General features: G+C 36.2%; 55 protein-coding genes (1 of these 55 only partly in view). 15 read left to right on the top strand and 40 right to left on the bottom strand.

The window, feature by feature from the left end:
- The 5 genes from E7Z77_RS04095 to hemB form a co-directional block, all read right to left on the bottom strand.
- Positions 1-2,385, bottom strand: the 5' portion of a protein-coding gene (locus E7Z77_RS04095) for an Ig-like domain-containing protein (protein WP_292750559.1). It extends 675 nt beyond the left edge of the window; 2,385 of the gene's 3,060 nt are visible here — the first part of the coding sequence; its start codon is at positions 2,383-2,385; the stop codon falls past the left edge of the window.
- Positions 2,386-2,591: 206 nt separating this feature from the next.
- Positions 2,592-2,915, bottom strand: coding sequence for a hypothetical protein (locus E7Z77_RS04100; RefSeq protein WP_292750561.1), 324 nt, complete (start codon positions 2,913-2,915; stop codon positions 2,592-2,594).
- A 526-nt stretch (positions 2,916-3,441) separates the two neighbouring features.
- Positions 3,442-3,702 carry a hypothetical protein gene (locus E7Z77_RS04105; RefSeq protein WP_292750563.1) on the bottom strand — a complete coding sequence of 87 codons (261 nt, stop codon included), beginning with the start codon at positions 3,700-3,702 and terminating at the stop codon, positions 3,442-3,444.
- Positions 3,703-3,960: 258 nt separating this feature from the next.
- On the bottom strand, positions 3,961-4,839 hold the full coding sequence (locus E7Z77_RS04110) for a triphosphoribosyl-dephospho-CoA synthase (RefSeq protein WP_292750565.1): 879 nt from the start codon (positions 4,837-4,839) through the stop codon (positions 3,961-3,963).
- Positions 4,836-5,840, bottom strand: a complete 1,005-nt coding sequence (gene hemB, locus E7Z77_RS04115; protein ID WP_292750567.1) for a porphobilinogen synthase — start codon at positions 5,838-5,840, stop codon at positions 4,836-4,838. The genes E7Z77_RS04110 and hemB overlap by 4 nt, the downstream gene beginning before the upstream one ends.
- A 240-nt stretch (positions 5,841-6,080) precedes the next feature.
- Here hemB and E7Z77_RS04120 point away from each other — a divergent pair, with 240 nt between their 5' ends.
- From E7Z77_RS04120 to aroC, 3 genes are all read left to right on the top strand, one after another.
- Positions 6,081-6,566: a hypothetical protein gene (locus E7Z77_RS04120; protein ID WP_292750568.1), complete on the top strand. Its 486-nt coding sequence runs from the start codon at positions 6,081-6,083 to the stop codon at positions 6,564-6,566.
- 5 nt (positions 6,567-6,571) lie between these two features.
- A complete protein-coding gene (locus E7Z77_RS04125; RefSeq protein ID WP_292750570.1) occupies positions 6,572-7,219 on the top strand; it encodes a hypothetical protein in 648 nt (215 codons plus the stop codon).
- 134 nt (positions 7,220-7,353) lie between these two features.
- Positions 7,354-8,454 (top strand): chorismate synthase, encoded by a 1,101-nt coding sequence (gene aroC / locus E7Z77_RS04130; protein WP_292750572.1) that lies wholly within the window; start codon positions 7,354-7,356, stop codon positions 8,452-8,454.
- On the opposite strand, the gene E7Z77_RS04135 is transcribed toward aroC, so the two are convergent.
- Positions 8,451-9,374, bottom strand: coding sequence for an MBL fold metallo-hydrolase (locus E7Z77_RS04135; protein WP_292750574.1), 924 nt, complete (start codon positions 9,372-9,374; stop codon positions 8,451-8,453). The two genes, aroC and E7Z77_RS04135, sit on opposite strands and share 4 nt — an antisense overlap.
- A gap of 12 nt (positions 9,375-9,386) precedes the next feature.
- On the bottom strand, positions 9,387-10,307 hold the full coding sequence (locus E7Z77_RS04140) for a DUF2121 domain-containing protein (protein WP_292750576.1): 921 nt from the start codon (positions 10,305-10,307) through the stop codon (positions 9,387-9,389).
- Between the two features lie 327 nt (positions 10,308-10,634).
- Between E7Z77_RS04140 and acs the strand changes: the two genes are divergently transcribed.
- Both acs and E7Z77_RS04150 read left to right on the top strand, forming a co-directional pair.
- Positions 10,635-12,731, top strand: a complete 2,097-nt coding sequence (gene acs / locus E7Z77_RS04145) for an acetate--CoA ligase alpha subunit (RefSeq protein WP_292750578.1) — start codon at positions 10,635-10,637, stop codon at positions 12,729-12,731.
- 76 nt (positions 12,732-12,807) lie between these two features.
- Positions 12,808-13,434: a DUF447 domain-containing protein gene (locus E7Z77_RS04150; RefSeq protein ID WP_292750580.1), complete on the top strand. Its 627-nt coding sequence runs from the start codon at positions 12,808-12,810 to the stop codon at positions 13,432-13,434.
- A 37-nt stretch (positions 13,435-13,471) separates the two neighbouring features.
- Here E7Z77_RS04150 and E7Z77_RS04155 read toward each other — a convergent pair whose 3' ends face one another.
- Positions 13,472-14,443, bottom strand: coding sequence for an ABC transporter substrate-binding protein (locus E7Z77_RS04155; protein ID WP_292750582.1), 972 nt, complete (start codon positions 14,441-14,443; stop codon positions 13,472-13,474).
- A 282-nt stretch (positions 14,444-14,725) separates the two neighbouring features.
- Here E7Z77_RS04155 and E7Z77_RS04160 point away from each other — a divergent pair, with 282 nt between their 5' ends.
- The gene (locus tag E7Z77_RS04160) at positions 14,726-15,481 is read left to right on the top strand and encodes a HesA/MoeB/ThiF family protein (protein WP_292750584.1); all 756 of its coding nucleotides are present in this window, start codon (positions 14,726-14,728) and stop codon (positions 15,479-15,481) included.
- A 40-nt stretch (positions 15,482-15,521) separates the two neighbouring features.
- Here the strand turns inward: E7Z77_RS04160 and fdhD are convergent, their stop codons facing one another.
- The 7 genes from fdhD to E7Z77_RS04195 all read right to left on the bottom strand — a co-directional run bounded on the left by fdhD (position 15,522) and on the right by E7Z77_RS04195 (position 22,107).
- Positions 15,522-16,352 (bottom strand): formate dehydrogenase accessory sulfurtransferase FdhD, encoded by an 831-nt coding sequence (gene fdhD, locus E7Z77_RS04165; RefSeq protein WP_366510241.1) that lies wholly within the window; start codon positions 16,350-16,352, stop codon positions 15,522-15,524.
- A gap of 1 nt (position 16,353) precedes the next feature.
- The gene (locus tag E7Z77_RS04170; protein WP_292750588.1) at positions 16,354-17,742 is read right to left on the bottom strand and encodes a glutamate--cysteine ligase; all 1,389 of its coding nucleotides are present in this window, start codon (positions 17,740-17,742) and stop codon (positions 16,354-16,356) included.
- A gap of 15 nt (positions 17,743-17,757) precedes the next feature.
- Entirely contained in the window at positions 17,758-19,158 is a 1,401-nt protein-coding gene (locus tag E7Z77_RS04175) for a hypothetical protein (RefSeq protein ID WP_292750590.1), read from the bottom strand.
- Positions 19,151-19,948: a class II glutamine amidotransferase gene (locus E7Z77_RS04180; protein WP_292750592.1), complete on the bottom strand. Its 798-nt coding sequence runs from the start codon at positions 19,946-19,948 to the stop codon at positions 19,151-19,153. Before E7Z77_RS04180 ends, E7Z77_RS04175 begins: the two co-directional genes overlap by 8 nt.
- A gap of 120 nt (positions 19,949-20,068) precedes the next feature.
- Positions 20,069-21,007 carry an ABC transporter substrate-binding protein gene (locus tag E7Z77_RS04185; protein ID WP_292750594.1) on the bottom strand — a complete coding sequence of 313 codons (939 nt, stop codon included), beginning with the start codon at positions 21,005-21,007 and terminating at the stop codon, positions 20,069-20,071.
- Between the two features lie 65 nt (positions 21,008-21,072).
- Positions 21,073-21,930 (bottom strand): HIRAN domain-containing protein, encoded by an 858-nt coding sequence (locus tag E7Z77_RS04190; RefSeq protein ID WP_292750597.1) that lies wholly within the window; start codon positions 21,928-21,930, stop codon positions 21,073-21,075.
- 45 nt (positions 21,931-21,975) lie between these two features.
- Positions 21,976-22,107 carry a hypothetical protein gene (locus E7Z77_RS04195; RefSeq protein WP_292750599.1) on the bottom strand — a complete coding sequence of 44 codons (132 nt, stop codon included), beginning with the start codon at positions 22,105-22,107 and terminating at the stop codon, positions 21,976-21,978.
- A 195-nt stretch (positions 22,108-22,302) separates the two neighbouring features.
- Here E7Z77_RS04195 and E7Z77_RS04200 point away from each other — a divergent pair, with 195 nt between their 5' ends.
- Entirely contained in the window at positions 22,303-23,487 is a 1,185-nt protein-coding gene (locus E7Z77_RS04200) for a coenzyme F420-0:L-glutamate ligase (protein ID WP_292750601.1), read from the top strand.
- Between the two features lie 391 nt (positions 23,488-23,878).
- Entirely contained in the window at positions 23,879-24,448 is a 570-nt protein-coding gene (locus E7Z77_RS04205) for a hypothetical protein (RefSeq protein WP_292750603.1), read from the top strand.
- A gap of 9 nt (positions 24,449-24,457) precedes the next feature.
- Here E7Z77_RS04205 and E7Z77_RS04210 read toward each other — a convergent pair whose 3' ends face one another.
- From E7Z77_RS04210 to E7Z77_RS04230, 5 genes are all read right to left on the bottom strand, one after another.
- Positions 24,458-25,477, bottom strand: coding sequence for an adenylosuccinate synthetase (locus E7Z77_RS04210; RefSeq protein ID WP_292750605.1), 1,020 nt, complete (start codon positions 25,475-25,477; stop codon positions 24,458-24,460).
- A 188-nt stretch (positions 25,478-25,665) separates the two neighbouring features.
- Positions 25,666-26,259, bottom strand: a complete 594-nt coding sequence (locus E7Z77_RS04215; RefSeq protein WP_292750607.1) for a hypothetical protein — start codon at positions 26,257-26,259, stop codon at positions 25,666-25,668.
- A 1-nt stretch (position 26,260) separates the two neighbouring features.
- Complete coding sequence (locus E7Z77_RS04220; protein ID WP_292750609.1) at positions 26,261-26,872, bottom strand: hypothetical protein; 612 nt, start codon at positions 26,870-26,872, stop codon at positions 26,261-26,263.
- The gene (locus tag E7Z77_RS04225) at positions 26,859-27,557 is read right to left on the bottom strand and encodes a DUF6882 domain-containing protein (RefSeq protein ID WP_292750612.1); all 699 of its coding nucleotides are present in this window, start codon (positions 27,555-27,557) and stop codon (positions 26,859-26,861) included. Before E7Z77_RS04225 ends, E7Z77_RS04220 begins: the two co-directional genes overlap by 14 nt.
- Positions 27,558-28,790 carry an LL-diaminopimelate aminotransferase gene (locus tag E7Z77_RS04230; protein ID WP_292750614.1) on the bottom strand — a complete coding sequence of 411 codons (1,233 nt, stop codon included), beginning with the start codon at positions 28,788-28,790 and terminating at the stop codon, positions 27,558-27,560. It abuts the gene before it with no gap.
- Positions 28,791-28,974: 184 nt separating this feature from the next.
- Between E7Z77_RS04230 and E7Z77_RS04235 the strand changes: the two genes are divergently transcribed.
- From E7Z77_RS04235 to E7Z77_RS04245, 3 genes are all read left to right on the top strand, one after another.
- A complete protein-coding gene (locus tag E7Z77_RS04235; protein ID WP_292750616.1) occupies positions 28,975-30,468 on the top strand; it encodes an ATPase in 1,494 nt (497 codons plus the stop codon).
- A gap of 83 nt (positions 30,469-30,551) precedes the next feature.
- Complete coding sequence (locus E7Z77_RS04240; protein WP_292750618.1) at positions 30,552-30,881, top strand: HEAT repeat domain-containing protein; 330 nt, start codon at positions 30,552-30,554, stop codon at positions 30,879-30,881.
- A 203-nt stretch (positions 30,882-31,084) separates the two neighbouring features.
- Positions 31,085-31,924 carry a transporter substrate-binding domain-containing protein gene (locus E7Z77_RS04245; protein ID WP_292750621.1) on the top strand — a complete coding sequence of 280 codons (840 nt, stop codon included), beginning with the start codon at positions 31,085-31,087 and terminating at the stop codon, positions 31,922-31,924.
- Positions 31,925-32,014: 90 nt separating this feature from the next.
- Here E7Z77_RS04245 and E7Z77_RS04250 read toward each other — a convergent pair whose 3' ends face one another.
- Positions 32,015-32,479 carry a hypothetical protein gene (locus tag E7Z77_RS04250; RefSeq protein WP_292750624.1) on the bottom strand — a complete coding sequence of 155 codons (465 nt, stop codon included), beginning with the start codon at positions 32,477-32,479 and terminating at the stop codon, positions 32,015-32,017.
- A gap of 8 nt (positions 32,480-32,487) precedes the next feature.
- Positions 32,488-34,158: a glutamate--tRNA ligase gene (locus E7Z77_RS04255; RefSeq protein WP_292750626.1), complete on the bottom strand. Its 1,671-nt coding sequence runs from the start codon at positions 34,156-34,158 to the stop codon at positions 32,488-32,490.
- A 129-nt stretch (positions 34,159-34,287) separates the two neighbouring features.
- On the opposite strand from E7Z77_RS04255, the gene E7Z77_RS04260 reads away from it, so the two are divergent.
- From E7Z77_RS04260 to E7Z77_RS04270, 3 genes are read left to right on the top strand one after another with little or no spacing between them, the layout of a single operon-like run.
- Positions 34,288-35,292 (top strand): tetratricopeptide repeat protein, encoded by a 1,005-nt coding sequence (locus E7Z77_RS04260; RefSeq protein WP_292750628.1) that lies wholly within the window; start codon positions 34,288-34,290, stop codon positions 35,290-35,292.
- Position 35,293: 1 nt separating this feature from the next.
- A complete protein-coding gene (locus E7Z77_RS04265) occupies positions 35,294-36,301 on the top strand; it encodes an aldo/keto reductase (protein ID WP_292750630.1) in 1,008 nt (335 codons plus the stop codon).
- A 2-nt stretch (positions 36,302-36,303) separates the two neighbouring features.
- Entirely contained in the window at positions 36,304-37,116 is an 813-nt protein-coding gene (locus tag E7Z77_RS04270; protein ID WP_292750632.1) for a class I SAM-dependent methyltransferase, read from the top strand.
- 80 nt (positions 37,117-37,196) lie between these two features.
- Here E7Z77_RS04270 and E7Z77_RS04275 read toward each other — a convergent pair whose 3' ends face one another.
- Both E7Z77_RS04275 and hcp read right to left on the bottom strand, forming a co-directional pair.
- A complete protein-coding gene (locus tag E7Z77_RS04275) occupies positions 37,197-37,526 on the bottom strand; it encodes a cupin domain-containing protein (protein WP_292750634.1) in 330 nt (109 codons plus the stop codon).
- A 3-nt stretch (positions 37,527-37,529) separates the two neighbouring features.
- Positions 37,530-38,837 (bottom strand): hydroxylamine reductase, encoded by a 1,308-nt coding sequence (hcp, locus tag E7Z77_RS04280; protein WP_292750636.1) that lies wholly within the window; start codon positions 38,835-38,837, stop codon positions 37,530-37,532.
- Positions 38,838-38,933: 96 nt separating this feature from the next.
- Here hcp and E7Z77_RS04285 point away from each other — a divergent pair, with 96 nt between their 5' ends.
- Positions 38,934-39,731, top strand: coding sequence for a helix-turn-helix domain-containing protein (locus tag E7Z77_RS04285; protein WP_292750638.1), 798 nt, complete (start codon positions 38,934-38,936; stop codon positions 39,729-39,731).
- On the opposite strand, the gene E7Z77_RS04290 is transcribed toward E7Z77_RS04285, so the two are convergent.
- From E7Z77_RS04290 to E7Z77_RS04365, 16 genes are all read right to left on the bottom strand, one after another.
- Positions 39,724-40,509 carry an ADP-ribosylglycohydrolase family protein gene (locus tag E7Z77_RS04290; protein WP_292750640.1) on the bottom strand — a complete coding sequence of 262 codons (786 nt, stop codon included), beginning with the start codon at positions 40,507-40,509 and terminating at the stop codon, positions 39,724-39,726. The two genes, E7Z77_RS04285 and E7Z77_RS04290, sit on opposite strands and share 8 nt — an antisense overlap.
- A gap of 298 nt (positions 40,510-40,807) precedes the next feature.
- Positions 40,808-41,788, bottom strand: a complete 981-nt coding sequence (idsA, locus tag E7Z77_RS04295; RefSeq protein WP_292750642.1) for a short chain isoprenyl diphosphate synthase IdsA — start codon at positions 41,786-41,788, stop codon at positions 40,808-40,810.
- Between the two features lie 14 nt (positions 41,789-41,802).
- Positions 41,803-43,146 carry an RNase J family beta-CASP ribonuclease gene (locus E7Z77_RS04300; RefSeq protein WP_292750644.1) on the bottom strand — a complete coding sequence of 448 codons (1,344 nt, stop codon included), beginning with the start codon at positions 43,144-43,146 and terminating at the stop codon, positions 41,803-41,805.
- A gap of 3 nt (positions 43,147-43,149) precedes the next feature.
- Complete coding sequence (gene fni / locus E7Z77_RS04305) at positions 43,150-44,196, bottom strand: type 2 isopentenyl-diphosphate Delta-isomerase (RefSeq protein WP_292750646.1); 1,047 nt, start codon at positions 44,194-44,196, stop codon at positions 43,150-43,152.
- 3 nt (positions 44,197-44,199) lie between these two features.
- On the bottom strand, positions 44,200-45,000 hold the full coding sequence (locus E7Z77_RS04310; RefSeq protein ID WP_292750648.1) for an isopentenyl phosphate kinase: 801 nt from the start codon (positions 44,998-45,000) through the stop codon (positions 44,200-44,202).
- A gap of 4 nt (positions 45,001-45,004) precedes the next feature.
- Entirely contained in the window at positions 45,005-45,967 is a 963-nt protein-coding gene (gene mvk / locus E7Z77_RS04315) for a mevalonate kinase (protein WP_292750650.1), read from the bottom strand.
- A 9-nt stretch (positions 45,968-45,976) separates the two neighbouring features.
- On the bottom strand, positions 45,977-46,825 hold the full coding sequence (locus E7Z77_RS04320; RefSeq protein ID WP_292750652.1) for an MEMO1 family protein: 849 nt from the start codon (positions 46,823-46,825) through the stop codon (positions 45,977-45,979).
- A 9-nt stretch (positions 46,826-46,834) separates the two neighbouring features.
- On the bottom strand, positions 46,835-47,437 hold the full coding sequence (gene rpsB / locus E7Z77_RS04325; RefSeq protein WP_292750654.1) for a 30S ribosomal protein S2: 603 nt from the start codon (positions 47,435-47,437) through the stop codon (positions 46,835-46,837).
- A gap of 12 nt (positions 47,438-47,449) precedes the next feature.
- The gene (locus E7Z77_RS04330) at positions 47,450-47,644 is read right to left on the bottom strand and encodes a 4Fe-4S binding protein (RefSeq protein WP_067043591.1); all 195 of its coding nucleotides are present in this window, start codon (positions 47,642-47,644) and stop codon (positions 47,450-47,452) included.
- 20 nt (positions 47,645-47,664) lie between these two features.
- Positions 47,665-48,909, bottom strand: a complete 1,245-nt coding sequence (gene eno, locus E7Z77_RS04335) for a phosphopyruvate hydratase (RefSeq protein WP_292750658.1) — start codon at positions 48,907-48,909, stop codon at positions 47,665-47,667.
- Between the two features lie 138 nt (positions 48,910-49,047).
- Positions 49,048-49,245 (bottom strand): DNA-directed RNA polymerase subunit K, encoded by a 198-nt coding sequence (locus E7Z77_RS04340; protein ID WP_292750659.1) that lies wholly within the window; start codon positions 49,243-49,245, stop codon positions 49,048-49,050.
- Between the two features lie 63 nt (positions 49,246-49,308).
- Positions 49,309-49,479: a DNA-directed RNA polymerase subunit N gene (locus E7Z77_RS04345; protein ID WP_292750661.1), complete on the bottom strand. Its 171-nt coding sequence runs from the start codon at positions 49,477-49,479 to the stop codon at positions 49,309-49,311.
- Between the two features lie 38 nt (positions 49,480-49,517).
- Complete coding sequence (locus tag E7Z77_RS04350; protein WP_292750663.1) at positions 49,518-49,919, bottom strand: 30S ribosomal protein S9; 402 nt, start codon at positions 49,917-49,919, stop codon at positions 49,518-49,520.
- Between the two features lie 18 nt (positions 49,920-49,937).
- Entirely contained in the window at positions 49,938-50,360 is a 423-nt protein-coding gene (locus E7Z77_RS04355) for a 50S ribosomal protein L13 (RefSeq protein ID WP_292750665.1), read from the bottom strand.
- A 13-nt stretch (positions 50,361-50,373) separates the two neighbouring features.
- Positions 50,374-50,739 carry a 50S ribosomal protein L18e gene (locus tag E7Z77_RS04360; protein WP_292750667.1) on the bottom strand — a complete coding sequence of 122 codons (366 nt, stop codon included), beginning with the start codon at positions 50,737-50,739 and terminating at the stop codon, positions 50,374-50,376.
- Positions 50,739-51,542, bottom strand: a complete 804-nt coding sequence (locus tag E7Z77_RS04365) for a DNA-directed RNA polymerase subunit D (RefSeq protein ID WP_292750669.1) — start codon at positions 51,540-51,542, stop codon at positions 50,739-50,741. Before E7Z77_RS04365 ends, E7Z77_RS04360 begins: the two co-directional genes overlap by 1 nt.
- Positions 51,543-51,599 lie beyond the last annotated feature (57 nt).

The raw sequence follows: 51,599 nt of genomic DNA on the forward strand, positions 1-51,599 counted from the left end.
TTTGGTCTGGGCCTTGTAATTTCTATCACCGCTATAGCTCACCTCTATGTCATAATCTCCAGGCTGCATGATACCCCATCTAAAAGCAAATTTGGAAATGCCTGAAGTGTTTACCGCATAGGACACGCCATTAATTTTAACATTGACGCTTGGAATATCCCTGTTTTTCAAGTAAATATAAATCTTTGATTGGGAGTGGGAAAATGGAACCTGCCCATTATTGGAAGGATTGCCCGGAGCGACAATAATCGAATCAATTGGGTTAGCCTTAACAACTTTAAAAGCAAGTGACATGGTTTGAGCATTGAAAATTGCAGTTCCCGCATGAGACACCGTAATATTATATGATCCTGTCTTTAAGACACCTAAAGGAATCTGCAAAATAGTGCCGCCGCTTGATGCCTTAACCTTCTGTGAAACGCCATTAATAGCTACATTAAAATTGCCCGCCACATCAGCAGCATTCTTGCGGATATAAAGTGTAGCGTTCCCCCCGCCATATTCAACATTTCCATAATCCCTATACCAAGAGTAAGTGTATGGATAAGAGTAAGCGTTTGGATTATTAGTATATATTTCATAAATAGGATTTTTCCTGACAACATTAAAAGCTAGTGAAATGGTTTGAGCGCTAAAATTCTCGTTTCCGGCATAAGCCACTGTAATATTATATGGTCCCAATTTTAAGATGCCTAAAGGAACTTGCAAAGCAGTAACACTACTTGATGCCTTAACCATCTGTGAAACACCATTAATATTTACATTAAAATTGCCCGGCACATCAGCGGCGTTCTTGTAAATATAAAGTGCAGTGGATTGACCAGAATATTCAACATCTCCCCAATCCCTATGTCCGGAAGAGTAAGCGTATGGCTTATCTCTAGTACATATGTAATCAATAGGATTTTTATTGATTACTCTAAAAGCGAGTGACATGACTATAGCATAGCAGTTTGCGCTTCCGGCATAAGAAACTGTAATATTATATGATCCAAAATCCAAGACGCCTAAAGGAATTTCTAAAGTCTTGCTGCTGCTTGATGCCTTAACCTTCTGTGAAACACCATTAATAGTTACATGAAAATTGCCCGCTACATTAGCGGCGCTCTTGTCAATATAAAGTGTGACGTTTTCACCTGTATATACAATATCTCCCCAATCCTTATGTCCAATAGAGTAAGCGTATGGATATTTAATTGTTATTGAATAAAATGGCTTTCCTTTATCCACCTTAAATGATTTTATAACCGTTTGGGCTTCGCAGTAGGAGCTTCCGGAATAGCTCACTATAACATCATGTGTGCCGACATTCACATTATTAAAATAAATAAATGCACCAGAAGGCTTAGGTTGGAGTTTTTTGGTTACTCCAGCTATTGTAATGTTGACATAACCAACATTACTATCACCATAAACGTTAATAACGGCGTTTGAACCATAAGCGGTATTGGCTACTTTAACTGAATGAATTGCTGCAAAAGCACTGCATTTTTCAAAAGTGCATCCTGAAGCATTTCCCCGAATAATGGCGGCATTGCTATCCATGGAAGAACAATTTACAAAAGATGAATCATAGGCATCACCGGCATAAATAGCAGCACCACTGCTTAGAGCAGAACAATCAGCAAAAGATGAACCATAAGCATCACCATTATATATAGCGCCGCCATATTCTTTTGCAGAACAATCTGTAAAAGAGCAATTATAAGCATCGCCTCCATGAATGGCACCACCATAATAATTAGCATGACAACCTACAAAAGAACAATTATAAGCACTACCAGAATAAATAGCCCCACCAAAATTAGCAGAACAGTCTAGAAAAGAACAATTATAAGCATTACCATCACAAATAGCGCCTCCAGTAGTACTAGAACACTCTACAAAAGAACAATTATAAGCATTACCTCCATGAATAGCACCACCCGTGTGGACAGCAGGACACTTCTCAAAGCGACAGTCATAAACAAAGCATGTTGCATCGTCAGAGTATACATAAATATCACCACCGTTGATGAAAGTTAAATTCTTAATGACAGCACCGCTATTTGTAACATAGAATACATAATTTGATTTATAGTTTGAATCCATTGTGTGGCCTTGTCCGTCTATGGTGATTGCCTTGGAAATTCTAATTTTATGATTGTCCGTTCTGGAATAATCCTTATCCAGATACAATGTTTCCCCGTGGACAGCATCGTCCACCAAACTTTGAAGATCAGCGAAGGTGCCGGAGGATGCTGAAATTTCATCTTCATCTGCAGAATCGGCACTTAAGACATCATCGACTGCTTCCGTAATGTTTTCATCGGCCGCACTTACAGCACCCATCGTGAAAAGAATTAAAATAAAAAAAGTGATTACCACTATCTTATTCAGCTTCATAAAGATTCTCCCGAATATATAACTAAATAATATATATGAAATCAACATATAAAAAATTATCTTATTTTAAAAAAAATCTATATGATGTTCACCTAATCATCAAATAATCAAAAAAATTACTAAAACATTTTCAAAAACGGGCATTCAATTAATAAAAACAGAAAAATCAAAGCATGCAACGCTTTTAAAAAAAGAATAAAAGATAATTAGAATATGATTCTATTACCTGTCCAGTCAACATCGTTGAAAGCATCAGCCTTCTTTTCATCCTCAAGATATTGGGCCATGTCCCTGTAAACCTTGACTCTGAAAATATCAGGATAGGCTATATATAACCTGTCGCCGTTAGGCTTAGATTCCTTAACATAAGTTTGCTGGAACTCGATTATTGTGTCATCTTCCTTGTGGAAATGATGAACCTCATTTGCACATAATATCTTGAAGTGTACAAAATCATCCTTTAATAATTCGTTAACCAAATCCTCAATCAAAGGAGGATTGTTTGCATTTTTATTGTACTTGATTTGCATTTTCCTCACCCATTTGAATTCCCAATATGAAAACTCTATACTGTATATATCTTTTTACATTCTTATAAATTTATTTGAATAACCAACGGATTACTTTTTATGATTTTACAAAATTGGTAAAAACTGTGAATTTAGGAATATATGCAAAAATACACATTAATTGAGACATTTCATGAATCTCGATTAACTGATATAAACTTAAAGATTTTCTAATAATTTCAATATATCTTAAGGAAAAATTAGATATGAATACTCAAAACATCTTATAATTATTTTTACGGGGAATTATATCGATTATTTCAATTTGACGATTCTTTTCAGCCACATAAAAAATTATTCTATAATTTCCAACTCTCGCTCTCTGACATTTAGGGCGTTTTACACTTGTCAATTCAATGAATTCGGTATTGTAAGGATTATCTAAAATTTCATAATATTTTTTAGTTATCCTCAACAACAATGTTCTGTCATTTTTATGTTTTTTAAAAAATTTCTTAACTCTGTCATGTTCAAATCAATATATAATTCATTTTTTAAGCTCATTTTCTAATTTTGATATTCTTTTTTCTAAATCTTTTAGAGTAACTTCAGACACATTTTCCAAGTTACCATTTTCAAATTTTTCAATTTCATTATTGTAAAATTCCGCCTCTTCATCAGAAAACTCTTCATTTTCATAATAGTAATTAATTAAGAAGTCAATTACATCATTAAAAGTTTCATTTTTTGATGCCATTTCAGATAATAATTTATGTGTTTTCTCAGAAATTTTAATAGTTTTAGTCATCATCTAATTTCACCAAATATAGTATACCCAGTATACTATAAATAACTTTCCATGACTAAATGACTTACAAAACAATTTATTATTAATAAGAGCCAAATGTCTGAAATTATATTAAATCAGAAACCCTATATAGATTTTGTTTAAAATAAAAGCCATATTAAAGAGCAAAAACAAATTTACAATGAAAAAATAATTAACCATAATTTATTTACAAAAAAAGACAAACAAGGAAATCTCAAGGATTCCTTGCAAAAACACCTATTCGAAATTTGACTTAAGATAGCTTACGAATATTGAAGCCGCAGTCAAATCGGCAGTTGTTCCTGGATTATATTTATTTTTGTACAGATAATCGTCAAAATCCTTAAGTCTGTCTGCAAAATCAGATTCATCTTTCAAGTTAAGCAGATCCCTTGTCATCATTGATATCTTCAAAGCCTCATCCGAACCATACTTTCTTGAAATAAGGGTATCGGGAACTTGAGACAATATTGTTAAAAATGTCAGCACACAAGCCTCGTTTTTGGATTTCTCCTCAATCAGGCTGGAATATGTAGGAAAGCCTATTTCAAAAACTGCCGGCATGTCTGAAGTCATCTCACGGGCCAGCATGTCCCATGGTGCAGATATCTTTAAAACATCATACATGGTCTGATTGTTCTCTCTGAGCTCATTTTTGGCATTGTCACTTGCAACATCATATTCATCCTGGTCACCCATTCCGCCGGCATCCGCAATGTTGATTGCATCATACAAATCGCATGCATCGTCAACGGAAGTATTCCCCATCAGCAGTTTAACGTTTTCACGGATTTCATCAAAGGAATCACTGATGGCGGCTGCAACTGCAATAGGTGTTGTCATCATCACAATGCCCAGATTGGTGTTGTTTTTGATCCATCTGTCGGTTTCGGCAACTGCCTGCAGGATGTATTTTCCCAGTCTAGGGTTTTCGATGTCCACGTCTGTGCATGCCTCACGGATTGCATCCCCGATTACGATTCCGCTTATCACAAAATCCTCAAAGACCATGTCATCATAATCCCTGGTTCTGTGAACATTTCCAGGTTTTGGATATCCGCTCACTTCCAAAGCGGAAGCAATTTGTGCTATTTTTGCAATTTCTGAAGGATTCATTCTATCACATCGTTTAAAAGTAAGTATGGTGCGAAATTAGTGATTATCAGGTCTGCACCAGCCCTTTTGATTGAGAGCAAAGCTTCTGTTATTGCACGTTCTGTCAGATAGCCCTTCTCAATTGCGGCCATTATCATGGAGTATTCTCCGCTTACGTTATATGCGACAAGAGGAAGCATGAACTCGTCCCTGACCATACGGACAACATCCAGGTATGGGAGTGCCGGTTTCACCATTAGGAAATCACATCCTTCAATGACATCAAGTTCGCATTCGCGGATTGCCTCTATGGCATTTCCGGGATCCATCTGATAGGATTTCCTGTCACCAAGATGAGGTGATGAGCATGCCGCTACCCTGAACGGTTCATAGAATGCAGAAGCATATTTGGCTGAATATGACATTATCATAACATTATGATATCCGTTTTCATCCAATGTCTCACGAATTGCTTTAACCCTTCCGTCCATCATGTCTGAAGGGGCAACAATGTCTGCTCCGGCTTCAGCATGTGAAAGGGCGACCTTTGCAATGTAAGGAAGTGATTCATCATTCAATATTTCAATGCCGTCATCAGTATCATCGTTTTCCATTATCATTCCGCAGTGGCCGTGGGATGTGTACTGGCACAGGCAGACATCACTAATGATTACAAGATTGGTTTCCTTTTTAAGTTTTCTGATTGCCTTTTGAACAATTCCTGTTGCAGAATAGTCAGGAGATGCAATTTCATCTTTTGTATCTTCTTTTGGAATTCCAAATACAATTATTGATTTCAATCCTTTTGCCTCAAGCTGTTTTGCAAATTCAACTCCGCTTTCGAGGGAGTATCTGAATTCGCCTGGAAGGGAAGATATCTCTTCCTTTTCGTCTCCTTCTAATTCTTCCTTGAAGTAAATCGGATAGATTAAATCTTCCTTTTCAAGTTTAGTTTCACGGACAATATCTCTTATTTTAGCATTTTTTCTAAGTCTTCTCATTCTTGTAGTTGGAAATTCCATAATAATCACTGGTTAATATTTTGATTTTAAAAATATTTAAAATGATAGTTATTAAGTTCATTTGGAAAAATTGTTTTAAATTAAAAAAATTGTAATTAATAAGTAAAATTGATTTTTAAGTATCATAAAAGTTTGAAATAGTATTTAAAATAATTTGGAAACAGTTTGGAAGAAAATATTTATATTTAATGATTTGAATATAAAAACACAGGCGCCTGTTAAATTTTTTTAAGTGATAAAATGAAAATGAGAAAATTTGACGGCTTTGACAAAAAGGGTAATCTCCCCTATGGATTGTATAACATGACACTTGATGAAATCGAAGAGATCTTTTCTAAAAACAAATCCTCAAAAAGACAAGAAATCATGAAGGAATATAAAAAGCATCTGGAAGAACTCCAAAAAACCGGATATTATCTTGACCATTGGATTGACGGCAGTTTTACTACAACAAAAGAAAATCCCAATGATATAGATACTTTAACAGAATTCGATGGCTTAAAAGTAGATGAAAATAACGACAGAGCAAAAATGGACAATTTGATTTTCAATTCAAAAGATGACACCAACGGATTGTGTCATTCATTAAGGGTCTACAGATATCCCTACACTGATGAAAAAAACTATAAAATCTACTTATCATCAAAATTAAGAATACTTTTTGAACTGTTCGGTAGTGATTTGGATGAAATTCCAAAAGGGATAGTGCATTTAGTGGAGAGGTGAAATATATGAAATTTAAAACACTCGAAGATTATGACAATTATCTGGAGAATCTTGAAAAAGAGTTAAAGGACATAGATGAATATCTTAAAGAACATCCTGAAAAACAGGGTAGTCGAGGAAACTACGAAACAATAAAATATATCCATGATATTTATAAAAACAATAAGTTAAAATTTATTCAAAGCGTAAATGAAATAAACCTGAAATTAGGCGGAAATCAGATAAATAATCCATTATCTATTGAAGATGTTTATTTATTAGGTAATGAATTCAATAATACAAAAAAATCAACGATGACACTTTTGGAGGTTAATCCCATTTCAAATGAGGACTTGTTCGTTGAAGAAATTTCCAAAGGATTCTACAACATCAAGTTTTCTTTTCCAAACCCAAATGAGAATGATGTGAAAAGAATATCACTGAGAAAAAAAGGGCTAATGAAAATATTTGATTTCATTAACTGCGGAGATGATATCGAAAAATTAAAAAGGGAAGCAGGACCTGAGGGTCGTGAAGCACTAATTGCTTACAGAAAATTCCTAACTGAAATTGTGAAAAACAAAGCAGATTTTACACTTGATACTGAAATGGGAAACATTAAAGCAGGACTTACACTTAGACAATGTGAAAACATTTGTGAAAACCTAAAATAAATGCTAAAAAAGGAATAATTATCCAATCTATGTGTTTACAATTTAAACTAAAAATTGAAATGAACAAATTGCAAAATTTTAAAACATCCAATAAATAAAAAATTAATTAACACATATTTATAAAGAGGCCAAAAATGTCAAATTCGATTGGAGAAAAATTTAAAATAACAAGTTTTGGAACAAGCCATGGCGTAGCGGTTGGCGCTGTTGTTGACGGATGCCCTGCAAACCTTGAACTGACAGTTGAGGACATACAAAAGGAACTTGATAAAAGAAAACCTGGAACCAGCAGCGTGACAACACCCAGAAAGGAAGCTGATGAAGTTCAGATTTTATCAGGAATATTTGAAGGGAAAACAGACGGAACCCCCATCACAGGAGTCATATTCAACAAAAATCAGCACTCCAAGGACTATTCCATGTTCAAAAATACCCCTCGCCCATCCCACGGAGATTTCGGATGGATGTCAAAGTACGGAAACTATGACTACAACGGCGGAGGAAGAGGAAGCGGAAGAATTACCATCGGACATGTAATCGGCGGCGCAATAGCCAAAAAGCTTCTTGAAACCCAAAACATTGAAATCGTATCCCACGTAGTCCAAATTGGTGACATCAAGGCAGAGCCTCAGGAATTTGACGCAATCAAGAAAAACATTGAAAAAAATCCTGTCCGATGCGCAGACCTTAAAGCGGCAAAGGAAATGGAAGAATTGATTTTGGCTAAAAAACAGGAGGGGGATTCCGTTGGAGGAATTGTTGAAACAATCGCTGTCAACACCCCTGCAGGTCTTGGCGAACCCATATTCGAAAGGCTGGACGGAGACCTTGCAAGAATCCTAATGAATATCGGTGCAGTCAAAGGAGTTGAAATCGGTCTCGGATTTGGCGTTGCAGATAAGGTTGGCTCCCAAATCAATGACGAATACCAAATTACAAACAATAATATCACTACAAAAACAAACAATTCAGGTGGAATCATTGGTGGAATGAGCAATGGAATGCCAATAATCACAAGAATAGCCATCAAGCCTACCCCATCCATCTCCAAATGTCAGGATTCAATAAATATGGAAAAAATGGAAAACGAAAAAATAGAAATTAAAGGCAGACACGACCCCTGCATCTGTCCTAGAGTGACAGTCGTGGCAGAATCAAGCACTGCAATTGTTCTTGCAGACCACATGATCCGCTCAGGGTTCATCCACCCAAGCAATTTGGAAAATAATATTTAATCTCTTTTTAAAATGGAAAGCTCGTCAAACTCCTTATTCTTAAAGGAAGTTTGATAGGAGTTTCTCCTGCCGCTGCTGAAGAGTTCATGACTTGTGCTGTGCATTGAGGATTCGACATCCTTAAGTGAAATCAGCCTGAATTTTTTAGGATTGTTATAGTTCACATTGAATGACAGTCCGTCAAATGCGGCAATTGTCTTGACGCCGGTCTGTTTGGAAATCTTTTTGGCTTCAACGACCGGATTGTTTGAAATCATCTTGAGACCAAGATGGGTCATGACTGCAACTTTCGGATTTACCTTATTAATTAAATCTATGAAATTGCGGGAACACATATGTCCGTTGATGGACTTGTTGCCCGGCCTCAGCACGCTTGCAATCAGAATGTCAGCCCCTTCATGGTAATCCGCCAATTCATCGAAATAACCCGTGTCGGAAGTATAGGATACCTTAAATCCATTGTAGTCTATCTGAAATCCTGTGCCTGCAGGGTCTCCGTGATTTGTTTTAGTACCCTTGACCTTGATGTTGTCCACTTCGTTGACAACGCCCGGCTTTAGGACAATCCTTTTTGATTTGGACTGATGGTATGATGATATGCATGGTCCCCATTTATCATAGCCTTCCAGAACGCTTGTGCTTCCGAATATGGTTCCATTAAACCTTGTCATGCCTCTGGTCATTGCTTCAATAAGTATTTCAGCATCATTATAATGGTCAGTATGCGCATGGGAAACAAAGATTCCGCTTAAATTGCGGGGATCGAATCCGAATTGATATGTTCTGACAAGCGCTCCAGGACCTGGGTCTATGTGATAGTTCTTGCCTCCGACATTATCTATCCTGAATCCTCCGGTCATTCTTCGCTGCGAAATGGCGGAAAAGCGTCCGCCTCCACTGCCTAAAAATGTAATTTTCATTTCAGATCCCCCTTATAAAGAACATAAAATTATATCACATGTAAGAGGGGACTTATCTTTTTTGAGGCATAAATTTTCATTTTCTATGACAACTTTATCTCCGATTTTTACATTATCGCTCTCGGTGAACATCAAAACGTTTTGTCCCGGAGCAGCCAGCTGTTTCCAGTTGCCGTCCATAGCCTGTGTCTTGTCATTCAATTGCACATATACCATGTTTCCATCTACATTGACAACTTTTCCAACATTTCCTTTGGAAATAATCTTGTTTGCCATGTCAATGGCCAGGCTTTGCTGAACAAGCTGTTCTGTCAGTTCCTGCCTGAATTTTGTTAGCACCTTAATGTCATTGTCTATGGTAATGTTCAAATGTTTCTGTGCTTCTGACTTTGAAAAGTTCGGCTGTTGCATCAATACGTCACATCTGTCACCGACTGTAGGTGTTTTTGAAGCCACTTCAGCCAAGATTTCTTCAAATGCCTCTCCCATATACCTTAAACTTTTGGAGGATTTCAATTTTCTTTTAACTAAAGGTTGGGCAAGTTCCTTTGCATAGACATTACCGAAAAGAACAATTCCATGCTCACCGGCCTTACGGGATTTGGTATCTGAACCCACAAGCTCTACAATCTGATAGCCGTTGGTTGTTCCGTAAATCCTTCTTCTTTTTGTTTCAAAGGTTCCTTTTGTACTTACTTCACCACGTATGGTATTTCCGACAACCTTCAATTTGTTTGCATCATCAGTTATCTTAATTGAGATTCCAAGTTCGGATGCCCTATTTAAAAAATCATCATCGTTGTCAATTTCGCCATGATAAAGTTCTTCCTCTAATGTCTCCAAATTCTTCTTATCGCCAAAATAACCTATCTTTCTCTTATCTGCCGCCATTACACATCCTTTCTTTCCTATGTAAGCAATAATTAAGCTCATAATATCTCCTGAATTTGATATTTTTTAAAATAATTAAATATTTCAAAATATCAACTATTTATTTAATTGATATATTATTTGTTTATCATACATTATAAAGGTTAATTAGTAAAAATTGAAAATTAAAATCATGAAATATTTTTTATTTTTTTATTAAGCAATCAAAAAATACCTTTTAGTAATAATAACAAAAAATTCAATGTTAAATGAGCAATTAAACAATAAACTTAAATATTAACATAACTATACTTATAATTATAATAATTGTTAATTATTTATCATTATAAATGATGATAATAAAAACAAAAATTATAAGGAGAAAAACTTATGATCGATCTCAATAAAATGTTTAAACCTGAATCTGTGGCTGTTATTGGAGCATCCAACACACCTGGAAAAGTAGGATACATCATTGTCGACAACCTTATAAATGATGGCTTTGAAGGCGCAATATATCCTGTCAATCCTAAAGGTGGAGAGATTCTTGGTAAAAAAGCATATGCAAATATAAAAGACATACCTGAAAAAGTAGACTTGGCTATTATTACCATTCCAGTAGCATTTGTAAACCCTACCGTTAAAGAATGCGGTGAAGCAGGCGTTGAAAACATGGTAGTTATTACCGCTGGTTTTAAAGAAGTGGGTGAAGAAGGTGCCAAATTAGAAGCTGAATTAACAGCGCTTGGTGAAGAATATGGTATAAACATTATTGGACCAAACAGTTTAGGAATAACCGATTCACACACTCCGTTAAACGGATCATTTTCACAAATGATGCCACCAACCGGAAACATGGCATTCATCTCACAAAGTGGAGCTATGATGGTAGCTATCATCGATTGGAGTGTAACTTCTGGAATAGGATTCAGTAAAGTAATCAGTTTAGGTAACAAAGCTGGGGTAAGCGAAATCGAATTACTGCAATACCTTGCGGAAGACGATGAAACCAAAGTAATCATCTGTTACTTGGAATCCATATCAGACGATGACGACTTCGTAAGAACAATGAGAGAAACCGCACATAAAAAACCTATTATCGTGCTCAAATCCGGTTCAAGTTCAGCAGGAGCTGCTGCAGCATCCTCTCACACAGGAGCATTGGCCGGAAGTGATTTGGCATTTGACACAGCATTCAGACAATCAGGAATCATGCGTGTAGAAACAATGGCTGAATTATTTGACTTAGGTTTAGCATTCTCCAAAGCACCTCTCCCAAGAGGCGACAATGTAGCCATCATCACCAATGCAGGGGGTGGAGGAGTACTTACAGTAGACGCGATGGAAAAAGCAGGATTACAACTTGTTCAATTCGATGAAGAAACCACAGCAAGATTAAAAGAATGTGTAACTGAAGAGGGAAGTGCTAAAAACCCTATTGACGTATTGGGAGATGCACCTGTAAGCAGATACAAAGAATCCCTTGAAATCGTATTAAGTCAGGATGAAGTTGACAGTTTAATAGTAATGGTTTGTCCGACAGCATCCGCCGACCCTGACGGAATTGCACAAGCTATTTTAGAAGAAAGAAAAGAATTCAACAAACCTATCATCGTAGTTAACATGGGAGGTCCTTCATTTGAAGCTGCAAATGAAGCATTAAGAGACAACGGTGTTCCAACATACGTATTCCCTGAAACTGCAGTAACCGCACTTGAAGCAATGACAAGATATGCAAAACTAGAGGAAAGAGTATATGATGATGTCGTTGACAATGTGGATGATGTTGACAAGGATGCAGTAAAAGCAATCTTTGAGAAAGTTAAAGCCGACGGAAGAGACACCCTTCTTGGTAGTGAAGCCTATGCAGTGGCTGAAGCTTATGGAATTTCCGCAGCACCAATCAAATTATCAACAAGTGCTGATGAAGCTGCTGAACTTGCAGAAGAAATGGAATTCCCTGTAGTGCTTAAAATCGCATCCGATAAGATTTTACACAAATCCGACATCGGCGGTGTAAAGGTTGGAATTGAAAGCGCTGAAGAGGCAAAAGCAACCTTCGAAGAGATTATCGCAAATGCAAAAGCTGCACACCCTGACATTGTTCCTGATGGTGTGGAAGTGCAAAAGATGATGGATTCCGGTGAAGAAGTGATTGTAGGAATGATTCGTGACAAACAATTCGGACCTATGATTGCATTCGGTATGGGTGGAATCTATGTAAACCTTATCGAAGACGTGGAATTCAACCTCGCAAAAGGAATGAGCTCACAGGAAATAGACGAGCAAATCGAAAAAACCAAAGTATCCAAATTACTTGCAGGATACAGAGGAGAAGCGCCTTGCGATGTTGAAGAAGTCAAAGAAGCTATCAAAAGAGTAGCCAGACTAACCCTTGACTTCCCAGAAATATCCGAGTTAGACATCAACCCAATCTTCGTCTACGAAGAAGGTTCATCTGCACTCGATATCAAAATCAAATTATAATTTCTCTTTGAGAAATTATCTATTTTTTTCTTTTTTTACATATAGCTTTAAACAACTTATTTTAATGAGTGATTAAATGAATTATGATTTATCCTGCCTTGGAATTGAAAAGGACTTGCAATATGAATGCATCACAACCACAATCAGCAAGGATGGAATTAAGAATGCCGGCGCATTTGCATTCCAATATCTGGGAGGCGACAAAGTGCACTGCCATATCTTCGAAGGGTCAAAAACATTGAAAAACATCCTGGATACTAATGAATATGTAGTTAACATTACACAAGATCCTTTAGTTTTCACATATGCTACATTAGATTGCTTGGGCGATGAATATTATACTGATGATGATGCAATAGCTATCATTAAAAACACCCCAGCTTACATTATTGTTGATGTTGAAGACGTTGAAATAAAGACTCCTGAAAACTTCCCAATCAAGGGGGACAAAAGCATCTATTTCATAACCGGGAAAATCCGAAAAGTTGTCAAAAACGATGAATATGCCCAAGCCTTCAACAGAGGAATGTCCGGACTGATAGAATCCCTTGTCAACTTTTCAAGATACAAGATTGTTGGTGAAGAGCAAAGGAAAGTCTACATGGACAAACTGATTGAAAATCAAAGGGTCATCAATAAGGTTTCAGATGATAAGACTAAAGAGGCAATGGCATATCTGAAATCAGAATATGAAAAAAACTAATTTTAAAAAAAGAAAGATTAAAGCATAGTTAACTTAACTATGCTTCCCAATATAATTTGTCGTGAGGAATGGTACTGTTTAAAATACCAATTTGCACTTCAAGTTCTTGGAATTTGTCAACATCTGCTTTGAAGCTGTTATCAAGACCTGAGATGAATGGGAAACTCATTAAGGATTTAGCTTCTAAACTAGGGTCTGAAACAATATCTTCCGGCAAGAGTTTTACCACTGCATCTGCACTTCCGTTTTTAATGTTGTCGTTGATGAAATTGGTTGCGTTTTCATGGATTTCCACAATGAGTTTTGCTTGATCTTTGTGGTCTTTGATAAAGCTATCTGATGCAACAACAACACAACATGGGTGTGCAGGTAATATTTGAGCAGAATCAGCTAACACAGAAGTGTTACTTTGATTTGCTGCAATGCTTACATAAGGTTGGAATGTTACGATTCCGTCAATTTGACCGGTTTTTAAAGCGTCATTCATGGAAGGAACTTTCATAGCAGAAACGTTCACATCATTTATGGACATGTTATTTTTGGTTAAGTAGTATGAAAGTAAAGCATGTTGAATGGAAGCTTCACCTGGAGTAGCGATTGATTTACCTTTCAAGTCAGAAGCAGAATGAATACCGGATGCATCAGTTACGACAATACCTGATCCTTCAACTTGAGCTGAAGAAATAACTTTCACAGGAACATCTTTTGAAACTGAAGATAAAACAGGAGTAATACCTACATAACCGACATCCACTTCACCACTAGCCATAGCAGTCATTAAGTCTCCACCGTTGTTAAACTGAACAAGTTCGGTGGTGATGTTATTGTCTTTATACATACCTTGAGCGTCAGCAACAAACAATGCTGCATCATGGTCAGAAGGTAAGTAACCTATCTTTACAGTGTCGTCTCCTCCCCCTAAAAAGTCGAAAAGACCTGCGCTAGCTGAACCCATTACCAAACAGGCAGCAAGTGCTAACACTAAAACAAACATGATTTTTTTATTCATTATTTTCACCGTTAATTAATTTAAATTATTAACAATTATTAATATTATGAATTTTAGTATAAAAACATTACATAAAAAGTTAACAATTGTTATATTTGAATCCCCATTTAACTTTTTTCACAAGGACACATATAAATATTGCGAAAACATTGCTGAAAAGTAATGAATAGATAACCCTCTCAAAATTTTCAACCGGCCAAAACAACATGTTTAAATATCTAATCCGACTAATTGTATTATATAAAAATAACTATTGTTATATTTTAATGATTAGGTGAAAAAATGCCGACAAGATATATAGGTGATGGATATTGGGAAATAGCTTCCCGTCAAATGAGCATAGTAACAAGAAGCGAACAACAAAGATTTAAAGATGCAAAAATCACAGTTATAGGCTGTGGTGGAATAGGTGGAGAGACAATTGAAATGCTTGCAAGAATGGGAATTGGAGAACTCGTTCTGGTGGATAAGGATGCATTTGACCTATCCAATTTAAACCGGCAAACCTTAGCTTCAATAGCTGATTTGGGTCTTGACAAAAGTGCGGTTGCCGCTGAAAAGGTACGACTTATTAATCCATACGTCAAGGTTACAACATTCAATGAGCATGTTGACCAAACAAACATTGACAAGGTCATTGGCGACTCAGATATTGTAATCGATGCACTTGACAATGTCCTGACAAGAGTTATAGTGTCAAGAACAGCAAAAGAAAAAGGAATCGCATATGTCCATGGTGCAATCCACGGAACAATGGGCCAAATTACAGTATTCCTTCCGAACAGTGAAAAAACATACGAAGAAATGTTCAACCTGCCTTCAATTGGAAAAGAATTGGACGACGAGACTATTGGAGAATTGAAGAACGTTACCTCAGGAGTTCCTCCTGTCATTGGACCGACACCAAATCTGATAGGATGTCTGGAAGCCTTTGAAGCTTATAAAATAATAACCGGCGTTGGAAAAGTAACAGTAGCTCCAAAAATATTAACCTTTGACCTGCTGGATCTGTCATCATTCAGTCTGGAAGAAATATAATAGATGTGAAAACATCTATTTTAATATTATTTTTTAAAATCTATTTTTCAAAATCTATGCGCTCAGGCGCAGTAAAAACAGTAAATCTATTATCTCTTACAAAACCCACCATTGTAATGTTGCCTGCACGAGCCACATCAATTCCTGATGATGCCGGAGATGCATTTGAAATTATTATTGGAATTCCTACCCTTATCACTTTTATAAGCATGTCTGCGGGCATCCTTCCACTATATGAGATATAGCATTTGCTGAAGTCATACCCTTCCTTGGCTGCAGCCCCTATTACCTTATCCACTGCAACATGGCGGCTCACATCTTCCCTGATGATTATATTGTCCTCATATTTAAGCTGAGCCACATGGACTCCTGCTGTTTTCTGCCAGATTTTTGCCTCATCGGTCAGGTGCTCAATATCCTTGATTATCTGGGTTGCATCGATTTTTAAATCAGACATGTTGGGTTCAATTGTCTTCAGCTCTGACCTTATACCACCGGCATTATCAGAGTTTACGCCCTGATATTCAAGCAACCTGCAAACGCATGCATGTTCACAGTTTCCTTTTCTCTCCTGAACAATACCTTCCTGTTCCAAATCCTCTTCAGGATCATGGTTCAGGTTTGTGGAAACCAATACGTTTGTTCCGTCCAAAGTTATTGATTCTATGTCAGAATAATCCTTGATTAAACCTTCACCAAGACAGTATCCGACGGCAAAATCCTCCAAATCGACAGGATATGTTGAAAACTTACGGGGAGGCAAATAATCAATGAAAAGATATGTGTATTCATCATCCACACTGTTCTCCTTGATTGTTCTGCATTCGCCGCCGACCCATTGAATCACATCAGTCTGCCTTAGGAATTCCATGCTATCGTCCTCCCAAAGCGATGTCAACATACTTTCTGAGCTCTTCACACTTATCAAAGTCCATGTTTTCCAGATTATGAATGCTGGTCATCTTATTATTTTTAGACAGCTCCACATGGGTGTTAAGGTAGCCATTCTTCTCAATCAGCTTGAGAAGCCTTTTGCCGTATGTCAAATCAGGATTTGCAATGCGGTTAAGCATCAGATTTAATGTATTGAACTCATCAAATCCAAGGACTTCACACATTCCATACATTTCATTTATGATTTCTGCCGCCCAGCTTTTGAGGGTTACTTCACGACCATCCCTCAGCAATCTCATTGAATCGACATATGCGTTTTCTGCAGTATTTTCCTCATTTATCTTCGCTTCCCTTTGCCAATCTGCATAATCGGATTCATCTTTAATCAGCATGTAAATCAAAAAGAGATGCAGAAATTTCATGTCATGCCTTACAAGTCCGCATTGATAAAACGGATTGATGTCCAAAGTTCTTATTTCAATGTATTCAATGCCGTCATTTTTCAAGGAGTTCAGGAGATCTCCCGGATTTTTCGGCTTAAGCCTTATCTGAGTATACAATTCCTTCGCTTCGGACAAATCACCATTTTCAATAAAACCCTCAATATCTTCTGTGAATTCCTCAACAGAATCATAAGACGGATACAATTCCATTAGATTCTTATATCCGCAGGATGCATTTCTGAATGAAGGGCCCTTAGTTGAATAATAGCTGCCGTAATCGTCCTTGGCATCCATCAGATGAATGCAGTCATTGGAAAATGTCTTATGAGACCCGATTGAACATCCTGTCAAATAGATAATCAGCCAGCAATATCTCAAATAATTTCGTGCGATTTTCAAATAAACATTATTTTTAAATTCCTGAAAGCTTAAATCCGGGCTTACCATAGAGTTCAGCTTTTCTAAGAACTCGTCGGTGAATGAAAAGTTGAAATGAACCCCTGAAATCATTTGCTTTTTAACACCATACTTTTTGGCAAGGTCTTCACGGTACTTCTGTGATTCAATGCCCTCATCGGAGTACTGTGCAATCGGAATCTTGTCCCAATAAGGCAGTATGCATGGAATTGATTGAAACCAAAGATACTCGTCTTCGGGAAGGGACGAATTTACCAAATCGGACAGCATTGAAAATGTGTCGAATGCATTATCTATAGTGTTGAAAGTTGGGGTGATTATTTCAATCTGGCTTTCAGAAAAATCAGTGGTAATCAGCGGATTTGTCATTTTATCCCCAAAGATTTCTGGGTGAGGTGTCAATGATAGCTCACCATCCCCTTTTGCTCTTAGGGATTCCCATTCTATTCCAAATGAACCAGCCAGTATTTCATCTGAAGAAAATTTAGATAAATTCAATAACTCCATTTCCATCCCTCTGAATTAAAAATTGCCCAGTTTGCCATAATCTTCAATGAATTCCTCTATTCTTACATTATTATTGTTCATCAAATTAATTATATCTTTGCTTGGATTTGTACGATATTTTATACGTTTGTACAGCGCATCCAAGAATACCTCTTCACCAATTCCTCTTTCCTCAAGACCTGAAGCGGCCAAATCAACTATATCCTTAGACAATTTGCATAATCCGTCCATATCAATGAATGGAGGAATATCATCCTGAATTAGAAGTTTTCTAAGTTCGCTGGCAGTATATCCCTTATGGTAAATTACCTTGTCCTCGGATATCAGCTCATCAAGCTCATCCAACCTGTCCTTCAAACCTAAATGAAATGCCGCAACAGACATGGAATCCCTGATTGGCTGTGTGCATACGCTTCTAAACTCAACGGTTCCCCTGAAGGTCAGATTAATAAATTTAAACGGCCTTAAATATTCTATATCATCAATGGAAGGAATTATATCAATCCTTTCATATTTTCCATCAGAATATACCTCACCTGTTACATGGTCCTTGGCGAAATAATCAAGGAGATTCATTGAGGTAAAATTGATATAAGCCCCATCACGCATGACGCAATATATGTTTAAGGATTCAAGATAATTCTGCAAATCCTCAAGGTCATTAAAGTCGACATCATACATTCCGATGTTGTGAGGATTGACTCCATGTGTAGAGTATTCCCATAGAGGGTCTCTGAAGCATGTTACATGCTTATTTTCATCAATCAGCAGGGAATTTGAAAACAGGAGAGCTTTTATCGGCTCTATTTTAGAGAATACATTGATTGTCTTTACCAAATCTTCCTTATAAACATCCAACTGCACCTGTGAGGCCGAAGAGAACATTCCATATTCAGGGTATTCATGGAAATGCATCGGAACATCGTCGTAATCCTTAAAAGATTTCAGATGATGATAAAGCATCAGATATCTCTCGGAAGGAATGGGGAGATTTTGATTGTACTTCCTATAAGGATTTATTCCCATTCCGGTTAATGTATGGTTATACTCCTCGAATGATTCCTTTACAAATGAGTAATATTCGCAGAACCTGTCATTGATGCTGAACAGGTCCTTTTCACGACCCATTGCAAATTCGATATTGTTATAGGAACAATCATAACAGACAATATCCTCATTTTTAGGATTTTTAAGTGCGAATACATTACCGGAATAATCTATTCCATCAACTTCAAAGTCAGAATAATGTTCCTGAAATTTATCGGTGATCCTGTGAACAACATCAAAATCGACTGCCTTCTTATCAAGATTTATGATTGGAATTTCAATTTCAACACCGATATAATTCTTTTTCTGATTCGTCGGTTTTATAAACTCCTCATACAATCTGTCCCTTATCATATCTCTGTTAATCATTAGTTTCATCCCTATTTATTGACTTTGAAAATTCTTCAATAGCCTTTTCATGTTCCTCCTTTAATATGAATTCATTTTCATGTTCTTCGCTTTCAAAAATGATATTCCCATCTATCAATCCGAATAATTTATTTAACTCGGCAGGTTTCCAGTTTTCATCATCACTTAATGGAGTTGTAGCAACCATAAATCCATCATCGTTTTTCAAATAATAAAGGGAATTCTTCATATTGGAGTGAATATAAGTTAAATCTCCATCATGAATCATAAGATTGAGTTTGTTATTTCTGGATAAATCAAAAACTATTTCTTTTAATAAATTAAATCTCTCCTTTATTGTCGAAAGAGATCCTTTATCTTTTTCAAACTCGTTGACTTTATCAATAATATATAGTAGTATTCGCTCGGAATCAGTGTCGCCACTTTCTTTGGTTATATATTCATCAAGTTCGGGATAATCAAATATAGTCCCGTTGTGTATTAACATCCAGGACCGGTTATTATCGTCAGCTTCAATGAAGGGGTGACAATTGGGAGATATAATTTCACCTACAGTAGCCAGCCTGATGTGAGCGAATACATTTTTACCAACAACAGGATGGGACAATATGTCTTTTAAATGTTGACTGCAATTTGCTTTTATCGGCTCTTTATTTATAACAAATTCATTGGATTGCATATTAGCCAATCCCCATCCGTCCGGATGATCTTCTGAGTGATTATAAAAACATTGTAGACATTCATTTACTTCTTTTGGCGTATTCGAATTAAAACAGAAAATTTCACACATATTCTCCCTCCCATTATTCAATTATCATAATCTCACATTATGATAACAATTGTTATATATTTTTTAATATATAAACATTATCTAAAAAAAAGCAATAAAAAAAATAAGAGAAAGATAAAATTAATTACCTTCCCAGAATATTTTATCTTGAGAGATAGGGCCTTTCAAAACGCCCAGTTCGACTTCCAAATTCATAAAGTCAATGACATCCTTTTTATAATTATCATCCAAACCGGAGATTAATGAAAAACCGGACAATGCCTTTTTCTCAACTTCAACATCACTGACAATATCGCTAGGCAAAAGACCTGCAGCCTCATCAGTATTGTTGTTGATAAAGTCAGTCGCATTCTTATGAATCTCTATAATGGTTTTAGTTTCATTTGTATGTTCATTTATGAATTTGTCAGAAGCAACCACTACACAGCATGGATGGTCCGGCAAGATTTCAGATGAATTTGCCAAAACTGTTGCCCCATTTTTCTCAGCAATGGATACGTAAGGCTCAAAAGTAATCATACCATCTATTTTATCTGTTTTGAGTGCATCATTCATTGAAGGCACTTTCATAGCAGAGACTTTAACATCCTTGATATCCATTCCGTTTTGGTTCAAGTAATATGTAAGCAGCATGTGCTGAATGGAAGCTTCGCCCGGAGTGGCAATCTTTTTGCCTGCAAGGTCATTCACAGAATTAATTCCGGAATCCTTGGAAACGACAATACCTGACCCTTCAGTCTGAGCCGCTGAAATAACCTTTACAGGAACTCCCTTTTCGATTGAAGACAATACCGGTGTTATTCCAACATAACCCACATCAACATCTCCGCTAGCCATGGCAGTCATCAAGTCTCCGCCGTTGTTGAATTGAACCAGCTTGGTGTTGATTCCGTTCTCAGCAAATTTGCCTTGCGCATCAGCAACAAACAAAGCAGCATCGTGGTCTGAAGGCAAATAACCTATTGTTACGGTATCATTGCTTCCTCCCATGAGGAAATATCCTCCGATAGCAACAACCGCTATTGCAGCAATAACTATAGCAATAATTTTATTGTCCATATAATCACCAATTAATAGTATATTGCAAAATTAATTAAAGCTTTTGATTGTATAATCCGAAAAAGCTAAAAATCATCTATAAGCTTCATGATAACAAGGCTTCCTGAAAAAAGGAACAATACCTCTGCCTTCTGATTATCGCCAATGAATTTAATTTCACTGGCACTTTTAACACCATCTATTAACGTATAGGGACTATTTGCAACATAGCCCACCTGCTCATTGTCCAAAAAGACAGCTATCGCATCGCCATCATGCTCATTATCCGGCTCCTTAACCAAATCAAGAATGACTCCTGTTTTAAACGGATCCAAACCCTTGAAAAATCCCGTTCCCGAAACAGTTATCAGAATATCTTCACTATCTTTTAAGAATTTCATTTGTGAGGACAGCTCATCAGCCTTTTCAAACTCTCCCTGCGCTTTGAGATAATGTAATCTGGCTTCAACAGGCTGCTCCATACTTTCAAATATTTCAGCTTTTAAAAAATAATACTCTGAGGCATCTTCATCTTCAGGCAAACACTCCAAAGCTTCATCAATTAAATTCATTGCCTTTAAATAATTCATGTCCGGGAAAAATGTGACCTTGGCGAACTTATACAACGTATTTGCCTTATCTTTCATTAAAAAATCTGATTCATTGAGCATTAAAGCTTCATTAAAGCATTCAATGGAGTTTTCATAATCCCCCAAACTATCCATGACAAGCGCCTTTGCATGCCAGTTGCGGAAATTATTCGAATCCCCCTCCAATGCATCTTCAATAAGGGCCAATGCCCCTTCCAGCTTCCCCTCAGCCATTAATTTTAAAGCCTTGTCAGATTTTGGGATTTCTGTGAATTTGAATGTGGTTTGAACAGTATTGTCCTCAATTGCATCCTTTGAATAATCCAAATAGTTCAGGTCTTTGTCATTTGCCATCATATCACTACTAAATTAAATAAAAACATGGAGATTGAATAATCTTCAATCTTCACAAATCACAAGCATCAATGATTTCGAAATATCTGACATCATCAGAAATGAATCATCAGCATTAAAGGCTTCTAAAATTAAAAAGAAGGCCTTTAAAACAATAGCCAAATATTTCCTTACCACAATCACCTCAATTAATTAATAATATAATGTAACTTGTTAATAAAAATAGCCAAATTCACAACCCCACATTTGAATCAAAGTGGCTGATAAGCAAAAAAATCTTAACATATAAATAATTAAAAAAATATAAAATATATGGGTTGTTGGAAATTTAATTCCGACATAACTATGTATAGTCATTAGGAGTAATAAAAAATGAGATGTGTTGGTACTGTAGTTCGTGGAATAAGAACACCAATTATTAAAGAAAATGATGATTTGGCAACAATTGTTGTAGATTCCCTTATGGCCGCTAAAGAAAGCGAAGGATTCGAGTTTAGAGACAAGGATATCGTTGCAATCACAGAAGCAGTTGTAGGTATTTCAGAAGGAAATTATGTTACAGTGGATGACGTTGCACAAGACGTTCAAAATAAATTCCCATCCAAAAACATTGGAGTGACAAATCCTATTTTAAGTAGAAACAGATTTTCAATTATCTTAAAAGGTATTGCAAGAGGAATGGACAAAATTACCCTTTTAACATCTTTCCCATCAGATGAAGTTGGAAACGGCATTATGGATGAAGAGATTTTAGAGGAAAGCGAATATAACTTAGGAAGCGTCATCACTGAAGATGAGTACAGGGAAACTTTCGGCTCATGGAAACATCCGTTTACCGGAATCAACATGATTGACTTTTACAAAGAGTTAATCGAAAGTGAAGACTGTGAAGTTGAATTTGTATTCTCCAACGATGTAAAAACAATCCTCGATTATAACAGAGAGGTCTTGACTTGTGATATCCACACTAGAGAAAAAACTGTTAACTTGCTTAGGTCTCATGGAGCTACCGTATACGGATTACACCAAATTTTAACTGCACCTATTGGAAATTCCGGATCTAACCCTGATTATGGACTTTTAGGTTCCAACAAAGCAACCGAAGAAAAATTAAAACTATTCCCAAAAACCGGGGACGCATTAGTCAACGAAGTGCAAAGAAGATTGATTGAAATTACAGGCAAACAGATTGAAGTGATGGTTTACGGTGACGGAGCATTCAAAGATCCTGTTGGAAAGATTTGGGAATTGGCCGATCCAGTTGTTTCACCAGCACATACAAGCGGATTGGTTGGATATCCAAATGAAATCAAATTAAAATATGTTTCAGATAATAAATTCGCTCATTTAAAAGGCGATGAATTAAAAGAAGCTATTAAAGAAGAAATTAAACAAAAAGATGAAGATTTGACTGGACAAATGATTACCGAAGGAACTACTCCAAGAGTATTGACCGATCTAATCGGTTCATTATGTGACTTGACAAGCGGTTCCGGAGATAAAGGAACTCCAGTTGTCTTTATTCAAGGATACTTCGACAATTTAGCAAATGACTAAATTTCGAAACTCCTCTCTTTTTTTATTTTTTTAATTTTATATGAAATTGGCATTTTAAAAACACTATTTCTTTAAATTTAATATTTTTTTAAAATAAAGTTAGTTATCTGTTATTTTATATTTTAAGATGTAAATGAGCGTTTGCATTCGAAAAACTTTATAATTTCTGCCCCCATTTTTCAAAGTTTTTTCACCACCCCCCAAATATGATTATTCTCATACACAAAACAAATTGGTCCCATCACATAACAGATCATCATTTGGAGTTTTGCATATGTTGAAAACAGCAAAAGCAAAAGATTAGTTATTTAACAAAGACCGGATTACAACAATTTTAATTACAGGAAATGAAAAAAATTATAATAACTATTAAATCATTGAATTGATTGCCATGTTCACTTATCCTAAAACATTAAAACGAAAAGAATTAAAAAAAATTTCCAAATATCCCTGCGATGAGGAAATAAAAGATGCTTACATCAAATACCTAACAAATTACTCATTTAAAGAGTTTGTTAAATATTGTGAAGACAATAATGATGAAGATTTAGAAAAGCTAATTTTTAACTTCACAGATTTACAATTAGAAAGATTTGAACCGAATTCATTAATTTGGGTTTCATATGTGATGATTAACTTCATGATTTATTTTGATGTTAATCTGGACTATAATGAGTTTTATGACGCTTATGCATCAGCAATTCAATTAACGGTACTGTCCTGCGCTATGGAAATGACATTGAATAAAATTCCTTTGGAGGAAGTTCCTTTTCCGGAACATTCAAAAATTTGTTTTGAAAAGTTTTTTGATAAATGCCCAGATTTTAAATTCAATTTAGAAAAAGACTGTAATCTGGCTTATAAGTCATATAACACAAATTTTGACTTTACAAGTGATGAGTTCTACTTAAAAGTTAAAACACATTTTGATGAATGCGATTATTTTCAAAAAAAAGAGTAAAAAAAGAAGTTATAATAACTCTTTTCTTAAATCAATAGTGTCCTTCAAATCAGGTCCGGTAGAGATAATGGTTACTGGAACACCTGTCTCTGTTTGTATTTCTTCAATGAAAGCTTTTGTCTCAGCAGACAATTCGCCATAATCCTGTACACGTGCGCAGTCAAACAACTTGTCGACACATGTTAATGCGATTTGAGTAGCACCATTTATTCTGCAGGATTCTTTTGCAAGTTCCATGTCAAAGTAACCGATTCTTCTGCGGCGTCCAGTTACAACACCATATTCCTCAAGTCCTTGTCTTTCAGCTTCTTCTTGAGTCATTTCGGTTGGGAATGGACCTCCACCGACACGGGAAATATATGATTTGAATACATTAATGACTTCATCAATCTTAGTTGGTCCAACACCAACATCGGCAGCGAATGTGGATGCAGTAGTGTCTTTACTGGTTACATAAGGATATGATCCGTAATAGAGTGATAGTGCAAAACCTTGGGAACCTTCAATGAATACATCCTCACCCTCGTCAATAGCTTCATTGACTGAAAGGGATACATCGCCAATATAGTCTTCGAGTTCCGGAAGGTCACGAGCCAATCCAATTGACCTCATCACACGGTCGGAATTTGCCGGTCCACAACCTGAACCTGTACTTCCAATCTTTTTAGACAGGTATTCGGATGACTTATCCTTATCCATATGGTCTTCTGTGATTATTGCACATCTTGGGTCAATAACCATTCTTTCTTTAACATTGTATTTTTTTAAGTCTTCAAATTCTTTATATAAAACGTCAGGATTTACTAAAACTCCTGCACCAATCATAAGTTTTGCATCAGTATGGACAAAACCTGATGGGGTTAACCTTAAACCATATTTTTCTCCGTTGAATTCAACAGAATGCCCTGCATTTGGTCCAACTCCTGCACGGGCAATTATGCTAGGTTTATCATTGTCACAAAGGTAGGTTATACATTTTCCTTTACCTTCATCACCCCAGGCTCCTCCAACTAAAATACTACAAGTCATTTATTAACTCCCTAAAATTAATATTATGAAAATTTATAAAATTTCACCACTATTAATATTATTCATACTAATTAAAAAACTTTTTCAATATCTGAATGGCATTATTAAAAGTGAAACGGATATTGGTTGATTCATTAAAATTTAAAATAATAAAGTGAAGACCTCCCCCAAAATAGTCTTTTGGAAAATTATTTTTTAGGATACTTCAGCGGATGATTTTCGCACATCGGATCCTTAACAATGTTTCTCCTTTGATGGTATTTCAGGAAATAAAGCATCCATTCATTTGAAAGTTCGCGAAGTGATGAATCATCCAATCTTTCAAACGGTGAGAAGAAATCCATTTGGTTTCCGCCTACGGCAATGGCCATCTCTTCAGTTTCGATTAACATGAAAAAGTCATTGCGAATGTTGTGAATATCAAAATCATCACTGTCTGCAATTGTTTTTTCGCTTTTAAAACTGTAGAAAAATGTATTCAGATATTCGAAATCAATGAATTTTATTTCTTTAACATTATAGAGAACATCTTCGCTCAGCAGCCTGTTTGCATAATCATATTTTGACAGGAACTCAATATCCCATATATTATTAAAGAATGTTGTAAAAAAAGAGTCATCGGCAAAACGGACAACTAATGAAAACCCTTCATCAGACTTAGGAGTTCCCAGTTCAACATCCTTAAAGCCCAAATAAATGGAATCTTGGGAAATTTCAATTGAGGTTAATTTGCCTGAATTAACTATAACTTCACGAATTAAATTTAAAGATTCAATATTCATATTAACACCTGTTTTTTACAAAAACATCATATGCTCCTTCAATCTCATATTCTTTTTCTTCATTATAACCTTTATCCCATATGAACGGATTAATTTCTATTTGGTTGTTAACACTTTCATTCCAATCAATGTTTAAGTTTTCATTTTTCAAATATCCTGCAACGGTTTTGCCAATTTCCAATGCCTTATCCTCATCGTTTTCAAAATCGCCGAATGTGATTTTCAGATTCCCGTCAAAAATCGCATCTTCGATATCTTCAAAAGTGTAAAAGCAAAAGCCTTCAGCCGTGAACTTATTATTATTCAGATGCACATAAAGTTCAAAAGCATCGGCTACGCCCTCCTCGATATCATATCCGCAATTGTGAATAGCTACAATGCCTTCAGATGCCAATTTATGAAAGGCATTTTCCAGTTTGGAGAAATTCTCAGATGAATAATCATTCAGAGAAACCTCACAATCCGTGAAGTCAATGTCCTCTTCTATAAATTGGTCTTCCAATATTTCGATTATTTCATCAACTGAGAAAAAACCCGATTTAGCAAGCAAATCCTTCATATATTCAATTTCCTCAACTAAATCAGGGTCCATTTTACCACTAGTCCTCTTCATCATACATCAGGATACGTGTGATATTTCCCCTTTCGGTGAAACCGACAATTATTCTGCTTTCGCCGATTTTAGCAACAGCAAAGTCATCATGTGGTTTATATATGTATCCCTTGAGTTTTGTATATGCCTCAAAAGCTATTTTAGGATAAATCTTGAAATTTTTCTGGAAATTGTATAAAGTATTTCTGAATTTTAAAAGGGAATTATCTTCTTTGATGTCATCGGATTCTACAGCTACAAAGATATCCAAACCATCTTCTGAAACTGCATAATAAGCATCATAATCTAAAAAGGCTGTTGCAGTCATTGCAATGGAATGGCAAGCATCATAATTCAATTGAATGATAGGCGCAGCGAACTCGACAATTCCAAATTCATCACCGACGGTTTTGATTTTTTTTGCTGCCCTGATGAGATTTTCACCGAAGATATCCTCATTATCCCATGCCCATGACCATTGGTTCATATCCTGTGAGTAAAATCCTAAAATCTGAACGGGCATTTTGATATCGCCAAATGATACAATACCTTTTTCAATGTCCAGTTCTCCTTTAGTATCACCAATTAAATCTGAGAGGTTTTCCTGTTTATCAAGGCCTAAAGCACCATATTTTGATAATATCATTTTAAAGGAATCGCCTTCTTCAATTGTAATTTCCTTTTCAATTACTTTCAATTTTAACACCTAAAATTCTAATTTTGAAATTCTGTCCATTGCTTCTTTAGTATTTTCTAATGTATTGAATGCAGTTAATCTTAAATAACCTTCACCGCTAGGTCCGAATCCGGAACCAGGAGTTCCGATTACGTTAGCTTCGTTTAATAATAAATCAAAGAATGTCCATGAATCCATGTTGTTTGGAGCTTTAACCCAAATGTAAGGGGAGCTTACTCCTCCGTAAACTTCAAGACCTAAGTCAGTTAAGCTTTCACGGATTATTTTTGCATTTTCCATGTAATATTCAACAACTTCCATAATTTGTTTTTGACCATCTTCGGAGTAAGTTGCCTCAGCAGCCCTTTGAACAGGATATGATGCACCATTGAATTTGGTGGTTTGCCTTCTGTTCCATAACGGATTGATTTCCACTTCATTGCCTTCGCTGTCATAACCAACCAATTCTTTAGGAACAACTGTGTATGCGCAACGGGTTCCTGTGAATCCTGCGGTTTTTGAAAAGCTTCTGAATTCAATAGCTACTTCCTTTGCACCTTCAATTTCATAAATACTGTGTGGAACATCATCTTCATTGATGAATGCTTCATAAGCTGCATCGAATAATATGAGTGACTTGTTCTCTTTAGCATAATCAACAAACACTTTTAATTGATCTTTTGTTAATGTAGTACCTGTCGGATTGTTTGGATAACATAAGTAAATTATATCTACAGGTTCAGAAGGTAATTCAGGAACAAATCCGTTTTCCGCATTGCATTTAAGGTAACATAATCCTTCATACATTCCATCTTTCATTTCTCCTGTTCTTCCGGCCATCACATTAGTATCAACATAAACGGTGTATACAGGGTCGGTTACTGCAATCTTGTTGTCAATGCCGAATATCTCCTGGATGTTACCGGTGTCACATTTTGCCCCATCACTTATGAACACTTCAGAAGTGTCAAGGTTCACACCGTATTTTTCATAGTCATTTTTTATTATGGCTTCAGCCAAAAATCCATAACCTTGTTCCGGACCGTATCCCATGAAGGTTTCTGCATTACCCATTTCATCAACAGCATCATGGAATGCTTTGACAACAGCAGGAACCAAAGGTTTTGTAACATCCCCGATACCCATCTTGATTATATTTGCATCAGGATTTGCTTCTGTAAATTCTGCTTCTCTTCTAGCTACTTCAACAAAAAGGTAGCTGCTTTTTAATTTTAGATAGTTTTCATTAATTTTAACAACCATGATTAATCCTCTATAAATCATTAATCTAATTTATATTTTATTTTAAGAATATATAAAATGTCTCATTGAACAACCTTATTGCAAATTAAAAAGAAAAAATAAATTACATCTTAAACATTTTATAAAAATATTTAAATTAATGAATGGTACATAATTATATATAGAATATAAGGGTTGGGAAACTATGAACGGAATAACAATATTAATTTGGATAACAATTGCCATAATCGGTATAATTTCCATTATACTTGTTAAGATGCATTATGGTGATGAAGAACTTGAAAGCGGTGAAAAATCAATAATCCCTAGTGCTAAAAGCCTTTCAGGAATATTGGAATCACGAAAAGAAAAAGTTAATTCACAATCTAAGTTTATGAACAGTTTTTCCCAACAAAAAACAAACAAATCATTATACGGAAACAGAACCTCCGTATCAAAAGATGATGATGCTTACATAGTTCCTGAAGTTAATGATAACAGCGCAAAAAATATCGAATATGAATCTGAAAATCAGGTGCTCATTAACTACGGAAATGAAGTTAAAAAATTCCAAGAACCAATCAAACAAAACCAGATGGATATTATGAATCAAAATAATAAAGAAGAAAAAACCGAATTGAAGGATCTCTTCACTATCGATGAATTAATTAAAGAATCAAAAAGGAAAGATAGTGAAAGAGAAAAAGAATCACAAAATATTTCTAAAGATGATGATTTAACTGAAATTAAAGAGAGCATAAAACAAAGAAAAGAAGGTACAGCAATTCAAGAACCTCTCATCGAGGAAATAATCAACGAAAGCGATACAATTGAAGAATTGCTTAATGAAACTGCGAACATTTCCGAAGAAGTGACTGAAGAAATCGAAGCAGAAGCAGAAAATGCATACGCAACCCAAAAAGAAATAGAAGAAACCATTACTTCAGCTTCACAGGAAAGCAAAGAGGAAATTGAAAGCATTTCTGAAGAAACAAATATTACTGATGTATTGCTGGATTCCGCTGAAGAAGAAGTTGATGTTCCAAACGAAGAAATCAAGGAACCTACCCTTAAAAGTCCAAGCAAAATCAAAGATGACTTCGGAGCCCCAATTGAAAATACCAATCTCTTTGAAAGTGATGAATACAAAATGGACTTGGACTACAGAAAAGACATTGATAAAATTACTAATAAGATTAGAAGCTCCAAAATATTCCAGGAAGTTAAAGACAAATTAACACAAGAACCTGAAGCAAGAGTGGAAGAGGAATACGGAGCCGTTGAAGAGACTTACATACGAAATGTCAACGAATATGATGAATTCGAGCCTATCATCAACGAAACACATATTGATTATGTCGAACCTGAAGAAGAATATCCTGAAATAATCAGCGATGATGAAAAATTAAGGCAAGAAAATACCCGTAAGGTTTTCAATATGGCTAAAAATTCAGCTCCTGAAGTTGAAAAAACCCAATCAAGAATTAGCCCTATTAAAAACAAACCTTCAAAAGACAACATAAAATTAACTTTAAACAATAATGAAGTTGTTCTTAAAAAAGGGGATGAAATCATATTTACTCATGAAGGAGAAACATACTCCAGTCAGGTTTATGCCATCAACGGCGATGACATCTCCGTTAGATACAGGCGTAAGAACATAACCATCAAACCTAAAGATGTTAAAAAGATATATTAAATATCTTTTTTTACTATTTTTTTTAACCGAACAACCATAATACTTACCGAATAGCTTTTTTTAGAGAATTTCAAGTGATTTCAATGGGATTCATCAACAGATTTGAAAAAATGAAAATGCCTCATGACGACTGGAGAAAAAGAATCAGGCAAGTTCAAAAATCGGATGATGAGAAAAAGCTAATTGAAATTGCAAAAAACGACCCTAACATCAATGTTCGCATTGCAGCCATCGAAAAGATAAACAATGATTCCGATCTAATAGATATCGCTGCAAATGATTCCAACAAAAATGCCAGAATAGCTGCCATAAAAAGAATAAGCGATAAAACCGCTTTAAACAACATTGCAAAAAACGATTCAAACAAAACAGTTCGCCTTGCAGCTGCTGAAAGAATATCCCATCTCAAATGATACACACCTTAAAACCATCAGACACATATGAAAAATAAAATATATTAAAAAATACAAAAAGACATTCATATGTTTAAAATCATTGCCAAAAGATTGAAAATAATCAGTCGGCAGAAAATAATTTAAACATTGAAAATCTATACAAGAGCATATAACCCATGGCTTTCATACAACATAGCATTCAAAAATTAAAAGGGATGAACATGAATAAAAAATTAATATTAGTTTTTACATTAATCCTGACTGCATTTTTGATGATAGGTGCAGTTAGTGCCGGAGGATGGTTTGATTTTCTAGGCGGTGCCGGATCAAACTCAAATGACAATCAAACATTAGTTGTAGGTGTAGGGCCTGATCTCCCTCCATTCAATTACAAAGACGGTAATGGTCAATACATAGGTTTTGATAATGAACTTGCAAAGGAAGTTGCAAAAAGAAATAACTGGACATTAAAAATCCAACCTCTAATTGATTGGAATTCCAAAGACAACGAAGTTAATTCTAATGAAATCGACTGCATTTGGAGCGACCTTACTATTGAAGGAAGAGAAAATAATTTCCTATGGTCAGATCCATACTTTAACAATACACAGGTATTCGTTTTAAGAACCGATAATCAGAGCGCAACATTAGATGATTTAAAAGGAAAAACTGTTGAAGTTTTAGATTCAAGCAGTGCTTTAGAATCCTTGAATGGTCAAAACAAAACATTAAATGACACATTTGCAAAAGTTACACAAGTAAGCGACTACAATACTGCATTTTTAGATTTGCAGTCTGGAGTTTGTGATGTTGTAATCTGTGACGTTGGATATGCAAATTATCAACTCAATGAAACATATGCAAATGAACCTTTCGTGATAATTGATGAACCATTACAATATGAAAAATATGGCATTGCATTTAAAAAAGGAAATGATGATTTGAGAAATCAAGTTCAAAAAACTTTAGATGAGATGTTCAAGGACGGAACCGTTGATAAAATAGCTCAAAACTACAGCAATTATCAAATTCCTCAAAGATTAATTGCTCCAACTCATTAAATATCTTGAACTGGCTCGCGGTATAGATTTAAAGGATTTTAATCTTGAGGATGTGGGTTTTAAGTTAAACCACATTTCCTCACGGATTAATTATTCTTTGTTAATCCTATAACTTCCATCTTCAACAATATACTTTGGAACCACTATTTTTAAAGACCTGATGATGTTCAGGTAAAAGTCATCGAGCTCCCTATCTGCATAAGGATATGTGAATTCAAAAATATAGAGATTATTGTCTTCGACGTATAAGAATTCATTGCGCCTTATTTCGTTTTCCCCATCGCTGAATGAGGATACAATCATATAATAGATATCATCATTTATCGCAATGAAATCCGAAGTTAACAAATTAATTTTTTCGTTATTTCCAATATTTTTCTCTATGTCTGCCCTTATCTCCGGAAGGCCGACCAATGTGGGAGTTGTTGAAAATTTAATTGACATGGGTATTTTGGTGTTTACCAGATACATGTCATTAAATTCATCCTTGGTGGCGATAGGTTCAAAGTCCTCAGGCATCTGAAGTGTTGAAAATCCATTTGAAAACATTGTCATTTAATCACCTATTTATGGGCAAAGTAGAAAATGAATTCATCATCTTTAATTTCATCAAGACGGGCAAAACCCACTCTTTCAAATTGAACTACATCTCCAACGCTTAATTCCCTGATTGCACCTTCACCAAGACCGGTTTTGAGGGATGCATCATCCATGACTATTTTAACATTTACATTATCCTCTGTTGGCACCCATTGGATAATCCTTGCCTTGGCAGCTCTTGCATCTTCAAATGAAGTGGAGTGGTATGTTATGCTGTCTCCTGCAATTTCAACATTGACTGCATCCATCAATCTGAACAATCCGTCTTTAATGTCGGATGCCGCAAGGTATGCCTTTCCGTCAAACGGCAAAATCCTATTTCCCCTATCAAGGTGGTCTGCATGAAGCGGTCTTTCAATTGAAACTTCACCATCATCATATCCTTCAACTTCAATTTCAACAGGGTCTTCGCAGAAGAAGTATCTGTTGGCTATAGGTTCCAGGAAGTTGCGGTTTAAACCGTAAATCTTTTTCCAGCTAATGGCTGAATCCGCCATCTTAACACCTATTTCAGTGATGAGGTTATATATTGTCCTAGGGTCAATTCCACGTCTTGCAATAGCCCTTAAGGTTCCAAGCCTTGGATCGTCCCATCCGGAGTAAGTTCCATCTTCAATTCCTGCCATTGCCTTGGATGTGCTTAGGGCGATGTCTTCCATTTTAAGTCTTCCGTAGTGGATATATTCAGGAACATCCCATTCCATGGCATCATACAGGTATTTTTGCTTTTCGGTGTTTGCCAAGTGGTCTTTTCCTCTTAAAACATGAGTCAATCCCATCAGATGGTCATCGACTGCTACAGAGAAGTTCATCATTGGATATATTCTGTATTTTGTACCTAAGCGAGGGTGCTCTTCATCAACCAGTCTCATTGCAACCCAATCACGGATAGCGGGGTTTTTGTGATTGATGTCTGTTTTTACTCTAAGCACTGCTTCACCGGCTTCCATTGTGTCGAATTTTTCCCATAATTCAAGGTTTTCTTCAACACTGTTGTCACGGCAAGGACATGCTTTGCAGTTGTCCTTAAGCTCTTTGAATGTTGCACCGTCACAGGTACACATGTAAGCCGCACCCTTTTCTATCAATTGGCGGGCATAATCATAATAAGTTTCAAACCTGTCGGATTGGTAAATCACTTCATCCGCTTTGATTCCAAGCCATTCCAAATCTTCAGGAATCATTTCATAAGCAGGTTCATAGACCCTTTTCGGGTCTGTGTCTTCAATCCTTAAAATCAGTTTACCGTTGTGTCTTTTAACATATTCAGCATTTGGAACTGCTGCTCTAGAATGTCCAATATGTAGCGGTCCGCTTGGATTTGGAGCGAAACGCAGAACAATGTTTTCATGAGTTCCAGGAAGTTCCTGTAAGCCAACCTCTTTAGCTTTTGGTTTTTTATCCTGAACTTCGACACCATATTTTTCCATTTCCGCAGCCTGTTCTTCAGGGCTTAAAGCGTTTACCTTTGCTACAATCTTGCCTGACATCGGACCAATTTCTTTTGCCTTACTTCTGAGTTCAGGTTCGTTTGACATGATTGAACCCATTACAGCACCGGGATTTGCACTTCCCTTATGCTTAGCTGCATTTAATAAGGCATGTTTATAAATAATTTCTTCTAAATCATTCATTTAATCATCACAATTTAATTAATTCTATAAAAATAAGCAATATTATTTATTTAATTGAAGATATATAAATATTAAGAAGAGTAGTTATAAAAAAGATAGGAGCGAGATAAAAAAACTTAGGTTGATATGATGAGTGATGCTATTGAACAGGCAAAACAATACATTGAAAATGAGGAGTTAAGTGAAGCTCTTAAAATAGCTAGAAAAAGACATGCAAAAGATGATGTTGCCTCTTACCTATCCATTTTAGACTTACTAATTGACGCCAACCATTTACCTGCACTTGAAGAGAAAGGTATTTATTATCAGTATTATGATGAAAGCCATGACAATGGGGATTATGGTGAAAAATACTTTGACAGATATCTCGAAAAACAGCCCAATTCCATCAACGTATTATGCGATAAGGCAATGTCCCTATTCAATAAAGGAAAAGTGGATGATGCGCTCAGTTACATAGACAGAGCCTATAAAAACTATTCATCCTACTCCAAGATTGAAAAACCCCGCATATCTAAAAAAGAAGTTCTTATGAGCAAAATCGAACTTCTGATGAAAGCAAAACAGTATGATGATGCCTTAAGATTCTTAAACAACTATGAGAATCAATTTGGCGGCGATGAAAAATCAGACCTCTACAAGGGCCAGATGCTTCAAAAGACCGGCAAAAATGAGGAGGCACTGGAATATTTAAACAAGTCCCTTCTCGAAGAGGATACTATTGTGGGATTCAATGCAAAAGGGGATGCATTGTTCGAGCTTGGAGAATACAAGGAAGCATTGAAAAACTATAAGAACTGTCTTCATTATGAAAGCAAAGTTGAAGATGACCTTGAATTGGTTACCAATTTCAATTACAAAGCCGCTTACTGCTGCGTCAATTTGGGCGATGACGGTGAAGCGGTCAAACACTTGAATAAAACTATCAACATGTTAAATGAACACGGCAGGCTTCCGAAGGATCTTGAAGAAATTTACCAGAAATGCTCATTCGAAAAGGAAAGGATAATGAAAAAAGGTGAAGTTGAAGACAAGGAATTCAGAAAGACAAGATTCTTTTCAGCAAAGACCTCCATTATTATATTGGCAATTATTTTAATTTTATATGTTATACTAAAAATGAACGGTTATTAAAATGAGACTTGGAAAAACTAATCTTGAGGTAAACAAAAACGGATTCGGCGCACTGCCAATCCAGAGACGTAACATGGAGGATTCAATTGAAATTCTTCGGACTGCATATGAAAATGGAATTAATTTCTATGATACTGCACATTTTTATACTGACAGCGAAGAAAAGATTGGTCGTGCACTAAGCGATGTTCGTGAAAACATCTTTCTTGCAACAAAAAGCGGATCAGAAACCGTGGAAGACTTTTGGAGCGATTTGGAAACATCCCTTAAAAGCATGAAAACAGACTATCTTGACTTGCACCAGTTCCACAACATTTCATTCTGCCCTAAAGAGGATGATGAATTATACAAGGCAATGCTTGAAGCAAAGGAAGAAGGTCTGGTCAGACATATCGGAATAACAACACATAAGATTACACATGCACATGAAGCCCTTGACTCAGGACTGTATGAAACATTGCAGTACCCATTTTCATATTTGAGCGGTGCTGAAGAATTGCAGTTAGTTGAAAAATGCAGGCAATTGGATGTCGGTTTTATTGCCATGAAAGCAATGGGCGGGGGATTGATTAAACATTCCAAAGCCAGTTACGCTTACATCAATCAGTTTGATAATGTTCTTCCGATTTGGGGAATTCAAAAACTCGAAGAGCTCAACGAATTCCTATCATACGATGAAAATACCGTTCTGGATGATGATTTGAGGGCAATTATAGAAAAAGACAAAAAGGAACTTGGAGATAACTTCTGCAGAGGCTGCGGATACTGCATGCCTTGCCCTGAAGAAATCAACATCAGCTTGTGCGCAAGGATGTCCCTTTGGATTAGACGTTTTCCAACCGAACCAAACATGGACGAAAAAACTCAGGAAATAATGAAACATACACTGGACTGTACAGAATGTTATTCCTGTGTAGACAAATGCCCATATGAATTGGATATTCCTGAGCTTTTAAAGGAGAACTATGAAGATTATCAGAATGTTCTGACCGGGAAAACCAAGGTGTGAGCATGAAGCAATGCATTGAAAACCCGAATGATCTCGATTGGGTTGCCTTTTGGTCTGAACGCCTATCCAACAAGAAGAATAAGGATTGGGATAAGGCTGCACCGGGTTTCTATAAAAGGACAAGAAAGGATGACTATCAGGATGCCCTGTTCGATAGCCTGATTTTGGATGAAAACGATACAGTTCTCGATGTTGGCTGCGGTGAAGGGTCAGTCACCATTCCAATAGCTAAAAGGGTGAAAAAAGTAATAGGCCTTGATTCATCAACCAAAATGCTGGAATATCTGGAAAAAAGGGCCGACGATAATGGCATCGCCAATATTGAAACAATTTTAAGACCGATTGAAGAAATAAAATATGAAGATATTGGGGATGTTGATGTTGTAATCTGCTCAAGATCTCTTAATGGAATCATCCCAATAGATAAAGTTTTACTCGAGTTAAATAAAATAGCCAACAAATACGTCTTCATAACTGTTTTCGGACCTGAAAACAAGAAAATCGAAAAAGATTTCGACAGGGAACTGGGCATTAAAACAGAAGATTTTCCTGATTACAACTATTTCTTCAACATACTTTTTAATTTAGGAATTTATGCGAATATTGAAAGATTTGACCTGAACAACTACCGTGAATATGACAGTGTTGAAGAAGCCATGGACAATGGCAAATTCAGACTTGATTTATATGATGATAACGAGAAAGAACTTCTCAAGAATTATCTGGAAAGGATTCTCACCTATGATTGGGAAACAAAAAAATACTATAATGTTAAGGACAAGGCGGATTGGATTTTAATATGGTGGAAAAAATAACCACCATAATCCACGTTTCTAATTTTTAAGAAAACATTATTGAAAAATAGTATAAAATATAAAAAAATATAAAAATGAAATTAATCACTTTTTATCATGGTTAAAATCATTTTAAATGGACTGTTTTCAGCTTGAAGTGCATGAGGCTCATTTGCAGGCATAATGATGACTTGGCCTGCCTCAACAGTATTTTTCTTACCTGAAATTGTGATTTCAGCTTCACCGTCAATAACCTGAACCATTGCATCAAAAGGAGCTGAATGCTCTGACAATCCCTGGCCTTGATCGAAGGCAAAGAATGTTACTGTTCCCAACTCTTTTTTGATTACTTCACGGCTGACAACACTGTCCTTTTGATAATCCAAAAGGAATTGGATATCTAAAGCCTTGGCTTTAATATCCTCATTCATTAACTATTCCCCCATTATGGTTTTGATGTCAGCTATTGCATCTCCAGTTGTTGGGGTCAGGTTGTAATTTCCAACAAGCACGTTTAAGATGTCTTCATTGCACCATGCAGGAAGTACCGGTCCAATCCACATGTCGGTTTTGCCTAAGTAGAGTAAAGCCCAAAGTACTGCAGCTGCTTTCTGTTCCATCCAACTGAGGACAATTGTCAATGGCAATTCGTTTAATTCCATGTCGAACAATTCGCATAACGCTAAAGCAACATCGACTGCGACAATGGTGTCGTTACATTGACCTACATCCAATAATCTTGGAATTCCTTCAATGTCTCCTAAGTCAAGGTCATTGAATTTGTATTTTCCGCATGCTAATGTTAAGATAACAGTGTCCTGAGGCAAGTTCTCTACGAATTCCCTGTAGTAGTCATTGTGTTTTGCTGCTTTGTCACATCCTCCGACTACAAAGAATCTTCTGATTTTACCTTCTTCAACCAATTTTTTGATTGCATCAGCGTGCTCTACGATAGCGCCTGCACTCCAACCGGTAGTGATAGTGGTCAATTCTTCCGGTTCTAAAGATCCAAGAGATTTAGCGCATTCAATTACTTCAGAGAAATCATAATCATCAATGGTTTTTACGCCTTCAAGTTTAGCTACGTCCATTGTGAACATTCTTTCTTTGTATGCGTCAAGTGCAGGTAGGACACAGTTGCTGGTTCCAACAATTGCCGCATTGTATTTTTTAAAGACTGTCCTTTGATCGTGCCATGCTCCACCGAGTTGTCCTGCCAGGTTTTCGTATTTGTTGAGTCCAGGATATCCGTGTGCAGGTAACATTTCAGAGTGAGTGTATACTTTGATGTCAGTTCCTTCCACTTGTTTTAACAATTCCTCTAAAGCTTTTAAGTCGTGACCGGTTACTATAATAGCTGGTCCTTCTTGTGCTCCAACTTTTACTTCAACAGGTTGTGGTTCGCCGTAAGCTTCAATGTGTGCATCTTTAAGTAATCTCATTACATCAACGCTTACTTTTCCTGCTTCCAATGCTAATGCAACCAAATCTTCTGCATCGAAGTTGACATTGGTTAATGTGGTGTATAACCCTTTGGTCAGGAATGCATCGATTTCAGGGTTGAATTTTCCTAAAACATTTGCATTGTAGTTGTATGCACTAATTCCTTTCATAGTGAAGATTAAATTATCTTGTAATCTTGCTACAGTAGCGTTTTTACCACAAACCCCTTTTATAGTACATCCAGTACCTTTAGCGGTTTGGGAACATTGATAACAAAACATATCTAAGCCGTCTGCCATTTTAATTACCTCTTAATTCTTGTTAATTATAATTTACGTAGGCTAGTATATAAGTATTCTGTCACTATTCAAGGGTGAAAAGTAGTAAAGTTATATATGAGCTTGGATAAAACAATAATCATGGATGAAAATATAGCTATACTCAAAGGAATTGGGCTGACAATGTATGAAGCCCAGGCATATGTGACATTGACTTCACTGATATCATCAACAGCAAGTGAAATATCAGAAAACTCGGGCATTCCCCGAAGCAAAATATATGATGTCCTGAAAGGATTGATAAAGAAGAACTTCATAGATGTTGAAGATGGAAGACCCCTCACATATACCGTCAAGTCTCCTGTCGAAGTGCTGAGCCGTGAGAAAGAACGCCTTAACAGTGAAATCGACGATACAATAACCAGACTGACAAACATTTATGAAAACGGAATGAGCCAGGTTCAGGCTCCTATATGGAGAGTTTATGGTGTTGAAAAAATCATTGCTCAGGAAATCGAAATCATCAGTAGGGCAAAAACATCAGTTAACATGAGAATAGGATTTTTATTTGAAGGAGAAGGCGAAGCACTCATCAAAGCATTCAAAAAGAATAAAAAGTTAAACGTGAACATACTGGCTTCCCCAACATGCTACATCAACGACGAAGAAGTCAACATCATCAGATTATTCCAAGATGCAGACATCAACATTCAAAAAGCGGACATTCCATTCGTTAAGGTACTGATTTGCGATTCAAAAGAGATGATGCACACCTATACCAAGTTTTCGGAAGATAAAAGAAATGTGATTCCAGAAACCGCAATTGGAATCTGGAACAAATACGAGGACATTGCCAAAAACTATGATGACAGGTTCATGAATCAATTGAAAAAGTTAAAGAAAAAATCTAGATGAATTTCTCTTCAAATTCAATTAGGACATCCAATAGAAAATCATCCAAACGGTTTAATGTGTTATCAACAATATCGTCAGGAACTTCCCAAAACGCAGATGCAATAGGACCTGCAATTGCTGCCTGGGTGTCTGCATCTCCTCCCAGGGATACGCAATTTCTTATTGTATCCTCAAAATCATCAGCCTCCAAAAAGCAGATGATTGATTCGGGAACACTTCCGGCACATGAAACGTCGAATGAATAATATGGTCTTATTTCATCCAGACTGCGACTTAAATCATAGTCATATCTGAGTTCAATATGATCCTTGATTTCCTCTTTGCTTGCACCAATTCTTGCAAGATAAATTGCATCACAAGTTGCCAGCGCTCCTTTAATGCCTTCGGGATGGTTATGAGTTACAGCAGCAGACAGATATGCCAGATCCTGTGCCTCTTCAAGTGAATCGGCTACCCATGCACATGGTGAAACCCTCATTGCAGAGCCGTTTGCCCAGCTTCCATAGGGCTGAGGGTCATCATCGCGCAACCATGCATTAAACATTTTGCCATAACCTGCATTAATATATCTATTACCAAATGTTTTCAATTCATCAATTAAAACCCTTTTTGAAGTTTTATCATTAATCAGCCAGTTGGCAATCGCCAATGTCATTACAGTATCATCAGTAAAGGTAGAACGCTCATTAAATAACTCAAAATCCTTTGTCTTTATCGGATGAAACTCATAAATTGAGCCAATGACATCTCCGCTAATTGCTCCAATAATACTTTTCATGATATAAACTGTGTTCAAGTAGTTTATAAAACTATTGTTTTCATTTGAAATGCATTTAAACTAAAATGTTGATGTTAAAAACAATAAAAAAAATGTGATTGTAATAACCGAAAAAACGATAATCATCATATCATCAGACATGAAATTCCTATAATCAAGGAAATATGTGAATTATCCCATCCATCTAAGTTTAAGATTATGGGAATTTCTGAAAAAAATGCTTCACAAAAATAAGAATTTCCCTGTTTCAGAGAATAGAGAATAAATTTAAAAAAAAATGAAAAAAATGTGAGAGAAATTATGCACTTCTCTCAAGTACGAAATCTGCAATGTCAATAAGTATCTGTTTAGATGAAGAATCATCCAATATTTCGAGTACTTCTTTTGCTTGGTTCACGGATTCTAGTGCCAAATTGCGAGCATATTCAATAGCACCACAATCTGTTAAAATTCCAATTGCTTCATCTACCTCATCTTGTGAGTTTTCACTAGCTTTTAAGATTTCAAGCAATCTGTCATCATCAACACTATCCAAACCTTTGATTGCAATGATTGTCATCTTGCCTTTGCCAATGTCGGAACCGATTGGTTTTCCCAATGTTTCCTCATCGGATGCAAGGTCAAGGTAATCATCCTGAATCTGGAATGCGAGACCAATCAAACGACCATATTCATACATTGCATCAATGACTTCTTCAGATGCTCCTCCCATTATAGCTCCGGCTTTGGTTGCTGCAGCTATTAAAGCACCAGTTTTCTTGAAAATCATTTCCATATATTCATCTTCACTGACATCAAACCTTTCTTCAAAGCCCATATCCAAAGCCTGACCTTCACAGATTTTTACACAAGCGTCAGCGACAGTAGCTAAAGCCTTGTTGTTTTGTTCTGAACTGGTTCCTTCAGTTCCGATAATGATTTCAAAAGCTTTTGAGAACAATGTATCTCCTGCTAAAATTGCAACATCATCGCCCCAAACCTTGTGAACGGAAGGCATTCCTCTTCTCATGTCATCCTGATCCATGATATCATCATGAATTAATGAAAATGTATGGATAAGTTCAATTGCAGCTGCAGATTTTAATGCAGGTTCGCGAGTTCCGCCAACAGCCTCAGCAGTAATTAATGTCAAAGCCGGCCTTAGCATTTTTCCCCCAGCTCTTGTTAAGTATACTGATGCTTCTGCAAGATTATCTGGAGTAATAGTGGCTAATTCTTCTTCAATAGTTTTTGTAATGTCTGCGGAATAATTTCCGAGTACTTCTTTTACATCACTCATTTACATCCCTTCTTTTAACTTTTAAAAACTTGTGCTTGAGCATTTCTCAAAATATGAATATCATATCCGATTCTGTATCCTTCCTCTTCTGCAAGTTCAGCATAAGCCGCAAGCATTGATAAATCTCCGTGAGCCGGTATGATATGTTGTGGTTTTAACATTCGTAAGAATTCCCTGTGGTCTTCTCTTCCAGCGTGTCCGGAAACGTGAGCATTAGGATAAATTCTAGCGCCTTTCACTTTTAATCTCCTTTCCATAATGTGCCTATTAGCAGCATTGGTTGGATTTGGAATGATAGGTGCTGAAATAATAACGTTATCTCCTTTCTTAATGTTGAATGGAGTTCTCCCATTAGCAATTCTTGGAAGCAATGCATCAGGTTCTCCTTGGTGTCCTGTAGTTACAAGCAAATAATTTGCCCTGTCTTCATCAGCCCTCATTAATGCCTTGTTCACTGCCTTTGGAGAACCGTAAATACTTGCATTTTTAGGCAATTTCAAAATACCTAACTTCTGCGCTATACCACAGAAACGCTCCATGGATCTTCCAAGGAAAAATATTTCCCTATGACTTTTTTTGGCAATGTCTGCAATGGCCTGTACACGTTCAACGTGTGATGAAAATGTGGTAACTATCATACCTGTTTTTTCCTGTAAAGGACCTTTCATTACATCCTCCAGGATATTTCTCGCAATACGTTCTGAATGGGTTTTGACCTCATTATAATTTATCGCATTGGTAGTCTCCACAATTAAGACTAGGACTCCTTCCCTGCCCAATTCCTTTAATCTTTTGTAATCAGGCGGTGGAGAAACTTTTTGATGATTATCAAATTTAAAATCTAAAGCGTAAACAATAATTCCCTCAGGAGTGTGCAATACCGGAAATACTGCTTGAGGAATACTGTGAGTTGATTGGACAAACTCCAATGTAATATCTTTTGAAAGCTTTAATTTGCTGCCGGGATTTAAAGGCCTTATAGGATTGGTAACCTTAAATTTTCTTTCGCCTTTAATTTGTTTTTCAATTAATGCAGCAGTATATGGTGTTCCGATTAATGGTGCATCATATCTGTGAGCCAACTTAGCAACAGCACCGATGTGGTCTAAGTGCCCGTGTGAAAAGACTATTCCTTTTACTTTACCATCAACATCCTTCATTAATGTATCGTCAGGAATAACCCCTCTTTCGATTAAATCCAAACTATGCATTCTGTCTATGTCAGTATCTTCATGCATACTGATTCTGTCCAAATGGATACCCATGTCAAAAATGATTACGTCATCACCAATTTTGACGGCAGTCATGTTTTTCCCGACTTCCTGGTATCCGCCTATAGCGATTACTTCAACGCTCATGTTTCATCTCCTTGAATAATTTTTTGTGTTTATACCTCTTTCATTCAGCCATTCCCTTGTTTTTCCACGGATGACCAAATTTGACTGTTTCAATTCTTCGATATTATTAGCCCCTACTAAAAACATTGCAATCCTTAATGAGTCATTGAATCTTTGAATGAACCTGTTTAATTGTTCCTGTGAAGCGGAATTCTTCAAAAATGGCAAAGCCATACCCACAGCATCTGCTCCCAGAGCAATAGCTTTAGCCGCTTCAAGACCTGATCTGATACCTCCTGAAGAAATGACAGGAACATCAACGGCATTGGTAACTTCAGCTGTACTGACTGCGGTAGGAATACCCCAGTCCCAAAATATTTCACCTAAATATCTGTCATCAGCTCTGTATGTTTCAACAGCCGCCCAGCTTGTTCCTCCAGCACCTTCAATATCAATAAAATCGACTCCTGCATCGACCAAGATTTTTGCTGATTCAGCGGAAATTCCACAGCCTGTTTCCTTTGCAAGCACTGGAATATCAACAATATCAGTAATTTGATTGATTAAATCAATATATCCTCTCGCATCCAAATCACCTTCCGGCTGTATTGACTCTTGAAGAGGATTCAGGTGAATAGCCAATATATCCGCATCCAAAATCTCAACTGCCTTTTCAGCCAAGTTCAATTGTGGTGCTCCAATATTGCCAACCAATAAACAGTCTGGTGCATTTTCACGAACAACTGTATAAGTATCTTCTAATTCTGGGTGTTCGCAAGCAGCCCTTTGAGAACCAACACCCAATGCGATTCCGTTGGATTCTGCAGCAATAGCCAACTGTTCGTTAATGACCTTTGCAGCAGGATGGCCTCCAGTAATAGCTGTAATAAATAATGGTGAATCTAATTTTTTGCCGAAAGCGGAAGTGGACAAATCAATTTCCCTTTTATCTATTTCAGGCAAAACATTATGTATTAACTCAATATCTTCAAAACCAGTAGTTTTATCTTTAAACTCAACATCATAATTTTCACAAATTAATAAATGCTCTAATTTCCTATCTGAAATCATAAACTAATTTCCCCTTGAAATTACAGTTCCTTTGACCTTTTCATTTTCCAATACTTTGTAAATATTATTCTCAACTTCAGCATTTATTATTTTAGATTCAATACCCAAATCTGCCAAATATAACAATTCCTTAATTTTTCCAACCATTCCTCCGGTAACATCAATATTAGTTGTTCCCTCTAATGTATCCAAATCTTCAATGGATGAAAACTTATCAAAGAACATGGCATCATCATGAGTTTTAGGGTTTTTATTATAAACGCCATCAACATCAGTACCAAGGATTACACTTTCAGGGTTGAGATTCATTGCCAAATATTGTATTAGCTGGTCTCCGGAAATAACGCATATTTCCAGTTCATCATCCAAAACAACATCCCCATAGATTACAGGAATAAAACCCTTATTCAGATATTTCTTGAATTGGTCCAAATCGCCGTGTGTTATCCTCTTATTGGTTGCTGTCATGAAACTTGAAGCAGGAACGGCCACAACAGGCAAGCCCTCTTCAATGAACGCTTCACATACATACATGTTCAATTTCTTAACGGCATTTTGAGTTTCACAAAATCCAATCCTTTTTTCTGGATACTCGGATTTGTCGAATTCCTCCCCAATCCTATATTTTTTAGCTGGAGGGTGTCCGAATGATCCCGCACCATGGACAATTATCAATTCTTTAAAAGATTTATCTAGGGATGCCTTTATCTCGGAAGCTATTCTTTTAAGACTTTTGGTATCAACTTCACTTTCATTTGAGTCCTTTTCTGTTAATATGCTTCCGCCAATCTTTAAAATAATCATGAAATCACTTATAAACCCTTGAAGAAACTCCTTTTCGAGTAAATCTGATTTTCAAAATGTTATCATTGCGAGCGATAGCATTTGCAACCTCATCAACTTTGCCCGGACAAAGTGCAATTATGCTTCCGCCTCCACCGGCACCGGTAGTCTTGGAACCTATTGCTCCAGCTTCCCTTGCATTATATACCATACGGGACAATTCTAAAGTATTCACCCCTAAAACATCCAAAAATCCGTGATTGATGTTCATCAATTCACCAACCTTCTTGAAATCATTTTTAAGAATAGCTTGTTTTGCATAATTGGTCAGATTTCCCATTGCAGTGATTACAGGATTTATGATTTTAGGATTTCTGTTCTTTAGATTCCTGACATCCTTGACCATCTTTCCTGTGTTTCCATGTTTTGTGGTGTATCCTACAACGAAAGGAACATTGAAGTTGACCTTAAAATGCTCAACCTTCTTATTTCTAGACAAATAAACAAGCCCTCCATATGTGGAAACCAAAGTGTCCAAAGGACTGGCTACCCCCTGAACAGCCTGTTCGACCATATGGGCATCATGGGCTAAAGATTTCTTATTAAAACGAACATTATGATATCTGTATAATGCAGCCAGTGTTGCTACGGTAACTGCTGCTGATGATCCTAATCCAGAACCAATAGGAACATTTGATGACAATGTTATCTCTATTGGGCTGTGGTCATGAGCTCTATAAAGAGATTCTAAAATATATCTAATAATACCTGGTTTTCCTTTTGTTAAAATGTACCTTTTCTCTCGTGAAATCAATTCCGCTTCGAAACCTATATCCGGCGCTTTAAAAATAGACTTTTCTGAATTTGATTCTCTAATTGTTATATAAGCTCTTTTATTTACGGCTCCTGCAATAGCTGGTTCATCATAAACAACTGAATGTTCACCGAATAATATTGTTTTTGCCGGAGCAGACGCTTTAGCTATCATAAAAACACCTTATCTAAAAACACCTGAAGCATAACCTACAACTGAAGTGAAATCACCTGTCACATCCCCGCTTGTCTGATAAGCAAGAATTTCTGATTCGTTTTTATTCGCCATCTTGGAAATGGAGATTGTTGTCATTACAGGGCCATACCCGCACATGGTAATGTTATACTGAACAACCTCTTCAAAGAGCTTGAATTCATTCATCTCTTCAATATCCTCCAAAACGAATGAATCAACTTTATTTGCTTTTTCCTGATTGTTGAAATGGGACAAATCGGTACTTGCAATGACCGCATAGGATTTTCCTAATTTTTTGCCCGCTTCAAGAATAGACCTTGACAAATCAGATGAAGTGACAAAGTTTTGGGTTCCCATTGTAATCGGAACAATCTTAAAATCAGAAGAGAAATACTGTAAAAACGGCAGCTGGACTTCAATGCTGTGTTCACGTATGTGTGCAGAAAAGTCTGCGGATGCAATGTCTGATTGAGAGATGATTTCCTCTGCAAACTGACTGTCAACCTCGACACTGCCTAAAGGAGTAATCCATTCCCCTTCATTGAAGACAGAAACTTCAGTACCGAAACCTGTATGATTTGGACTTATAATAATAAAAACTTCAGGAAAACCATTTTGAACTAATTTGCAATAGCCGTGAGAAGCTACTGCACCTGAATATTGATAACCTGCATGAGGGACCATAACATTGATAGGATAATCTGTTCCTTCAAAATTATTTAATTCAGGTATGAAACCAACACCTGAATCATCTAAAAAGCAACTTTCAATGAGTTGCTTTAGATTATCAGCATCTCTTGGATAAAATGCTCCGGCCACAGCAGGTTGTCTTATCATTTAACTCATTTAAAATTTAAGTTCAAAGTCGGTTGAATCAATATCTAAGTCACCGTCTTCAGGAATGTCTCCTCTTTCCCTTAAAATTTGTCTTGCGAGTAACCAGTAAACTAAAGCGATAGCTTTTCTACCTTTGTTGTTTACAGGTACTGCAATGTCAACAAAACTGAGTAAGTTTTCAGTATCACATAATGCAATAACTGGAATACCGTTTTGTTTTGATTCGAGAATTGCTTGTGAGTCTGATCTTGGGTCAGTTACAACAATGATTTTTGGTTCAATGAATTTAGCGTAATTTGGGTTTGTTAAAGTACCTGGGATGAATCTTCCAGGAATGGTTTTTGCGCCAGTGATTTCACCGAATTTTTTAACAGGAGCTTGACCGTATTGTCTGGTAGCAACTACTAAAATGTCATCAGGGTCATATTTTGCTAAAAGTTTTGCGATTTGTCTGATTCTTTCATCAGTTTTTTGAATATCCAATACATATAAACCGTCAGATCTTACTCTGAAAATGTATTTTTCCATGTCACTGGTTTTTTGTTGAGTTCCGATATGTAAACCTGCTGCTAAATAATTATCTAAATCTATTAAAAGTTCATCATTTGCCATTTTTTCACCTATTTAATCTTCATCTTCTATTTTAACACATTCATTAGGACATACGTCCATACATACTTCACAATAACTGCATTCTGAAGGGTCAGTAATTACAATTTTGTCTCCTTCAAGAACCAATACTTCCATTGGGCAAACGTCAGCGCATTCTGCGCAGTCTGCACCATCACATTTATCATAATCAATAGTTACTTTAGCCATTTTACTCTCCCCAAAACTTTTTAAAATGTACCCATTTTTGGATTTGGGAGTTCCTCTTCAATGCGGATAAGCTCATTCAATTTAGCTATTCTTTCTCCACCGATTGCACCTGTCTTTATCATAGGTGATGAAAAACCTACCGCCAAATGAGCAATAGTCTCATCGGTAGTTTCACCGGATCTATGGGATACTACAGGTACGATGTTATTTTCCTTAGCTAATTTTACTGTTGCATAAGTTTCAGATAAAGAACCAATCTGGTTAGGTTTTATAATGATTGCATTTGCCGCATTCATTTCTATACCCTTAGCCAAAAGTTCCTTATTTGTTACAAACAAATCATCTCCACATATGAGACATTCATTTCCAACTTTTGCAGTTAATTGAGCAAAGCCATCAAAGTCATTCTCATCAAATGGGTCTTCTACATAAAACATATTATAAGTATCAATAATATCTTTTACGAATTCAATTTGATCTCCGGTATCTCTTTTAATACCGTCTTGAGCATAAACGTATTTTTGCGCATCTGCATTCCACAGTTCGGATGCAGCCATATCCAAAGAAGGTCTTATTTCAAAACCTAACTCATCGCCCACTTCTTCACAAGCCTGTGCCTGGATTTCCAAAGCGGCATCATTAGTAATGTTAGGCACCCAACCTCCTTCATCACCTTTGCCTCCGGTGAAGTTTGAATCCTTTTTCTGGATTAATTCCTTCAATTTCTTGTGAACAGAAGCGTTTGCAAAAATTGCGTCCATTACAGTTGGGGCTCCAATCGGAACAACCAAAAATTCCTGAATATCAGGTGCGTTAACGCCTGCATGTGCTCCTCCGTTCATCATGTTTCCAAGAGGGAAAGGCAATTCATTTACTAGATTTCCACCAATGTATTTATATAATGGCATATTGTAAGATGCAGCTGCAGCTTTCGCTACTGCCATTGAAATAGCTACAGTAGTATTTCCTCCAATAGCAGATAAATTGTCGGTTCCATCAACTTCCCTTAACACTTCATCGATGGTAGCCAAATCTTCAGCATCCATACCGATGAGTTCGGAAGCTATCAGATCTTCCATTTCACTTACAACTTCATCAATCCCACCTTTAGGGTATGATACCACTTCTCTTGAACCGGTACTTGCCCCGCTAGGTGCAGCAGCTCTACCTGAACTATTCCAAGTGATCACATCAACTTCAATAGTTGGGTTTCCTCTGCTGTCCAAAATCTTTCGAACTTGGACGTCTTCTATTATACTAACCAAAAAAAACACCTCAGTGCCATTTAATTTATTACCATATAACCTATACTCCTTAAAAAAATCAGTAAGTTTCTTTATAGAGTTATGTTGGTATTTTTTATTTTTTTTAAATAAATATTAGGAATAAATAGAAAAAACTATTTATTCATCTCTAATAACATCTAATGGTAAAACTCCAGCTTTGAGTTCCTCATAAGCTATATCAATTGGATCTAAGGAGTCTTTAATTTCAACTAAAGGTTTAGCTCCCATAGATATTTGAATTGCTCTAGCTCCAAGAAGTCTAGCTCTTTCAAACCTTGTTAATTTTTTTTCAACATCCATGAATATTACTTCCATTTTTAGGCATATATTTTACCAAGATTATATTTTAATTAAAAAATATCCCTACGACTGAAAAATCTATTCCCATGTCTCGACATGAGAAATTAACATTCTTCTACAACAGTATCTAGTTAACCCTAAGTCATCCAATACGTCTTTTGACTTTTCACCAGCTTCGATTCTTTTGACATATTCATCGAAAAGTGCTGATACGGGTTTTCCACAACTTAAGCATCTAATAGGAATCATTTAAATCATCTTTTTAAAATATTAAAGTACAGATTGAATTATCTGTAACTTTTTTGTTTACGAGCTCTTGCACCAGGACCACCGTATTTTTTAGGTTCGGAACGTCTTGGGTCACCTACTAACATGGTTCTGTCATATTGTATGAATTTTTCTTTTAAATCCATATCTTGTGACCATTGGACAAGTCCTTTTGCAATTACCATACGTGCAGCTTCTGCTTGACCCATTACTCCTCCGCCGATAACTTTAATGTTGATATCTACTTCATTTGCTAAGTCACCAGCTAAGGTTAATGGTTCTTGTAACTTTAAGTTAGCAAGTTCTGGAGAGTAAAGTTCTAAAGGAATTCTGTTGATTCTAACTTTACCGGTTCCTTCGCGAACAGTACCTCTTGCGATAGCTGTTTTACGTTTTCCACTAGTATGAATAACTTTAACCATAATCACACATCCATATATCTAAAAGGTAGCTCCTAAAAGTTTGGAAATTTCTCCTAACTCAATACCTTTTTTAATGTTTTTGTATTCTGCTTCTGGAACTGAAGTGAGTTCTGCATCTGCATATTCTGCTGGCACTCCAACAAATGCTTTTAAGCCTTTGAATGCAGTTTTACCTTTTGATTTTCTGTAAGGTAACATTCCTCTAACAGTTCTTCTAAATATATCATCCGGTCTTCTAGGATATTTAGGACCTAAGTCACGAGGGTTGGAAATACTTGCCCTGTCAACTCTTTGTTTGTATTTAGCGTAAGCCCAATCCTTGTTTCCGGTTAACATAATTTTTTCAGCATTAAGAATTACAACTTCTTCGCCTTCTAAAAGATTTTTACTAGTAATACTAGCTAATCTTCCTAAAACGCATCCTTCTCCATCAATAATCATAATAACACCCTACTTATTCCATGATTTTAATGTTTGATCCTTTAGGATTTGATTCGATTATCTCGTCAATTGAGATGCATTCTCCACCAGCACTTTCAATTTTTTCTTGTGCTTTAGCTGAGAATTTTAATGCTACGACATCTACTTTTTCTTCTAAATTACCATTTGATAAAACTTTACCTGGTACTAAAATAGTTTCTCCAGCTTCAGCGTATCTTGCAATATCTGACAAGTTAACTTCAGCGGTTCTTCTATTAGACCTTTCAAGTCTTTGAGCAACATCTTTCCAAATAGCTGCATCTTCACTTCTTGATTTGTCATAAAGTTTATTAATAAGTTCAATAAGGTTAGGATTAGTTTTTATAATCTTTTTAGCCATTATTTACTTCCTCCTTCTTCACTAAATCTGATAAACTTATCTGCTTTTTCACCTAATACTTCACAAGCTTTTAATAAAACTTCTTTAGGAGGCATTGATCCATCAGTTTCAATTCTAAATATGAAATCATTTTCACGATACCCTACATTAATATATCCATTGGTTGAAGCTCTAACACAACTTTTACACATGGCACAGTCTTCAATATCCAAAATCTTAATCTTTTTAGATCTTCTGTCAGATTTTAAAATACCTCTAGGACATGCTTGAGCACAATCATAATCAATTTCAACATCCTCATTGAAAGTGATTTCAGGATATTGCTTGTATGCACAGACTGTTGTCGGCATCCATTTAGCATGTTCTTTACCGTAACCTACTTTTGCAACAGCTTCAATATTAAGTACTTCGTCCTCTTTAAGTTTAACTAAAGGAATGGTATCGTATACTGGTTTAATTTTTGAGTCTGAAGATATTAAATCCTTAGAATAAACTACTTTAGGTCCCACTTCATTTAAACTGAACATAATTCCATTGGAATACTCTCCCCAGTCATCATCTTCAGGTAAAGATAAACCTTCAAGAGCATCAAGGTCAGAAACTAAAGGAGTTAAACCAAGTCTGTGAGCAAGCACCTCATTAAACATTGCAGAATCATTTCTGATAATGTTTACATCTTCAATAGCTATCTTAGGTACATTTACCATAGCACATCTTCTAATTGCATTAATAAAAGGTACTTCTGCATCGCGAACAATGAATACGATTTCATCATCGCTTTGGCTTTTTAATTCTATCTCCATATTAAACCCTTCCGCTTAAACTCTTCTTCCTCTTTTACCACCAGGTCTTCCAGTACC

Origin of the sequence: Methanobrevibacter sp., from assembly GCF_015062985.1 — an archaeon.
Classification (GTDB): Archaea; Methanobacteriota; Methanobacteria; order Methanobacteriales; family Methanobacteriaceae; genus Methanocatella.

Bases quoted from the DNA above. Each gene is read 5' to 3' on its own strand.
- E7Z77_RS04100 (WP_292750561.1), bottom strand. From the start codon at position 2,915: ATGCAAATCAAGTACAATAAAAATGCAAACAATCCTCCTTTGATTGAG.
- E7Z77_RS04105 (WP_292750563.1), bottom strand. From the start codon at position 3,702: ATGACTAAAACTATTAAAATTTCTGAGAAAACACATAAATTATTATCT.
- E7Z77_RS04110 (WP_292750565.1), bottom strand. From the start codon at position 4,839: ATGAATCCTTCAGAAATTGCAAAAATAGCACAAATTGCTTCCGCTTTG.
- hemB (WP_292750567.1), bottom strand. From the start codon at position 5,840: ATGGAATTTCCAACTACAAGAATGAGAAGACTTAGAAAAAATGCTAAA.
- E7Z77_RS04120 (WP_292750568.1), top strand. From the start codon at position 6,081: ATGAAAATGAGAAAATTTGACGGCTTTGACAAAAAGGGTAATCTCCCC.
- E7Z77_RS04125 (WP_292750570.1), top strand. From the start codon at position 6,572: ATGAAATTTAAAACACTCGAAGATTATGACAATTATCTGGAGAATCTT.
- aroC (WP_292750572.1), top strand. From the start codon at position 7,354: ATGTCAAATTCGATTGGAGAAAAATTTAAAATAACAAGTTTTGGAACA.
- E7Z77_RS04135 (WP_292750574.1), bottom strand. From the start codon at position 9,374: ATGAAAATTACATTTTTAGGCAGTGGAGGCGGACGCTTTTCCGCCATT.
- E7Z77_RS04140 (WP_292750576.1), bottom strand. From the start codon at position 10,307: ATGAGCTTAATTATTGCTTACATAGGAAAGAAAGGATGTGTAATGGCG.
- acs (WP_292750578.1), top strand. From the start codon at position 10,635: ATGATCGATCTCAATAAAATGTTTAAACCTGAATCTGTGGCTGTTATT.
- E7Z77_RS04150 (WP_292750580.1), top strand. From the start codon at position 12,808: ATGAATTATGATTTATCCTGCCTTGGAATTGAAAAGGACTTGCAATAT.
- E7Z77_RS04155 (WP_292750582.1), bottom strand. From the start codon at position 14,443: ATGAATAAAAAAATCATGTTTGTTTTAGTGTTAGCACTTGCTGCCTGT.
- E7Z77_RS04160 (WP_292750584.1), top strand. From the start codon at position 14,726: ATGCCGACAAGATATATAGGTGATGGATATTGGGAAATAGCTTCCCGT.
- fdhD (WP_366510241.1), bottom strand. From the start codon at position 16,352: ATGGAATTCCTAAGGCAGACTGATGTGATTCAATGGGTCGGCGGCGAA.
- E7Z77_RS04170 (WP_292750588.1), bottom strand. From the start codon at position 17,742: ATGGAGTTATTGAATTTATCTAAATTTTCTTCAGATGAAATACTGGCT.
- E7Z77_RS04175 (WP_292750590.1), bottom strand. From the start codon at position 19,158: ATGATTAACAGAGATATGATAAGGGACAGATTGTATGAGGAGTTTATA.
- E7Z77_RS04180 (WP_292750592.1), bottom strand. From the start codon at position 19,948: ATGTGTGAAATTTTCTGTTTTAATTCGAATACGCCAAAAGAAGTAAAT.
- E7Z77_RS04185 (WP_292750594.1), bottom strand. From the start codon at position 21,007: ATGGACAATAAAATTATTGCTATAGTTATTGCTGCAATAGCGGTTGTT.
- E7Z77_RS04190 (WP_292750597.1), bottom strand. From the start codon at position 21,930: ATGGCAAATGACAAAGACCTGAACTATTTGGATTATTCAAAGGATGCA.
- E7Z77_RS04200 (WP_292750601.1), top strand. From the start codon at position 22,303: ATGAGATGTGTTGGTACTGTAGTTCGTGGAATAAGAACACCAATTATT.
- E7Z77_RS04205 (WP_292750603.1), top strand. From the start codon at position 23,879: ATGTTCACTTATCCTAAAACATTAAAACGAAAAGAATTAAAAAAAATT.
- E7Z77_RS04210 (WP_292750605.1), bottom strand. From the start codon at position 25,477: ATGACTTGTAGTATTTTAGTTGGAGGAGCCTGGGGTGATGAAGGTAAA.
- E7Z77_RS04215 (WP_292750607.1), bottom strand. From the start codon at position 26,259: ATGAATATTGAATCTTTAAATTTAATTCGTGAAGTTATAGTTAATTCA.
- E7Z77_RS04220 (WP_292750609.1), bottom strand. From the start codon at position 26,872: ATGAAGAGGACTAGTGGTAAAATGGACCCTGATTTAGTTGAGGAAATT.
- E7Z77_RS04230 (WP_292750614.1), bottom strand. From the start codon at position 28,790: ATGGTTGTTAAAATTAATGAAAACTATCTAAAATTAAAAAGCAGCTAC.
- E7Z77_RS04235 (WP_292750616.1), top strand. From the start codon at position 28,975: ATGAACGGAATAACAATATTAATTTGGATAACAATTGCCATAATCGGT.
- E7Z77_RS04240 (WP_292750618.1), top strand. From the start codon at position 30,552: ATGGGATTCATCAACAGATTTGAAAAAATGAAAATGCCTCATGACGAC.
- E7Z77_RS04245 (WP_292750621.1), top strand. From the start codon at position 31,085: ATGAATAAAAAATTAATATTAGTTTTTACATTAATCCTGACTGCATTT.
- E7Z77_RS04250 (WP_292750624.1), bottom strand. From the start codon at position 32,479: ATGACAATGTTTTCAAATGGATTTTCAACACTTCAGATGCCTGAGGAC.
- E7Z77_RS04255 (WP_292750626.1), bottom strand. From the start codon at position 34,158: ATGAATGATTTAGAAGAAATTATTTATAAACATGCCTTATTAAATGCA.
- E7Z77_RS04260 (WP_292750628.1), top strand. From the start codon at position 34,288: ATGAGTGATGCTATTGAACAGGCAAAACAATACATTGAAAATGAGGAG.
- E7Z77_RS04265 (WP_292750630.1), top strand. From the start codon at position 35,294: ATGAGACTTGGAAAAACTAATCTTGAGGTAAACAAAAACGGATTCGGC.
- E7Z77_RS04270 (WP_292750632.1), top strand. From the start codon at position 36,304: ATGAAGCAATGCATTGAAAACCCGAATGATCTCGATTGGGTTGCCTTT.
- E7Z77_RS04275 (WP_292750634.1), bottom strand. From the start codon at position 37,526: ATGAATGAGGATATTAAAGCCAAGGCTTTAGATATCCAATTCCTTTTG.
- hcp (WP_292750636.1), bottom strand. From the start codon at position 38,837: ATGGCAGACGGCTTAGATATGTTTTGTTATCAATGTTCCCAAACCGCT.
- E7Z77_RS04285 (WP_292750638.1), top strand. From the start codon at position 38,934: ATGAGCTTGGATAAAACAATAATCATGGATGAAAATATAGCTATACTC.
- E7Z77_RS04290 (WP_292750640.1), bottom strand. From the start codon at position 40,509: ATGAAAAGTATTATTGGAGCAATTAGCGGAGATGTCATTGGCTCAATT.
- idsA (WP_292750642.1), bottom strand. From the start codon at position 41,788: ATGAGTGATGTAAAAGAAGTACTCGGAAATTATTCCGCAGACATTACA.
- E7Z77_RS04300 (WP_292750644.1), bottom strand. From the start codon at position 43,146: ATGAGCGTTGAAGTAATCGCTATAGGCGGATACCAGGAAGTCGGGAAA.
- fni (WP_292750646.1), bottom strand. From the start codon at position 44,196: ATGATTTCAGATAGGAAATTAGAGCATTTATTAATTTGTGAAAATTAT.
- E7Z77_RS04310 (WP_292750648.1), bottom strand. From the start codon at position 45,000: ATGATTATTTTAAAGATTGGCGGAAGCATATTAACAGAAAAGGACTCA.
- mvk (WP_292750650.1), bottom strand. From the start codon at position 45,967: ATGATAGCTAAAGCGTCTGCTCCGGCAAAAACAATATTATTCGGTGAA.
- E7Z77_RS04320 (WP_292750652.1), bottom strand. From the start codon at position 46,825: ATGATAAGACAACCTGCTGTGGCCGGAGCATTTTATCCAAGAGATGCT.
- rpsB (WP_292750654.1), bottom strand. From the start codon at position 47,437: ATGGCAAATGATGAACTTTTAATAGATTTAGATAATTATTTAGCAGCA.
- E7Z77_RS04330 (WP_067043591.1), bottom strand. From the start codon at position 47,644: ATGGCTAAAGTAACTATTGATTATGATAAATGTGATGGTGCAGACTGC.
- E7Z77_RS04340 (WP_292750659.1), bottom strand. From the start codon at position 49,245: ATGGAAGTAATATTCATGGATGTTGAAAAAAAATTAACAAGGTTTGAA.
- E7Z77_RS04345 (WP_292750661.1), bottom strand. From the start codon at position 49,479: ATGATTCCTATTAGATGCTTAAGTTGTGGAAAACCCGTATCAGCACTT.
- E7Z77_RS04350 (WP_292750663.1), bottom strand. From the start codon at position 49,919: ATGGTTAAAGTTATTCATACTAGTGGAAAACGTAAAACAGCTATCGCA.
- E7Z77_RS04355 (WP_292750665.1), bottom strand. From the start codon at position 50,360: ATGATTATTGATGGAGAAGGATGCGTTTTAGGAAGATTAGCTAGTATT.
- E7Z77_RS04360 (WP_292750667.1), bottom strand. From the start codon at position 50,739: ATGGCTAAAAAGATTATAAAAACTAATCCTAACCTTATTGAACTTATT.
- E7Z77_RS04365 (WP_292750669.1), bottom strand. From the start codon at position 51,542: ATGGAGATAGAATTAAAAAGCCAAAGCGATGATGAAATCGTATTCATT.